This is a genomic window from Ruegeria sp. YTSB088 (genome assembly GCF_059609825.1).
Genome location: NZ_JBXWMM010000020.1, coordinates 1 through 48,914, shown reverse-complemented (window position 1 = coordinate 48,914; position 48,914 = coordinate 1). Strand labels below are relative to the sequence as shown.

Genomic DNA, 48,914 nt, shown 5'->3' with positions numbered 1-48,914 from the left:
GCTGCCATGAAGCTGTGGTGGGCACAGATGGCTCTGAACTTTTTGTGGTCCCCAACCTTTTTTGTACTGCAACTGCCGTGGTTTGCCCTTGTGGTCATTCTCGCGTTCCCCCGGGCGGAGATTGCATGATGTTTAAGAATTTGGCTTCGTATTCTAGCTAACACCGGTTTTTGCCTAGTCCCGTTCGCTGTCCAAAGCTTCGCGTATGAGCGTCAGATTCGGCAACGAATTGTGAAACGGATCGAGCCCGAGTTGGAACAAAATTGGAACCAGGGCTTCCGAAATCCGCTCCATACAAGCTTCCAAAAACTCCGCGCCTTGCGGCGTGGACCGGACAATTTTTGAACGCTTGTCATTGGGGTTGGCTTCAAGGGTAATCAGAGCATGATTTTCAAGACTGGAGAGCATGTGCGTCATCGACGTCTTGGGCACTTGAAAAGCGTTTGATAGCTGTAGTGGAGTTTCTCCCTCGGGACGCCGGACCAGGTGGCCCAATATGCCAAATTGGGTTGCGGTCATTCTACCAGGTAAGAACGCTTCAAGCTTGGCCGAGATCAGCTGATTGATGATCCCGACCTCGGTGAAGAACCGGTAAACTTCGTTGGTCTCATCTTCAGGCTTCATTCAGAATTCGTGTCTCCAGCGGCCAGCGGGGGGTGGCAATTGGCTCGGGTCCATACCCCAAACGCAGCAACATTTGCACCGCGTGGCCCGGTGACGCAAGAAGCTCATGCGCCAGAGCGTATTCATCGGCCATCTCGGGATACTCCTGAAGTGCCTGACTGACGGGGTGAACGCCCAAGCCCATTTCGGTTGTCTTTAGGTAGAAACGCATCAACTGACGTCCGGCATCGAGTTGATCGCTTCGCGTATTTGTGGCTGTCGTGAGGACTGCGTATTGTGGCGTCGCGTCTAGCATGGCGAAGTAGCCTCGCATGTGTGACTGAGTGCCTGGGTGGTCAACATTCATAAGGGTTTCATTGTCCAATAGGCCGGTAAGTCGCAGCGTTTCCAGCATGGGATCGCGTAATTCTATCCCGTCTGGGTTGGCGTTGATTTCAGCTTTCCCGATCCGCATCAGGTCGACGGATTCTTTCAGGGTCTGCGGCGTTCGCATTTCGATTTCAAAGGCGCGTTTCGTGAGGTCTCGAACACGGGCCACTAGATCCTCATCGGAAATCAGAGTGGCATAGTTTTCAAGGACTGACATTTCCGCCTCGGACAGCCGCTGTTTAGTGTACGGCTCTTTGTTGGAATGCCGTTTGAGGATTTGATCTGAGAGTGGATCGGGTGTTCCGCCAGGAACAAACACTGCTTCTGCGATGGGTCCGTCATCCCCATCTGGCAGTAACTTGACATCGGTATCAAACCCGAGAGCACCTGCTGCCAGAACCATCGTCTCAACAAATGCACCGAGGCCAATAAAGAGCTGGCGGTGGTAGGGATCGGTTTCGGGAAGCTCGCGATCAGGATCGCGGTGGATGCGCACCTTATCTTGCCCAACCAACTCGACCAGCCAAGGTTGCAAATTGTGCGGGTTGGGGGCGAGAATTGCATAGGACAAAGCGGCTTTGCGAGGGTCGTCATACGGTTTTGGCGTCCACGGAGCCAGCGCGTCATGCGGCGTGCGTGTAGCGAGGAACCCAACCGCACCCGTTGCCGCCAAAATCGTGCATCCGCCTAGAACTTTTAGAAAGCGTCTTCTATTTGGCATTTTGACTCTCCAATAGTACGATATCGAACTAAATAATACGAAATCGTACTACTTCAACCCCAGTCGATGCGGTGATTGGATGAGTGATTTGAAAAAAGTAAATCAGAGCAGCCGGACGCAACCGTGGGCTGCCGTGGGAGACAAGTATTCGGAGCGCCTTTAATGCCGAAAATAGGCAGTTATTTTAGGCGATTAACGACCGGACACGAGAAGATCAGAGGCTGGTGAGCCGATGTTTTTCGAGTATCCTGCAAAGCATAGCCTGTGCTTGCAGCCTGTGTTCTCGATGACGTTCACGGGCGACACCCGGTCGGCCTTCACTAATCGCTTGGAAAACAACCCGGTGATCTTCATTGGATTTGACGGGCAGGGGCCTGATGAACAACGTCGTTGCGCGCGCGCGACGTACCTGGTCGCTCATCATGGCGACAATCGCTTCGACCCGTTTGTTGCCGCCCAACCGAACGAGCTCCTGGTGAAACAACTCGTCGGCCTTGGCCCAGGCTTCAAGGTCTTCGGCTTCGATGGCTTGGTCCATCTTTGCAATTGATCCAGCAAGTACCGCCAGTTCATCTTCTGAATAGCCCGCTTCGGCAGCGCGCTGTGCTGCGAGACTCTCGAGTTCCGTCAGTATGTCGTAAATTTCACGCATATCGTCTGATGAAACAGGCAGTATCCGCACGCCTTTGCGGGGCCGCATTTCCAGCAACCCCTTGCTTTCCAACATAAGCGCAGCTTCCCGTATCGGGGTGCGGGACATGCCAAGGGTCTCGGCGAGTTCCGATTCCAGATGGTCAGTTCCGGCTGCAAGTTCGCCGGACAGGATCATCCGCCGCAAATCTCTTACAGCGCGTTGCGTATTGGAAAGAGTTTTTGCGTCCTGATCCTTCACGGAGTCTCCAGGTTGATCTTTCGTCCCTCCGCAGCCGAGAGATAGATGTTCTCTTCGATGCGGATCACGTCCAAATAGTCTCGAGCCGTGTTTTCCAGCGGCGTGCCCTTTACAAGGCCTGAAATGACGTGACTTTGCAAGGCGTGTACGCAGTCTCCTCCAAACCCATCACGATCGCTCGGAGGTAAAATCTGCTGTCGCTCCTGTTTTCCGAAAGCGCGGAGGTCAACTGAACCGTCGCCGCTAAGAACCAGTGATCCTTCCGTTCCTTCGATGAGAGCTTCGCCCATGGTCTGACGCAGGTTTTCGGCGCTGTGGTCAAGGCACCTGTTCCCATCGAACAGAGCTTTCAAACCTTTGGGGTGGTCAAACAAGATGTAGCCTGCGTCCTCGCCCGCGATTACGGAGTTAACTTGGCGCAAGTCCGCGTAAACAGCACTGGGCGCATCGAACAGAAACCGGAACGTGTCTACCCAGTGAACCGCTGTTTCATGAACAAGGAAACGAGGCATGTCCTGAAAGTACGGCTGCCGGTCAAGGTAGGCGTGTAGACCCTGTCCGTCACCGGGTCGAAGTCGGAAAGTCGCTTGTAGAGGAGTTCCAATTCGACCCTTGGCCATCGCCTCTTTGATTGCTCGATACCAAGGCTGGAAGCGAAAGTTTTCGTGTATAACAATAGTTGCCCCAACCGCTTCAGCCTCTGAAACAATCATCTCAGCTTCATCCAAAGACATGCAGAAAGGTTTTTGGCAGATCACCCACTTTATCCCAGAGCGCAGTGCCGTCCGGATGGTGTCGGCCTGCGCCACAGGTGGAAGGATGATGTCCACGAGATCTGGCTTTTCCGCCTCCAGCATTTTTGACAGATCATCGTAAGCCGCCAGTCCTGTTTCTTTCGCCTTGTTGATATCACGGTTGCAGGATGCAATCGGAACCGCTCCGGGCATTCGGGACCAGCTTTCGTAGTGGAACCTACTGAAATACCCCGCACCCACACACGCGACCCTGATGGCTTGTTGAGTATTCATGCCCGCAATTCTTCAAATACCGATGAGGCTGCGTCCTGCGTTCCGGCGGTGCCACCTAGGTCACGCGTCAGGTTCTGTCCGTTCGCAGTCACCTTTTCCACGGCTTCACGCAATCGTTCGCCGTCGTTGGACAGGCCTAGGTGATCATGGGTCAAACCTAACCATTCAAGCATCATTGCTGCGGACAGGATCATCGCAAAAGGGTTAGCAATACCCCGTCCCGCAATGTCCGGAGCGGAACCATGGCAGGGTTGGAAAACAGCGTGGTTCAACCCGATATCCGCTGATGGCGCCAGTCCAAGACCGCCCATGAGACCCGCACCAAGGTCGGAGAGGATATCTCCGAACATGTTCTCAGTCACCAAAACATCGAATTCCCAAGGCTTTTGGACCATCCATAGAGCGGTGGCATCAACATAGGCATGGTCAGCTTTCAAATCGGGATGGCGTGCAGCCTCCACGTCAAAGATAGATCTGAAGAATGCAAAGGCCCTGAAAACATTGGCTTTGTCGATACATGTAACCCGTCCTTGGCCGCGACCGGATGCCTTGCGGTTCTTGGCGAGTTCAAACGCGAAACGGAACAGTTTTTCGGATACCTCACGAGTGATCAGCAGAGTTTCACGTGCTTCGTGTTCGGAAACTTCGCCAGCGCCTTGGGTGAAGAACAGTCCTTCTGTGCTTTCGCGTATCAAGACAAAGTCGATCTCTTTTCCGGGAGGCAGCGCCAAAGGGGTCATTTGTCCGCTGCTTACTTTTACAGGACGCACACCAGCAAAAAGTCCCAGTTGCTTTCGCAGATCAATTTGCGGTGAAATCTCGGTTCCGTCAGGATATCGAACATCTGGCAAGCCCATTGCAGACAGCAGAATTGCGTCCGCATTGCGTGCAGTTTCGAGTGATCCAGCCGGAAATGATTCTCCAGTTTTGGCGTAGTGGCCTGCGCCAGCTGGTGCGTCTGTAAACGCCAGCTCGTAGGTTGGATTGCTTAGCGAGAGTTGGTGCAGAATTTCAAGCGTAGGGGCCATAATTTCCGGGCCGATCCCGTCCCCGTGGAACACCGCAACATCGTAAATCATTTTCATTCTGGCCCGCTTCCTTCCCGTTTCGCATTCATAGCGCGATAGCAGCTTCCACTACAGTCCGTTGACAATGCATTCTGTAATGTATACGCAATTAAATGCAACAATAAACGCAAAGTTGTTTGGGAGGACTTGGAAATGAAACTAAAGCTAGGGCGGTTGGCCGCCGCAGCCGTGATGGCGACCGGGATTGCAGGGGCAGCTGCTGCGCAGGATTACCCTTATCGTGACATCACCACAGCTGTGGTCTGGGGGGCCGGTGGCGGCACGGACACGATCAACCGAATGATCATGGCCGAGATGGAAAAACACCTTCCGGTCTCGATCAATGTGATCAATCAAACTGGTGGCGTCGCAGGTTCCAATGGCATGGTCTACGTCATGAACCAACCAGACGATGGCTATACATTGGTTGGTTTGTCAGAGTCTAACGTTACCGCCGCTGTGCAGGGTGGTTGGGATAAGAAATTTGATTTTTGGTATCCGTTCATTGTTGGTGGATCACCTGATCTGATCTCGGTCCCGGCGGACAGCCCTTACAACACGCTGGAAGAACTGGTCGACGCTGCGAAAGCAGCTCCTGGCACTATTCCGGCAGCGGCTTCCGGCGCAGGGTCTATCCACCACTTGAACCTTCTCGCCATCGAAAAAGGGTCCGGGGCGGAATTCAAGTTTGTTCCATACAAAGGCTCGGCGCCAGGGCAAGAAGCAGCGATAGCGGGCGAGGTCGCATTGGTCGTAACCTCTCTGGCTGAGCAGGCGCCTTTGATCGAGGGCGGTCAGTTGAAACCGCTCGCGATGCTGACGCCCGAGGACGCGCAAATCGCAGGAGCTACGGTGCCATCTGCCTTTGGCATCTATGACGGTCTCGATCAGTATCTTCCACTCAAACAGGCCATTGGTTTTGCAGTTCACAGCTCAGCTGGTGACGACGTAAAGGCCGCGCTTGGCGATGCCTTTGAGCAGGCGATTGCGTCTGACACCGTCGCCGAATGGGCTGCGGCAAACAATTACGACGTCGGTGGTCAGCACGGTGAAGCGGCTCAAGAACTGTTTGCGAACCTCGAGGCTACTTTTGCCTATACCTTGCAGGACCTTGGCGCTGCCACCGTCGATCCGGCCTCGCTGGGTATCGAGAAGCCCTAATCCGATCAATTTTGAAAGGGCGCGCTTGATTGCGCCCTTTCCCTCAGGAGGCAGGCAATGGACAAACCTGACGAAACACTGGTCATGCGGTCGCGCGACTTTTGGGCAGCAATTGTTCTTATAACAGTGTCCGTCTTTTTTCTTTGGAAGACGTCGGACATTCCACTTTGGGGTGAAAACCGCGCAGGAGTAAGTGGGTCGGATTGGTACAACTCGGCTGCAATTGTACCGTTGTTCATCTTCGGTGGATTGCTTGGCTTGTCCTTCGTTTTGCTGGCAATTTCGATCCGCTCTGGTGGGGCCCAAAACGCGCTCACGGCTTTGGGGATCGGATGGGATAAGTCGGAAGCCTATCGAGCTTCAACAATAGGCCTGATCCTTCTTGCATATGTCGTCGGACTGGTTCCCAGAGTGGACTTCATTTTGTGCTCGGGGTTACTGATTACAGCTTTGACTTACGGGTACTACGGCGGCCATGCGCGGCGTTCTTTGGTGGCCTGTATCGCAGTTGCCTCTGCCGGACTTTTTGCGTTCGCCATATTTCCCGCGCAGGCGGATTGGAATGCACACGGAGATGATTGGTTTACACTGGTCCTATGGGTCTCGCTAACACTTGTGGTGTTGACCAAAGCGGCTTCAGAACGGCTTTTGCGGTTCGTACCACTGGTCGCGATACTGGCCCCTTTGATTCTCGTTTGCGCGATGGCCTTTGTTTTCCGACAGAACGTGCCCGCGCGCGGTGGGCTGATCTTCAAGCAAATCGAATACCACTACTACGTGACGCTTCGTCCACTATGGAAAGATTGACCGGATGGATTTTATCCTTTCGCAACTGGCTGGATTTGGGACCGCATTCGTGGGCCTGGCAGTAGACCCGCTGACCTATCTGTATTTGATCGCTTCCGTGTTCCTAGGCATCACGTTTGGCGCATTGCCCGGCTTGACGGCAACCCTGGCAGTGACGATCCTGACGGGTTTCTTCGGCAACAAAATCCCGCTGGACTATTCGCTCATCGCTTTGCTCGGGGCCTATGTCGGCGCGATTTACGGCGGCTCCTACCCATCTATTCTGCTGAACATACCTGGCACAGCAGCCAACGCCGCGACGGCCATGGATGGCTACCCTCTGGCCAAAGCAGGTCGAGGCGGCGAAGCCCTAGGGCTGACCACAACGGCCAGTTTCATTGGCACAGTTATCGGGACCATCACGCTTTTGATATTTGTCTGGGCACTGCTTTTGGTTTCAAAAAACATCGCAAGCCCGGAGAAAGCACTGCTGGCCCTCTTCGGTATTCTGCTTTCTGGCACTTTGATGAGCGAAGATTTGGTGATTAAGGGATGGATCGCCGGTTTGATCGGGCTCGCGATGTCCATGGTGGGTCTCGACCCTCTGTTGTCCGAGCCGCGCTATACCTTCGGCTGGTCTTACCTGATGAGCGGATTTCAGGTCGTGCCAGTTTTAATGGGGGCCTTTGCCATTCCCCAAATCATCGACGGTTTAAGGCACGTTGAGGCTGGGAAAGTTCTGGCCCTTAAAGGCCGTATTCTTCCAAACCTTCGCTCTATTCGACGTTACTTGCCGACCATTGGCCGTTCAGGAGTGATCGGGACCGGGGTAGGAGCGCTTCCCGGCGTGGGCGAAGATGTCGCCGGTTGGGTCAGTTACGGTGTCGGCAAGACCGTATCTGCCGAGGGCGACAAGTTTGGAAAAGGCTCTTTGGAAGGTCTGCTGTGCTCAGAGACCGCAAACAACGCCTGTATTGGTGGCGCACTAATCCCGCTTTTGGTGTTGGGTATTCCCGGTTCACCACCCGCCGCGGCTTTGATGGGGGCCTTCAAGATCAACAACGTGATCCCGGGCCCCACGATAGACCCCGAGATCATTCTGCGTGTGGTTGCAATCCTGGTGCTGGCATCCCTGACAATGTTCTTGATGGGCCTGTTCACTGCTCGGGTTTTTATCAAGATACTCGCCATACCGCAGACCATCTTCTTGCCAGTCGTGATGGTTCTGACAACAATCGGGTCTTTCAGCGTCGGTGGTGGCATCAATGATCTCTACCTGATGCTTGGTGTCGGCGCCGTCGCCTATTTTATGAACCTGATGAAGTACCCAATCGCGCCGTTGGTTATTGGAGTTATTTTAGGCAGCTTGTTTGATGAAACCTTCCGCCGGTCGCTGTTCTTGTCGGATGGGGATCTTTCGGTCTTCTTTTCGCGGCCCGGTGCGGCCATTCTGATGGTGCTCAACATTGGTTTGATCCTCAGCCAATTGCCTGTCGCAAAGCGCGCTTTCTCACGTCTGAAAGAACTTTCCGTCTGATGTTTGTGGTTACTGTCACCTTCACTCTCATGCCCGGTACGAGAGACACCTTTTTGCCGCTGATGGTCGAAAACGCTTCAACCTCTTTACGTGAAGAATTCGGATGCCAGCAGTTTGACGTTTGCCTCGGCGACGATCCCGAGACGGTGTTCCTCTATGAGGTATACGATGACGCTGCCGCGTTTGGCGCTCACCTCGAAAGCGCGCACTTCAAGACTTTCGATGCGGCGGTTGCTGATATGATAAAAGCCAAAGTTGTTCACCAGTATACCGAGGTCATCCGATGAACAATTGGGAGATTCACGCCGTCAAGTATGCGGATCGCAATGCCCGCACTCGACGCGACAGCTTCATCTTGGATGACAATCACGACGCACCTCACGCGATGGACTATTTCGTTTGGGTATTGAAGCGCGGCAACGAAGTCATTCTGGTCGATACTGGTTACGATTCCGAAGAGGCAGCCGCCCGTGGTCGTCCAATTGCGATGGACCCACGTGAGGCTCTGCGCCCCTTGGACATCACGCCGGAAGCGGTGACAAACATCATCGTGACCCATCTTCACTATGACCACGCAGGGGGGCTGCATATGTTCCCGAACGCCAAGTTGCATATTCAATCGGCGGAAATGGCCTTCGCTACAGGTCCCTGCATGTGCCATGACCACCTGCGTGCGCCTTTCACAGCCGGCCATATCTGCGAGGTCGTAAAGCGTCTCTATTCAGGCAAGGTCGTGTTCTACGATGGAGAAGCCGAGATAGCAGATGGGGTGACCGTGCACTGTATCGGCGGGCATTCGCGTGGGTTGCAATGTGTTCGTGTAAGAACAGCAGCAGGGTGGATGGTTCTGGCCTCGGATGCCTCGCATTACTACGAGAATTTCATGGAGCGCAAAGCCTTTCCCATCGTCGTCGACCTGCAGGACATGATGGATGGTTTCGAGACACTCGAGAGGTTGTCCTCGCATCCTCGACTTATCGTGCCCGGCCATGATCCACTTGTGCGTGAGGTTTTTCCCGTCGGTGCGGCGCCGCATATCCATAGGTTGGATCCTGGGCCAAACAGGGACATCGAACTATGAAAATCGGTGTCATAGCCGATGACTTTACCGGTGCGAGTGATATCGCGAACACCTTAGCGAAGGGCGTAGAGCCGGAAGGTGGGTTACGAACGGCTCAATTTCCAGGTATTCCGACGACCCCGGCTGAGAAGGAGATCGAAGCGGGTGTAATCTCGCTCAAAAGCCGCACAGTACCTATCGAGGAAGCTGTAGCGGACAGCCTGCGGGCTCTGCGGTGGCTCGCGGACCAAGGATGCCGCCAGTTCATCTTCAAGTATTGCTCGACCTTCGATTCCACGGCAGAAGGGAATATCGGCCCCGTAGCGGAAGCACTGGCCCAAGAACTGGGTGCGCAAAAGGTGATTTTCTGCCCGGCCTTTCCGACAACGGGACGCACGGTCTATCACGGTCATCTATTTGTGCTCGGTAAGCTTTTGCACGAGTCAGGGATGGAAAATCACCCTCTTACTCCGATGACGGATGCCAATATCAGGCGATGGTTGCAGTATCAGACTGAAGAAGCAGTTGGGTTGGTGCCAATTGACACTGTGAAACAAAGTTCAGAGGCAATTGCTGCTGCTTTGCGGAACGTCGACGAACGCTTTGTGATCGGTGATGCGATTTCGGACGAGGATTTGTTGGCTTGGGGCGAAGCCCTAAAGGATGCCAAGCTCATTACAGGGGGATCCGGGATAGCGCTGGGGCTACCCAGAAACTTCTTAAGAGAGGCTTCATCAAAAAGTACTGGCAGTTTGTTCACCGGTGCTGCAGGGCCTGCCGCGATCCTTGCTGGGTCGTGTTCCGGTGCGACCCGTGGGCAGATACATGTACATGCCGAATCCCATCCGAGCTTCGCCATTGATGTTCCGGGTGTCATGTCCGGGGATGTGACCACGCAAACGCTTTTGGATTTCTTTAAAGCGCATCCGGGTCAGGCGCCGCTCGCGTATTCATCGGGAAGCCCGGATGATGTGCGAGCGATCCAAAATCAATTTGGTCAGGAAGCTGTAGCGAACAGGCTGGATAATCTCTTTGCAGAAACTGCACGGGAACTTGTCCAAACGGGTTATAAGCGCCTTGTCGTGGCCGGAGGGGAGACGTCGGGAGCTGTTGCCAAGGCCGTCTCTGAGGCACTGGGGTCACCGGCTATGTCAATCGGGCCAGAGATTGACCCGGGCGTGCCAGTCCTGAGCGTTGGGAAAACAGAACCCATTGCAATGGCTCTAAAGTCTGGGAACTTTGGCGCTCAGGATTTCTTCGCTAAAGCGCTCAGAATGATGGAGGCAGGCAGATGAGTTCTGAAGAAATGGCGCTGCGGCAGCAGATGTCGGAGCTGTGCGCCTCGCTGTTTACGCGTGGCTTTTCCGTTGGCACTGCGGGCAATGTCTCTGCGCGTCTACCGGACGGGATTCTCATGACGCCAACGAATTCGACTTTGGGCAATGTTGACCCCGAGCGAATTGCCAAGATTGATTTGGATGGCAACCACGTCTCCGGAGACAAGCCGACCAAGGAGGTCTTTCTGCACCAAGCCTTCTATGAGACGCGACCGGAAGCCGGTGCAGTGGTGCATCTGCATTCGACCTGGGCCACCGCACTGTCGTGTCTGGAAGACACCGATTCCAATGACTGTATTCCGCCGCTTACACCATACGTGGTCATGCGCGTAGGCACGGTTAAACTGGTTCCATACGTTAAGCCGGGTGATCCAAAATCCGGTGATTTGATCCGCGAACTGGGCGGCAAGTATAGTGCTGTTCTGCTGGCTAATCACGGTCCCGTCGTATCGGGAAAGGATCTCTTTTCAGCGGTCTGTGCAGCGGAAGAGTTGGAAGAAACAGCCAAGCTGCTCGTGGCACTGCGGGGTATGCCAATCCGGATGTTGGATGCAGAACAAGTCGCAAAACTCAAAGAGACTTTCGGAAGGATGTAGTTGGACACCGATAGGGACAGTGTGCAAACTTTTTGGCAAATAGTGCAAATTTATGCGCAAATACCACGCAAAGTTATGGGCAAGTTCACCTGAATTTAATGAATGAAATCAATAGCAGGAATGCAGCGCTATGAGCGCGCCTACATCAGGTGTATCATCCTAAGCCACCGCGACGCAGCAACGGCGCTAAACGTCCACCGCAACACGGTTGGCCCTTGGTTTCGGGACCTGGTGGAACGCGGGTTCATAAGCATGACCCAAGCACCCCACCTTGGCCCGTCCGGTATCGGCAAAGCGTCGGTCCGAGTAGCGGACGAAGCGCCAACTCGCTGCACATCCTCCAATGACCGCTTTGAATACGTCAAGGTTCGAGAATAGAGTTGCCGCATTATGGACATTCTTTTTTGATCAACGTCAGGTGATGGAATATCGCACGAAACGAAACTGGAAGTCAGAGTTCCGCGAAGGCCTGAAGTGGCACTTGAAAGACTTCATACTAATGGCAGCCTTCGTCATAGGCTGCGCAGCCGTAGGTGCCGCGCTGGGCGGGGCGATATGCGCATTCTTTGGGCTCCCCTTGTTCATTGGCATAGTTGCCGGCGCATTTGTATTTGAATTTTTCAGCTTCAGTTTTTGGCTTCTACGGCGCCGCCGATAAGAGGCAAACCAAACTCTCCGAAACCGATTTTCAAGAACGCTGCAGCATCCGGGGCTTTGGGCTCGGTGCAGACGTTCGCTGCAGTACATCTGAACGACTGCTATGCGGACTTTGCGGACATTTATGGCGGGTGTCTCGGCTGTTGCTTCCGACTCAAGCCGGACATTCGATACGCGCCGGAAGTACTGCGGCTGCATCTCACTTTGCCGACGTTCACTGCAACGGCAAATCATGTCGATGACTTGCAAATTCTGACCTGCTCTTTTTGTTCCTACGGCTGCAAGCTAGCTCCGTTTCAACTTTACACTTCTTTCGACCGTTGATGATACTATCGTATGGCGAGCGTATCAATGTGATCCGGCGGATCCGGCGCGAAAGCATCCCGACAATCTTAGGGCCGTGCAAGTCAAAAGCCGTTGAAGCCACGTTTTCCTGTTACAGTGTTCAGAACGTTCACATTGTGTTACTGTTTTAACATTTCAAACGCCGCTACTTTTTCTAATGTCGACAGGATACCCACATTGACAGTTACAACTTTCGACTGGCCGCCCGAGGCGTATCAAACGGATTTATGGCCCCCAAACTGGCTGCGCGAAGAAGAAGAGTATCCGGGGTCAGGACGTCCATCGCGACTGATTGCGCACAACAACGTGCCTTACATCGCGGTTGTCAGCGATGACGAAGACTTGGAAGCTGCGCTAAAAACGGTCGCGGCTCGATATGTCGAAGCAATTCGCGCTCTGCTAGATCCTGAGGACGTGAAGTGGAAACCACGTTACCCTGCGGAGGATGAAGATTTCGAGGTCGCTCCCTTGATGCCGGACAGCTGGCATGAAGCGCTTGGTCCGGCGCCCCCCGCTCCCGAGCCTGGTCTTATTCGCTGGCTCGACGTCTGGCCTGACATTGGCTCAACAGCCGATGCCGATCCGCCGACGCTTGCATCGTGGAACCTGTCGCGACAAGCGGGTGGCGGACTACCAGCCCTCGTGATCATGACGGCCGCCGAAACCTATTCGGCGGCAGACAAGGTGGCGTCTTACTCTTTCGGAGTGCGCGTTCCGATGTCGGTGAAACGCCAGCCCGATGGCGATATCCGCGTCATTGTCCGCTCTGTCACCGTTGAACGCCCTGCGGAAGGCTATACCAGCGCGAGCGAACTTTTGATGAATGGCATTGCTGACGAAAAAGCTTTCATTAAAGCACTTTTGTCTCGTGATGACGTCGGCTCGTTTCAGTCGATCTTAGGTGAGCTCACGGCGCGCAGTGCCCAAGATGCGTTTGTTGACCAAAATACAATGAACGCGGAACAACTTCTCTTGCCCAAATCTACAGACGGGACAGGCGAGACCGAGGTATTTCGATTTGGCTTGTCTTCGAAAGCCATGTCAGCCTCTCAGAGCCCGCCACTGTACAATGTGCGGCCAGGCTACCCAATGCCTCAAAGCTATCAAATCGTTTCCGATTTTGAGATTTCTGTGCCTTTCAGAACTGAAGACATCCGGCTGTCTACTGAGGTGCACCCGCTCGTGACGCATGCTGCGGCCCCGGGGGAAGCGGAGGTTTTCGTGAAAACACCGCCGGGTTGGATTCAGGCGGGTGCTCAGCGATACAATTACACGCTGCGACTCCCCACGCGAGAAGACATGGCCCTTGAGGCGTACCGTGTCGCCCGCAACATCGGGCCTGCAGCGGGCAAGGCACTGACCGATGACGGCTTTGAAGTCCGCCGCTGCCCGGACTACGTGATTGCAGATAAAATGGCCGGCCCCGGCGTAAAAACCGTTCCTCTCCCGGGCGGAGAGGACCCCGCGCCGCGCCGCAACGACTTTTCGGCAATCATGGCCTATTGCCACAGTCTCGATTTCTTTCACTTTATGGAAGCAGTCGGGTTGCCGCCGGCGCTTTACGCAGTGCGGGCACAAAAGAAGGTCGAGATTTTCTATCGATTCGGAATTTTCCCGGGCCCGGGAAGGGACGGTCGAACGATCAATGCGCAGGTTGCATTCGATTGTGCGGAGGCCACGCAAGGTATTCAGCCAAAAGTACAAATCCGGCTGGCCTTGGCCAATCTCAACCGCTGGTCGCGGCCAGAGAACCCTGACGCCACAGGGTCGACACATCCGGACGAACGTTTTCTGCCGCCTGAGCCTCTTGGAATTGCATCCAGTGGGCGTTGGATGCTGCATGAAATGGGGCACTATCTGATTGCAGCGCGTCTCGGCAAGCTCGAGTTCGATTTCGCGCACAGCGCGGGAGATGCGCTGGCGGCGGTTTGGTATGACCCCTTTTCGCGGCTGAGTGATACGACAGACGGCCTCGGCTCACGGTTTCGGGGCATCACATACCCCTTTGTTTTCACGGCCCGAAGGCATGACCGGTCCCCGCTGCTGGGTTGGGCGTGGTACGGAACCCTGAATAGATCTGTGATTGCCGCCCCGCCGACCGGCTGTGAGACTCTCAAAGGGTATCTGACCGAACAGATCCTTTCCTCCAGTATTTTCCGGCTTTACCGCGCGCTTGGTGGCGACACTGTTCACGGAGAAGAACCGGACCGCTACACCCGGTATCGGGCTTCCTTCATGACGCTTTGCCTTCTGGTGCGTGCGACAGCATCCTTTGCGCAATCTCCATCGAAAGCAGAGATGCTCGAACTTGCGATGGAAGACGTGAGCCTGTTGATGAGCTCCGCCCTGGACGTTCCAGAACCGGCGCCGGGCACACTCGATACCACATTCGCGTCGGCACTCGGAGATTCTTGGTCGGGCGGGGTCTCGCATAAAGTCGTGCGGTGGGCATTTGAAGCGCAAGGTATGTTCGTTGAAGATGTCGAGCAAACCACAAACGGTTCAGGTCGGCCTGCACCCGTTGATATCTATCTGCAGGACGGCAGACCAGAGCAAGACAACCTGCTCGGTGGCACCTTGCATTTCGGGCCGGGCACCTATGCACCCGTGTCTCTCGACTGGACCGGAGACCGTGCATGGATGGTCGACCCCCAAAGCGGCTTTGTTCTGGGAAACCGAGGTCGCGAGCCTTCCGGTGAAGTGCGCTTGAGAATGTGGCTTGGCATCGTGACCGGCGACATGACAGCGCCACATTGGGATCTCGCGAACAACATCACCTGGACGATCAGTGTCCCACTTCCTCCCATTCCGAACCTGGAGACAGGAACAACTGAAGAGATTCAGATTCCGGATGAAGTCACCGAAGCGATGGAAGCAGGCGTTGCCGATGCGAGATTCGTCATCCTGCTTGAGAGCAGTTGTAATGACGATTTGGCCAACTCGGATCCGCAAGCATTGCTGGCTTCTGAAATCCCAGATCAAGCAACGCCACCAACGAAGCCACGCGCGCTAACCGATCTGGTGGCGGCTGACAACAACCTCGGTCTGATGCTGTTACAGCTTTCCTGAGGCTTTAGGGGGCCACTGGCGTAAACCACGAATCTGGCCATTCGCTCGTTGCATGTGAAATAATCGTATCCAGTGTCGGGCAATCAATCCGGACAGGATCTCCGACCGGTTTCATGAGGAGTTCCCAGATTGCTGCTGCCAAGTGGCGGCTGGCGTAGCTGTCAGAGGGATAATGCACCCCGATCCGCTCGCGGTTGACAGCGATGCGTTGCGCGATCGTGAAGATCGGTGAATTGATCTGCTTCCGTCCTGTCAGATCGTCCCTCACTGGTTTGCGCAATACGTGACCATCTCCCTTGTTTGTGTCGTCAGGCTGGACACCATACCGCGCTGCGATGCCGGGAATTTCGCAAAGAAGCAATGATATGAAGTGCGCAAGAAAGGAATGGCCACTGGGAAACGCCGGATGCGCGGGCGGACCGAAAGGAACAGTCAGGCCGGGACGCAGGATCGATGGACGCACCCGTTTGTAATGCGCTTTGTAGGACATGTAGGCCACATTCCCCATTGCGAGGCCTATATCGATCAGCTGCAACGTATAGGGATGATCAAAAGAATTGATACCAAGGAAATGAACCAGATAGTCGGGTAACCCATCCGCCTGAATATCTGACTCCACAAGGTAGCTTTGCCGGTCATCCTCCATGTAGTGCTTTAACGTTTCCAATTCGCCTTTTATGATCGAAAAGGCTGCGTCTTTTTGCGCCTGTGAACTCCCCGCTGGTCGCCATGTCAAATCATCCGGTTCCAACCAACCAGCTCCACCAAAACCCGGTTCCGGATCGAACCCGACAAGAGGGTTCCACTTGTCAGCCTCCCCTGCGAACTCGAGTGCGGCAAGCGTGCCTGGTTCGGATCGATCTGCCGCCCGCAACCATTCCGTCAGGTGCTTGTTGAACGGCAACGTCCAGAACCGCAGAGCGGGGTCCCAGTCTTGTGTTGTCCATTCCAGCAGGGGTTTACCTGGCTGATAAGGACTGATGATGTAGTCCAGCGGAAACGAGGGATTGCCCGCATTGTCGGGGGTAAAGTTGAGCGCCCATGGCAATAACGCAAGTTCGATAGGGGTTGCGTAGTAGCTGCGGATAAAACCGATGCCCCCATCTGCGCCGACTGGGATTTCACCCACATTGGAATCGCTTCCCATGCCCATACCCATGCCGGTTCCCATGCCCATACCCATGCCGGTTCCCATGCCCATGCCCATGCCGGTTCCCATGCCCATGCCCATGCCGGTTCCCATGCCCATGCCCATGCCGCGGCCCATGCCCATGCCCATGCCGCGCCCCATGCCCATGCCCATGCCGCGCCCCATGCCCATGCCATTTCCAGTATTCATGTCCGATGTCATCTGAAGTCTCCCTAGAAATTGATACGGATAAAAATTGCCCGTGGAAAAAACCGGTCAGCGCGGCAAGCCCGCGATCAAGAGCCCGCTTTTCAAAGCCCGTTTGTGTTCGCTATGAGAGAAAGGGTACCATGAAACAAAACGATCGACCGAGAATTTTTCGTCGAGACTCAATAACTCTTTACCGACTTCTCGAGCTTTTTCTTCCTCCCCATTCATCGCGAGACTTGCGGCCAAAATCCTCAACGTTGCAATGAAGCGCGGATTTACGTGCCGAGCCTTTTCCAACCAAGAAATGGATTCGGCATAATTCTCAGACACAAACTCCGCAATTCCGGCGCCGGTCCACCATGTAAAATTCAAAGTGTCAAAAGGACTGAGCTTAAAGGCATTCTGAAACCTGTGTATCGCGTCCTCACCGCGGCCAAGGTAGGACAGAGTAACCCCACTCCAGGCCCAGCCCAAAGCATTGTTTTGATCCAGCGACAAAGCCAAATCGAACATCGACAGTGCTTGATGGGGTTTGCCTTGGAGCAGACTTGTCAAATGACCCGCCACGACCTGACAAAACGAGTCTTCGGGATCAAGTGCAATTGAATACTGAGCATGTTCAATGGCCAGTTTTTTGTCCCGCTCAGGATCGTCCGAGTGCCCTTCGCCAAATAGGTAATTCAGTCGCCATGCAGAATAAGCGTAGGCCTGCGCATATGTAGGATCGAGCTCCATCGCCCGTCGCAGCGCAGTTCCGGAGTTCCGGTAACCGTCCTCAGTGAACCGGTACAGTTCCGAGGCCGCCTTGAGAACGCAGTCATATGCGTCAAGGCTTTCCGTAGAGCGATTTCGAACGCGCTTGATACCATGCGCTTTCAGGCGCGGTTCAAAAGATCCAACGACTGCTGCCACGATGGTATCTTGGAAGTCGAATAGGTCATCTGCACTTCCGTCGAACGTCTCGGACCAAATCGATCGGTTCAAGGCGACGTCGACCAATTCCGCCGTTATCCTCAGCTTATCGCCTTGCCGGCGCACACTGCCATCCATCACGTAGTTGACGCCTAGCAGCGAGGCAACTTCCTGTAAGTCCATCGAACGCTTTGCAAATCGCAAAGTCGAGGCGCGCGCGATGACGTGAAAGGCATGGCTGCGCGACAGGCCATTGATGATGTCTTCGGTGATGCCAGACCCGAAATACTCCTCCATTTCATGGCCCGATGACGCGCGAAACGGCAGAACTGCAACGGTGGGGCGGGAGGTCCACTCGATAAAGGGTTGGTGCAACCGCGTCTCTTCTTCGGACGCTGCATCAGAAGGAATCACCTGAAACAAGTGCACAATGCGTTTGATATTCTTAAGCCGGGGAGTCCCGATATCTTTGAAACTGACATTGGCTTTGTTGGCAGCCAATTCCCGTACGATGCCCGTAGCTATGATTTGACCGGGGGCCGCTGCATCATGAATACGCGATGCAATGTTTACGCCGTCGCCCAGTATGTTCCCATCTTGCACTAAGACATCTTCGACATTTACTGCAATCCGCAATTGCAAATGACTTTCACTGCCCGAATCCATATCAGCCGTGAGTTGCGGGGTATTCTGTGCATCCACCGCCCACTCTAGGGCCGCGACAACACTTGTAAACTCGACAAGGATTGCATCTCCGGCGGTTTCAACTAGCCTTCCGCCATGTCGTTTTAGCAAGGGCAGCAAAACACCTTCTTTTAACGTTTTCCATTTATTGCCGGCGCGAATGTCGTTTTCTGCGACAAGACGCGAAAACCCTGCAACGTCCGCGAATGCGACGACTGCAAGCCGACGCATTTCGGCCGCGCGAGGTCCGTCAGTCTGAACCATCCAATAACACCCTCGAAAAACACATAATTGGCCAATGTAGATCGGCTCATTCAGAAGCTTAACTCTATACTCTGTGTCGGTCTATCTATTGGCCTTTTCAATAGCCTACTTCGGCGGATTCGCTTTGGTTGGCATTGCGTTTTAAGAACGGGAGGTTTCACTGTCGCTGAAGCCCGCCTTGGTACGAACACCAAGATTGGGATGGCAAACGTTGACGGCAGACACTCTGAAATTCAGCTTGTTAGGCTTCAGAAGGGCGAAAAATCCGACCTTCGCGTCAGCCTGAGTGAAGTATACCTTTGAGCCAAGCGCAAATGCTGCAATGCAGAAATAGATCCGAAGTAATCGCAATCTGAATGTCCGCTTCCACGTCAAACTGTGGAAGTCGACGCGCAAATGCAGATAGTAGCTGCTCTCCGCCCCTTCGGGACCAATGCCGCACGTATCTCCAATGTCGCGTTTGGGCTCGAGGCGGCCATTCGCTGCTGAGCGCGTGGACATCCGCTTTGACTGTGTTTTATATAGTCCGGCATCAGAACATAGTAAGAACATTTCTTTCTTAGCGGAAGTTTCGCCCTTATGATTTCGATAAAATCTGGAGAAGTAAATGGGCGGTATTGGAAGTGGTAGGCACTGGCATTGGGGAGCAAAGAGCGTGACTTCCGAATTTCGAAGCCTCGACGTGCGGCGCTGGGCGCGTGAGGGCTTTCTGACGCCTGGACGGCGCTTTTCTTGGCAATGGTCTATCGAAGGCAAAAAAGTCGCCAGCATCGACGTACTGGCCGAGCATGGGTGTGTGAGACTCATCTATCGCAGCCGGGACCACGGCGACGAGTGGGAGAACCTCAACTACCCGGTGCGATTGCTTTCTCAGCCATGTCATTACGGAGGCCATCGCGATTGGTTCGCTTGCCCAGCACGCGGATGCGGTCGACGTGTCGCTAAGCTCTATGGCGGGCGTATTTTCGCGTGTCGTCATTGCCACCAAATCGCATATCCGTCCCAGCGAGAAGCCGCGTTTCAGCGTAGCCTAAGGCGTGCAGACAAAACACGCGAACGTCTGGGTTGGTTGGGCGATCCGGATCTAATGGAAGGAACGAAACCGAAGGGGATGCACTGGCGCACGTATTATCGCCTTGTTGCGGAGTTGGAGCATTGGGAGGAATCGTCCAACAGATCGCTACTGCGTTACTTGAACAGGCTGGCAGTAAACTTCGAAGCCACGTGAACTCATAAACCGTCGCGGGGGGCTAAATTCTTTACCGCGCTCTTTTGCTAGACCCGCCATTCAGGCTTTCGCGCGTTTCCGCAATTCAACATTTTTCAACACCAACAATTACCAACCTTACGATTCTCTAAAATGCGCCAAACCGCACAGGCAGCGAACGCAAAAGGGTGGATTGCGAGGTGGATAGGGTCAGAATCAAAAGAAGAAATATCAAATAAATCATAGCACTAACTTGAAGTTATGGTGCCCCCACACGGACTCGAACCGCGGACCTACTGATTACAAATCAGTTGCTCTACCAGCTGAGCTATAGGGGCACTGGCTGTCGATTACTTCCTCTGGCGGTGGACTGCAAGTCTGAATTTTACCCCTAACTTAGACATTGCCCGATTTCCTGAGAACGTGCAAAAACGCCGGGCTCATTCGCAGCAGAGATCTCGCGAGAGGTGGCGAACGCGGCTATACAGAAAAGCCAGGGTTAAGGGAAACAAGATGCAGGTTGCTATCCACGCTGGTGTTGCCTTTTCGGATGAAGGGCTGGTGATGTCCTCGCTTGGCGCGAACAGGCGGATATTGGCGGATTACCGAACGGCTGTTCTGGGGCCGCGTCGGTCCCGGCAATTCGTCAAAGTTGTGTCTGACTCGATCTTGCAAGGTCAACCTGATGCAGAAACACCAAACAGCTTGGCGGAGCTTGTAACCGGCAATCCCAACCTGGACCGCGTGATTTTGTCGAGCGACAAATTCTTTGGCCCCAGACGCACCGCGCTGCAACACGGGCAGATCTATCCGTTTGCGGGGAAAAGAACGGCTTACACAGAATCTCTGCTGGACGGCGCGCAGGTTGAAGTATTTGCAGGGCTGGTAAATCCCGTGGTTTTTATTCCAAAGATCCTTGCGTCGATCCATGAAGATCATCGTCAGGACATACTGGCCAGCACCGATTTAAGCTGCCTCAGTTGGCTTGGTATGGTCGAAGACCTGCTGGATCTTGCCCCGCAGGCTCAACTCACCTTGTGGGAACACGAGAATTCCCCGCTTATTTGGGGAGATATCATCCGCGCTATATCCGGATTGCCTGATGAGGCTCCACTTCATGAAGAATATGCATTCCTGTCTTCACTTTTGACGGAGGCCGGTCAACGACATGTATTGGACATCGTGAGAAAAGGGGACGCCCTTGACCGGACCAGCCGACGTGAAGAGATGGCAAATATTTTGGACGAATACGCCCGTCTGGAGCAGATCGAAGAAGAGCTCGATATGCCGGGTTGGAATGCCGACATAGTTGAAGCGTTTACAGATCTTTACGAGCAGGATCTGGCCACGATCCGGTCCATGCAGGACGTTCGTGTATTGCAAATCTGATCGCCTGCGCAATGCTGTCGGCTTTGTTGCACAAATGGCGCGAAGGAAACTCTTTCCACCAACCCTGCGTGACGGCAGGAACGCATGCGTATTTGGGCCTTGCTGAATACAGGGTCGCGAACTGGTGGTCTTGCAGCGACGCGCTGATACGGAAAAGCCTGCCGATCAATGGATTGATCTGGCAGACCATGGCGTTCGACCATATAAATCAATCGGTTATCCGCAGGATGGCGTCAACTGTCCGGTTCATTTGATTGGCGCAATTCATCAGGCATCAAGGAAATCCCGCAATACCCCGTTAAACAGTTCGACTTTCTCCAGATGCGTCGCATGTGCAGAGTTCGGAATCACCGCGAGATTTGCATTCGGGATAGATTGCCACAACTGTTCTGTTTGACTCCATGGGTAGGTACGATCCCGATCCCCCCACATAACCAGTGTCGGGGTCTTGATTGCTGACAGGTTTTCAGCGCCGCTCCAGGAATTCATCGCGTCCAAACCAGTGAGCATGGCTTTCAGATTGCTTTTCTGCGCTATCGTGGCGCAAAGTTCATATTCCATCGCCTTTTCGCGCTCTAGAAACCAGGTTGCCGCAATTCGCCGCGCCGTCACTTTCGGTCCGTCTGCACAGGCACGGGTTTTCGAGGTATCAATGGTCTCAAACCGCCCGGGCAGCACTCCTACGGACCCGGTGCCATAAAGAACCAAACGGTCAACACGCTTGGGCGCACGGGCAACCATTTCCTGCGCGACCATTCCACCCATCGAGTGACCAACCAGATGGAATTTCTCGATGTTGCGCAACTTCAATTCATTCAACGCCCAGTCCGCGAAGCCCGAGATACTGCAGAATGCATCGCGGTGAGTATTTTCACCAAAACCCGGCAAATCCAGCGTGATCACATCGTAACCTTCCAGGGCCTCGACCTGCCGCTGCCATTGCCGACTGCCGCCCAGAAACCCATGGACAAATACTATGGGTGTCATTTCCGGCCGCCCTGCACAATCCGATCCAGAATCATCGCACAGAACAGAATTGAGAACCCTGCAAGGATACCCTGGCCAACATTCGCGTACTGCAACGCCTCCAGAACGTCTTCGCCCAGCCCTTTGGCACCGATCAGCGACGCGACCACAACCATTGCCAATGACAGCATGATTGTCTGGTTGATCCCCGCCCGGATCGACGGGCTTGCCAGCGGCAAGTCGACCTTGGTGAGCAGATACCATTTGTTGGCGCCAAAACTGATCGCTGCTTCACGCACACTTTCGGGTACTCCGCGCAAGCCCAGAACGGTCAGGCGCACCACTGGTGTGCCGCCGAAAATCATCGTGACCACGACCGCCGCTGGTTTGCCAACACCAAAAAACGCGATCACGGGGACCATGAAAACAAAGGCGGGCATGGTTTGCATGAAGTCCATGATCGGCTGGATGAAAGCGTAAAACCGTGGCCGACGCGCCGCGAACATGCCCAATGGAATTCCGATGACAATCGACAGGCACGCCGCTGTCCCCAACAAGGCCAGTGTGGTCATTGCGCCCTCCCAGAAGCCCAACAGCCCCATATAGGCCAGAAATGCGCCCGAGTAGATTGCCGTGCTGACGCCCGCAGTCAGCCATGTCAGCAGAATGATGAGACTGGCGATCACGATCCACGGAGTCTGTACCAATATAACCTCAAGCGCGTCCAGCAGGGTACGGATACCGAATGTCAGCCCGTCAAAGAACGCTTCGCTGTTGCGCACGCACCAGGCGATGAAGTCTTCCACCCAAGTGATGCTGGTCAGGCGGATGTTGGGGTCCGTCGGGAAATGGCTGAGCAACGAGAAACGCCCCGGAAAGCTGTAATGCATCATCGCCGCAGCAACGATCAGCGCCATGAATACCGCGCTGAACACGATCTGCGATACCGGCATTGCTGATCGGATTGAGCGATCTGACAACCATTCCGAGAAACGCGCCTCGAGCGCCCAGTTTGCCACCTGTGACTGAACAAGCTTGACGATGATTAGAATGATCAGGCCGGTCAAAACAATGTACGGGCCCTCGGCGGCCATCGCCTCGGCTTCAGCGCGGATGCCGCCTATGTTTTCCTCAAGCGAATCCACCGTTCGCTGATAGACATCGATCTTGTCCGAATTGTTTTCAATGGCAGCGGCCAACTGCTGACGGCGCAGTTCAAGCGTCCCTTCAATTGAAGCGATGCGTTCCATAGCCTCGGCGGCCAGATCGCCGAACATCCCTCGCGCGATCTGCACATAGGCTATTGTTTCGAGGATCAGAAATGGAAGCGCCCATGACCACAAGCCCCGGGCACCGAACCAGACCGGACCAAATAATCCGGCCATCAGATTGAAGGTTGGTGTAAAGCGGGACGACGCGCCGATCTTGTCGAAGTTTCGGATGTAGTAGTCGGGGCTGGTGCGTACAAATGCCCGAATGTTCTTGCGCCGCTCTTCGGCATACGCCAAAGCAGCTTCGCTTTCGGTATCTTCCAGCGGGTTCACATCAGATGTGCTCATGACACTTCGGTCCCTTCGATCACGGTGCGCAACAGATCGGCACGGGTTATGACGCCAACATCCACGCCGCCGTCCTCCACTAGGATTGCGCTGTCGTTGTCGATTGCCAGATTGATCAGCGTGCTCAGGTTCTCACTCTCATCTACACGTGGGGCATCTGCCGATAGCGGCCCATGGGTCGCAACATGCTCTGGTATGGGCCGCATGACCGCATGGGCGCGCACCACTTTGAGCCGCGATATGCCCGCAACGAAATCGGCCACATAGTCGTCGGCGGGGTTCATGACGATGTCTTCGGCCGTCCCGATCTGCACCACCTTGCCGTCGCGCATGATCGCGATCCGGTTCCCGATGCGAACTGCTTCATCCAGGTCGTGGGTGATGAAGATCGTCGTCTTTTTCAGGATTTTGCTCAGTCGGATGAACTCATCCTGCAACTGCCGCCGGATCAACGGGTCCAGCGCCGAGAACGGTTCGTCCATTAACAACACATCCGGGTTCGCCGCCAGTGCCCGGGCAAGGCCCACACGTTGCTGCATACCACCGGACAGCTCGTGTGCGAATTTCGATCCCCAGGCTCCGAGTTCGACGATATCCAGAATAGCGGCGGCCTGACGCATGCGTTCATTCTTGCTGACCTGCCGGATTTCCAGCGGCATCGCGACATTGTCCAGCACAGATCGATGCGGCATCAGCGCAAAGTTCTGAAAAACCATACCGATCTTGTTGTTGCGAAACTGCTGGAGCTCTTTCGGACCCAGAGCCATCACGTCAGTGCCCTCGATTTCGATCTTGCCGGCGGTAGGCTCCAACAACCGGTTGAAGTGGCGGACCAGAGTGGATTTTCCGCTGCCTGACAGGCCCATGATGCAGAATATCTCGCCCCGATTGACCGACAGGCTGACATCCGCCACGCCGACAACGCAGTTGTATTCAGCCAGCACTTGGGCCTTGTCCAACCCGCGGTCGCGGATCGCCTGCAGGGCCACCTCGGGCCTGCTCCCGAATATCTTCCAGACATTCGAGATTTCAATAACGGTATCGTCGCTCATAGGTCCCCCAGAGGTGCGCATTTGGGCGGCGCCGCTAATCGCCGCCACCCTGTTTCTGGACGTGAGATCAGAGACCCAGCCAGGCGTCGACACGATCCGGGTTCGCTTCGACCCATTCACGGGCAACCTCTGCCGGATCCCGGCCCTTGCCGCTGATCTCATAGGCGAAACCGCTCACATCATCTGCTGTCAGCGCGAAATTCGTGAAGAAATCAGCAATCGCCGGAGAGCGCTCTGGCAGCGTGTTGGACCATGCAATCTGCACGTTCTTGAGCGCGTCCTTGGTCGCAACACTGGATTTGTTGTACCAGTCCGGATCATCAGACGGCTGGACCATCACGTATTTTGCCGGGTCAAATGTCGGCTCGGTCAACATCTGAACGTCGAACATGTACCAGACCGCATGCGGCTTGTAGCAATAGAAGGCGTATCCTTCACCCTTGGCTATGCTGTCCTTGATCCGCGCGGTCTTCACGCTTTCCTCGGCACGTACCGGCTCGATGAAATCAAGCAGACCGTAGTCGCGCGTTTTGACTTCGTTCACATTGGCCGAAGCCCAACCCGGCGCGCCAATCCACATTTCACCTTTGCCATTGCCGTCACTGTCCATCAATGCGGCTACATCCGGGCGACCCAGATCAGCGATGTCGGTGATGTTGTTGGCTTCACCAAAGTCTTTGCTGACGCAAAAGCCCTGATTGCCCTCGTAGGGGTTCGACGACAAGGTAACGGTGCCGGCTTCGTCCACATACTTCTTGGTGAAGCTTTCCTGGTTGGGCAGCCAAACGTCGGGATGCACATCGATATCGCCCTTGCCCTGATCCATCGCCTGAAAGATCGTGGCGTTGTTGCCAGGCACATATTCCACTTTGCCACCGATGCGCATTTCCACGACCGCGCCCAGCAGATGGGCAATGGCCTGTGCGCCGGTCCAGGATGGCACGCCGATCTTCACTTCTTCGGCTGCGAATGCAGGCACGGCGCAGATGCTGACCGCAGCAGCCATCCCCAGCGTTTTTAGATTGGTTCTCATGGTCTTCTCCTCTGTTGAAATGCGCCGTGGTTCGGCGTCGTTTTTTCCGTCGTTCGACTTTCCTAATGCGCAATAGGGTCGTGCCAACATGCATTTGGCCGCAACTTCGGACGGAAGGCTGAAAAGAGGACCAACCGCCAGACCCTACCCAGAAGTCTAGAACAGGAACTTTTCCGAGAGCCAATTCGAACATTTCATCAAACTATTCTGTTTCTGCATAGTTCCTGTATGCTTGTTGAAAACGTTCGTTAACAAGCGGGGATACTCATTGGATCTGAATTGGCTACGCGACTTTGAATGCCTCGCCCGGACCTTGAACTTCACCCGTGCATCCGATGAGCGTAACATCACGCAATCCGCATTCAGTCGCAGAATCAAGGCGTTGGAGAGCTGGGTCGGGCTGCCCTTGGTCAATCGGGCAACGTATCCGGTGCAACTGACAGAAGCCGGCAAACAATTCCTGCCTGTTGCTCAGGCGGCGATTTCACAGCTGTCAGAATCCCGCCAATCCCTGCGGGACGCCGACCGGGGCGACAGTCGGTTCATCCGTTTTTCGGTTCTACACACCATCGCGGTTAATTTTTTGGCGGTCCGCATAGAGGAATTGCAGAAGCAAATCCCGGATCTGCGAACACGCGTTCTGTCTGATTCTCTGAGCACCTGCTGTGATCTCTTGGTCGAGGGCGCGGTGGATATCCTGCTGTGCTACTATCACCACTCTGTCTCGCCCATGATCGACGAAACCGCGTTTGAGCGTAAGGATCTGCTGAAGGATCGTCTGATACCCGTAGCTGCCGTTGAGCCGGTACGGACAATGGGATGGGATTTATCCAGACAGGATGGCCCGCCGATCCCCTACCTGGCCTATGACCGATCGTCGTTTTTGGGCATGGTCGTCGAAAACACCGTTGACCGGAAACCCCAGAATACCGAAACGATATATGTCGATAGTCTGGTCGAAACGATCAAGCGACGATTGATGACAGGCAGCGGATTTGCCTGGATGCCCGAAACGGCGATTGCCGAGGAACTTGATCAGGGGGTACTGGTGCCGGTCGGCGATGATACTTGGTGCGCGACGTTGACGATTTCAGCCTTTTCCAATCCAGTCAGCTTGGATCAGATTGCGTACCAGCTTTGGCAGCGTTTGTGACCAAACAAAACCGTTTTGGGCCCACCGACTGCCGTTGAAAAAAGCCCTACGCTAACTCGCAGAGCAGCCCGTCTGAGAAAAACCGACGATCGCGCGGACCAGTAGATCGACCGTGTCCACTGCTTTGGCGTCGTTCGCGACGCTGTCGGAAATGAGAGAAAACTCGGAGCAAGCGATAAGTTGCAAGTCCGCCCCCGCCTTGACCAGTGCTTTTGAAGACGCTCGCAGTGTTTCGCGCGCCTTGTCACTTGGGCCGTTGACCTTAATCTCGCGGATCGCCGCCAGCATCAGGTCATCATCCGCTGGCCAAACAGGTGATAGCCCGCGCGCCTGCAGTGCTGTATCGAAAAGACAAGTACGGCGCACTGCAGGAGAAGCGAGCATACCAACGCAACCGCCTGCCCCCAGTTCACGGAGGGCATGATCCGCTGCCAGATCAACCATATTCAATAGCGGAACAGTCACGGCATCGGTGATCGCCTTGGCATAGTGATGCGCTGTGTTGCAGGGCATTGCCAGCGCCACGGCGCCGGCATCCTGAAGGCGTCGCGCCATTGCTGCCAGTGTCGGCCCCGGATCTTCACCCGACCCTTCGATCAGATGAGCGATCCGCGATGGCACCTGTGTGTTCATGTCGATCAGAAGCGGAATGTGGTCCCGATCATCGCGCACCGGTACAGCCTCCACCAGCTTACGCTGGAGGAGGATCGTTGCCTCGGGGCCCATGCCGCCAAGAATGCCGATGGGGTGCAGCATCATTGCTCAGATATTCACCCAGCGGTTTTTGTGATCGAACGCAAAGTCATACCCCGCCAAAGCCGCGGCGCCGCCAGTGTGAAGGAAAACGACCCGCTGATCTTTGAACTCGCCTTTACGCGCCAGATCGATCAGACCCGCAGCGCCCTTGGCCGAGTAGCAGGGATCCAGAAGAATACCTTCCAATTCAGCAAACATCTGAATCGCTTCGATACCGCTTTCAGTGGGCAGTCCATAGCCTTCACCGACATAGTCGGTATTGGCCATGACATCTTCGCGCTTTACCACGCCTGCGCACCCCAGTTTTTCGGCTGTCTTGCAGGCGAGGTCGTAAACCATCTGTTCCTGCTTTGGCTGAGGTGCCCTTGTCCCGATGCCAAGCACCGGCACCTGCGCATTCATGGCGCACATTCCTGTCACCAAACCTGCCTGCGTACCGGATGACCCGGTTGCATGTACCAGACGGTCAATCTGCAATCCGCTGTCATTGGCCTGCCCCAACAGTTCAAAGGCCGCGTTTACGTAGCCAAGCGCCCCGGTCGGGTTCGAGCCGCCGCCGGGAATGACATAGACGTTGCGGCCATCTGCCCGTTTCTTCTCGGCAGCCTTTTCCATTTCGCCCGGCATATCGTGACCTCCGGGAAACTTCTCGGTCGTCGCACCGTGCAAGTGGTCCAGCAGGACATTGCCGTTTGTATTGTAGTTGCCATCTTGATAGCCGGTGCGGTCTTCCAGAAGAATATGGCATTCAAGGCCCAGTTTGGCGGCAAATGCTGCGGTTTGTCGACCGTGGTTTGTTTGAGTGGCACCTTGCGTCATCACCATGTCCGCGCCCTGCGCTTCCGCTTCGGCCATCAGGAATTCCAGCTTGCGGGTCTTGTTGCCGCCGGTTGACATGCCGGTGCAATCGTCGCGTTTGATCCAGATTTCCACACCCAACTCTTTGGAAAGCCGCTTCATCGGTTCAAGTGGTGTCGGAAGATGGGCGAGGTGAAGGCGGGGGAAGCGGGCGAGATGCATATCACAATTCCTAATATTGATTTTCGTCAATTTATACTTTCAATAACCGCGCTGCTAATTCGAAATTCAGCAAATATGTTGCAACAATTGCATGTTAATCGGGGCTGCGGTATCTGGTACACATGCGCCTGGAATGGATCGATGACATATTGGCCGTGTTGGACAGCGGATCGCTGACACGCGCCGCGGAAAAACGGCTGCTGACCCAATCTGCCTTTACCCGTCGGGTGCGGCTCATCGAAGGTAGTATCGGTGCGACCCTGTTTGATCGTCGCCGCAAGCCCGTATCCCTGATGCCGGGTGTGCAGGCGTTGGAACCGGAATTGCGCGAGCTGAGTGCGCGTCTGCACAAACTTCGACATACCCTGAAAACCGAGAGTGATCAGGCCAGCCAGTCTCTGTCTTTTGTCTGCCAACATGCACTCACGACAACCGTTTCACCGAAAGTGGTCCGCACTTTGACCGCAGATGACGACATCTCGGTTCGAGTGCGATCAGGGAACCAGGACGAGTGTCTGTTGCAACTGATCTCAAAAGAAGTCGATTTCGCGATCATGTACGCGATCTCGGACGGCAGGATGCAAAACCTCGAAAATGCATTTGAGGCAAAGACGCTTGGCGCTGATACTTTGATCCCGGTATGCGCACCCGCAATGCGCAGGGAATTGGATGGTGAGACTGTTCCCGCGATTATCTATCCGCCTGATGTATTTCTTGGGCAGGTGTTTTCCCGATTGATTGCACCCCGTTTGCCCGACAAAACCAGAATCACGGCCAAAGCCGAGACGGCCCTGACGTTGGCGATGCTGCAATATGCCGTGAATGAAATCGGCGTTGCATGGCTACCCCATTCTTTGGTCGCCACGCCGCTTGCTCAGGGGCAGCTTGTAAGCGTTGAAGAAGCTCTGCCTGCACAGGCGCTGACAATAAGAATGGTCCGTTTGGCTGGACCGCAGTCGGAGTACAGTGAACAGATTTGGCAACGTCTTGCCGGGCAATTGCAAAGCTTTTGGTAGTCGCAAGATCAAAGCAACGCGGCGACCGGCGCAGTTCGAAGATAAAGACGCCGGGTCTGCTGATCGACATCGGAAGAATACGCAACGGAATGGTAGCAAAACCGAGTTGGTTGTATCTAACCTGAGCTGAAAAGACAGCAACAGGGCAGGTCTGCGGATGTTCACGAAGGTATTGAAAACGGGTCTAGGTGTCGTGGTTCTGGGCATCGTGGGTTTGCTTGGTTATCTGCTGATCGCCCCTCCGGACTTGCTGAAAGTGGGCACGAATTACTCGGCCAAGATTGTCTGTTCGAACGTTTTCATTGCCGGACGTGATCCGGACGAGGTCCTTACGGTGGATGTGCAGGCCCCGGGGCATCCGCTGCTCAAACACGTTTCGATTGAAGTTGATCGAGAGGCGCAGACTGTTCGCGCGCGACTCTTTCGGTTCTTCGCGCCCGCCACGTCGCAGTTCCGGCAGGGGCTTGGTTGCACCAACGTCCATGGTACATCCCTGAGTGAGCAGCGGCTTGAGGCCGCCAAGTCCGCGCCGACAGGTCTTTGGCCAAGTGGAACCGACGTTGCGCTGTCTGATGATCCAAAAGTTCGGGCTGTATTGTCGGATGACAAGCTGCTTGGCGAAGGATACCGCGCCGTAGTGGTGGTTCAAGGCGGGCGCATCGTGGCCGAACGCTATGCCGAAGGGTTTGACGCCGACACACCGTTGCTGGGCTGGTCCATGACCAAGACGGTCACTGCGGGGCTGATCGGAACGTTGATTGACGTGGGTCGGATGAACGTATCGGACACCCTCGTGGACAGCTTTCCCGAATGGGCAGAAGATGCAAGGCGAGACATCACTGTTGCCGACATGCTGGGCATGACAAGCGGTCTGCAATGGAATGAAGAATACGGAGACGTGTCGGACGTGACCAGGATGCTGTATCTCAGCGATGACATGGCCAGTTTCGCTGCTGACCGTGCACTGGAAGCCGGCATTGGAACCGACTTCAACTATTCCTCTGGTACATCCACCGCATTGTCCCGGGTGTGGCAGGACAACCTGCCCGATGGCGGTTTGAGCTATCCTCGGGTTTCGCTTTTTGAACCGCTCGGCATGACTTCGGCGATCATCGAGACAGATGTCGCCGATACATTCATCGGGTCCAGCTATATGTACGCAACGGCCCGTGACTGGGCGAGGTATGGCCAGTTTCTGCTGCAAAAGGGGGTGTGGGACGGCACGCGGATCTTGCCCGCAGGTTTTGTAGACTGGATGTTCGAGCCCGTTGCGGTTTCTGACGGGAAATATGCCAAAGGTCATCTTTGGCTGAAGTCGCCGGGCGACCTGCCATCCTTTGAGGACGCGGTTTGGTTACAAGGGCATGATGGTCAGTCCATCGGAATTTTCCCTTCGCATGACATGGTTGTCGTGCGGATGGGGCTTACACCGTCACGGTTGGGCTATTCTTCTTTGCCGCTGGCGAAAAAGCTTGTTTCGGCTTTCGGGGGGTAAGGGATCGAGCCTTGTGATCGACGCTGCTCCGACCATTTCGGCGGACGTTGCATGTGGGCAGGACACCGGGTCGCAGATCGATACCTTGCATCTCGGCAAGTTTTGGTATACCGCCGCATACAAACATAAGGTGCCGGTCCTTTTGTCGGCTCGGTGCATCAGCTAAATGGTCGGAACCCTCATGAGCCTTTACACAGAATACCTGAACGAAATCGAAACGCGCAAAGAACAGGGTCTGCACCCCAAACCCATCGAGGACGGCGCCCTTTTGCAGGAAATCATCGGGCAGATCAAAGATGCGGATAACGCGCATCGCGCCGATTCACTGAACCATCTAATCTACAACACGCTGCCGGGCACAACCAGTGCCGCAGGTGAAAAGGCACGCTTTCTGAAAGAGATCATCTTGGGTGACGCGATGGTCGAAGAAATCTCGCAGGATTTCGCGTTTGAATTGCTGTCGCATATGAAGGGCGGCCCATCAGTGGAGGTTCTGCTTGATCTGGCGCTGGGCGACGATGCAGACATTGCGCAGAAGGCGGCGGCAGTTCTGAAAACACAGGTATTCCTGTACGACGCAGACACGGACCGTTTGAAAGCGGCGTTTGAGGCCGGGAACGCCGTCGCCAAGGACATTCTGGAAAGCTATGCCAAGGCCGAGTTCCTTATCCGGCTTCCCGACATCGAAGAAGGAATCAAGGTTGTGACCTATGTGGCGGCTGAAGGGGACATCTCGACTGACCTTCTGTCGCCCGGCAATCAGGCGCATTCGCGGTCGGACCGTGAATTGCACGGCAAGTGCATGATCTCACCTGAAGCACAGGCCGAGATTCAGAACTTGCAAAAGCAGCATCCGGATAAACGCGTCATGCTGGTGGCTGAAAAAGGGACGATGGGCGTTGGATCGTCGCGCATGTCCGGAGTCAACAACGTCGCATTGTGGACCGGAAAGCCAGCCAGCCCCTATGTGCCTTTCGTGAACATCGCGCCGGTTGTTGCCGGTACAAACGGGATTTCACCGATCTTTCTGACCACCGTCGGCGTGACCGGTGGGATCGGCATCGATCTCAAGAACTGGGTCAAAAAAGTGGATGCCGACGGCAATCCGATCCTGAACAATGACGGTAATCCAATCCTTGAGCAGAAATATTCCGTCGAGACCGGAACGGTGCTGACCATCAACACCAAGGACAAAAAGCTGTACAATGACAAAGGCGACAAAGAGCTTGTCGACCTGTCATCGTCCTTCACGCCGCAAAAGATCGAATTCATAAAGGCCGGAGGATCTTATGCCATTGTCTTTGGCAAAAAGCTCCAGACATTCGCAGCCGAGACGCTCGGTATCGAGCTGAAATCCGCTTTCGCACCGTCCAAGGAGGTCTCGCATGAAGGGCAGGGCCTGACGGCGGTTGAAAAGATTTTCAACAAGAACGCGGTTGGCGTGGCCGACGGCAAAGTTCTGCATGCGGGCTCGGACGTTCGGGTGAAGGTCAACATCGTCGGTTCGCAGGACACCACCGGTCTGATGACGTCGCAGGAACTGGAAGCGATGGCGGCGACATTGATATCGCCCACCGTTGACGGTGCCTATCAGTCTGGCTGTCATACTGCTTCGGTTTGGGATTCCAAAGCGCAGGCAAATATCCCAAAATTGATGAAATTCATGAACAACTTCGGCCTGATCACCGCGCGTGACCCTAAAGGTGTTTATCACTCGATGACAGACGTGATTCACAAGGTCTTGAACGACATCACTGTGGATGACTGGGCAATCATCATCGGTGGGGACTCGCATACACGTATGTCCAAAGGCGTCGCATTTGGTGCGGATTCGGGTACTGTTGCACTGGCGCTGGCCACTGGCGAAGCCACCATGCCGATCCCGGAATCGGTCAAGGTGACCTTCAAGGGCCAGATGGCGGATCACATGGATTTCCGCGATGTGGTTCACGCCACCCAGGCGCAGATGCTCAAGAAATTCGGTGACAACGTGTTCCAGGGCCGGATCATCGAAGTTCATATCGGAACGTTGCTGGCGGATCAGGCATTCACCTTCACCGACTGGACAGCCGAAATGAAGGCCAAGGCATCGATCTGCATCTCTGCGGATGACACGTTGATCGAATCTCTGGAAATTGCGAAAAACCGTATCCAGATCATGATCGACAAAGGAATGGATAACGAAGCCCGGACACTGCAAGGTCTGATCGACAAGGCCAACGCGCGGATCGCGGAAATCAAGTCGGGTGAAAAGCCGGCCCTGAAACCGGATGAGAACGCCAAGTACTTTACCGAGCTGGTGGTTGATCTGGATGAGATTAGCGAACCCATGATTGCCGACCCGGATGTCAACAACGCGGATGTATCCAAGCGTTATACCCATGACACGATCCGGCCGGTTTCCCACTACAAGGGGGAAAAGAAGGTCGATCTGGGATTTGTTGGATCGTGCATGGTGCACAAGGGCGATCTGGTCATCGTCTCGCAGATGCTGAAAAACATCGAGCAGGAGACGGGCACAGTAGAGTTCAAGGCCCCGCTGGTCGTCGCAGCGCCGACCTACAACATCATTGATGAGCTGAAAGAAGAAGGCGAGTGGAGCATTCTTCAGAAGTATTCAGGCTTTGAATTCGACGATCTGTTCCCAAAGAGCAAAGCGCGGACGGAATACGAGAACATCCTGTATCTGGAGCGTCCGGGATGTAACCTTTGCATGGGCAACCAGGAGAAAGCCGCAAAGGGCGACACTGTCCTGGCCACGTCCACACGTCTGTTCCAGGGGCGTGTTGTTGAGGACGCGTCGGAGAAGAAAGGCGAATCCCTTCTGGCATCGACCCCGGTGGTGGTGCTGTCGGCTGTTTTGGGCCGGATGCCGACCGCCGAGGAATACAAGTCGGCCGTGAAAGGTATCGACCTGACCAAATTTGCGCCTCCGATGGAAAAGCCAGCAGGCACGAAGTCAGCGCATTTCTAAACGCAAGGTACTTCATTGATTGCCCGGCCACCCCTTCAGGTGGCCGGGTGATTGAATCTCGGTGCGTTCAGGCTTGGTTGCAGCGTGTGCCGCGATGACTCTAATCCAAAAGCGCGGCATGAGAATGCCCCCGGACCATTCGCACGACTTCGCGTGGACCACTCGGAAAAAATCCATGACCCACGGTCAAACGGTCGCTGTTCGGCGTCAGGCTGACAGCTCTTTATACATGTAAGTTGTGGGTTCCAATTTGGTTTCGAACGGGTTCCGGCAGTAGTTCGGAATTTCCCCTGCGATCTGAAACCCAAGGTCCAGATAGAGCATTCGAGACGGATCGGTACTGCGCGTATCAAGAACCAGCATCGTACGCTCCAACTCTTTTGTTCGTTGAAAGAGGGCTTCCATCAGGGCGCGGCCCAAACCACGCCGTCTGGCGTTCGGGTGTACCAGAAGCTTTGCGACATCAGCGCGGTGTGGCTGATTTGGCATAATCGCGGGGATCAGTTGCACCGTGCCCTGAATGCTCCGATTGTCATGGGTGACAAACACCTCCAATGCACCGGATTTCAGTCCAGGCTGAACGTTTTGCAACCAGTACCTCCGTGCATCGTCCAAGGTAAACGGAAGGACAAAGCCGATGCTGGCCCCGTCATGTACACAGGCGTGGAGGATTTCCGCCAGATCATCAACTGCCGCGCTGAAATCGAGATCGGTCAGACGCGAGATCATGTCAGCACCAAGAGATAACGCGCACCGCGAGATGCGCCGGTTTCGAACCGGGTTGGGCCTGACAGGTGATAGCGCAGGCAATCTCCGGCGCTCAGCGCATGGGGCGTTCCATCAACAGTCAGTGTCAGCGCGCCATCGATCAGGATCAGATGGTGTTCCTGTCCTGATTTTGGTGGCGTCTCGTAAGTGATGACCGTGTCACGCGGCAGGTGGCATTCCACGACCTCGGCATTCAGACCGTTTGCTGGGGGTGAAACTGAACGGCGGGTAAAGCCCGTCGCGGGATCGCGCCATTCGGTCTGGCGTTCAAATGGCACTTTGGGGTCAAAGCTGTCTTCGACCATCATCAAAAGCCGTGACATTGGCAGGTCAAAAGCGGCACAGAGACGGCCAAGATTCTCTGCGGTGGGGCTGACCTCTCCTTTCTCCATGCGGGACAGTGTGGCCCGACTGATTCCGCTGTGAGCGGCCAGTTGATCCAGCGACCATCCGCGCCCGTGGCGGAGTTCGTTCAGACGTGCGGCGAGGCGGTTCGAAAGGTTATCAAGCATGGCTCAAAAGGGAGAGAAAATTTCAATTGCGAGAAAAGTATTAAAAAAATATGAATTTGTAAACGAGAAAGGACGCGGAAACTCCGCGCCCTTGGTAAATCGCTGACGATGCTGCGGATTATTTCCAGCCAACTTCGTTGAAGATTTTCTGTGCTTCCGGGATGTTCTTGGCGACGTCTGACAGGTTCACGTCGTCAGCTTTGAAGTCACCCAGTGCTTTTACCGAATCTGCCAGCTCAACGCTCTGTACTGCCGGGAATTCGTCATTTCCTGCCGAAAAGTACTCCTGCGCCTGATCGCTTGCCAGATACTCAAGGAACAGGATTGCGTTTTCCTTGTTCGGTGCATGCGCCGCGACGCCACCGCCCGACAGGTTCATATGCGCACCATAGCTGTCCTGATTGGGGAAGACCCAGCCGATCATGTCGAGGTCAGAGGAAAGACCTTTGACGTCTTTGCGGATGGCCCGTGCATAGTAGTAAGTGTTCGACACAGCGATATCGCATTCGCCCGAAACGATGCCACGCAGCTGGTCGGTGTCACCCCCTTGCGGGTCCCGCGCCATGTTGGCGACAACGCCTTCCGCCCAGGACTTTGCAGCTTCTGCGCCTTCATGTGTGATGATCGAGGCGAGCAGGGTCTGGTTGTAGGTGTTGGTCGAGGACCGGATGCAGATCAGGTCCTTGTACTCCGGCTTGGCCAGGTCTGCGTAAGTGGCTGGCGGGTTGGTGACGTTTTCTTTGTTGTAAAAGATGATCCGACCGCGCTGTGAGAAGCCGAACCACTGGTTGTCTTCGTCCTGAAGGTTGGCGGGGATGCGCTCTTCCATGGTTTCGCTGTCGATTACTTGCAGAATGCCCGCATCTTTGGCACGCGCCAGACGAGAAGTGTCGACGGTCAGCATAACGTCGGCAGGAGAGTTCGCGCCTTCTGCTTCCATGCGCGCGATCAACTCGTCTGCCTTGCCTTCGATCCGGTTGATCTTGATACCAGTCGCATCTTCGAAGTCCGTGTACAGACGTTCGTCGGTGTCATAGTGGCGCGACGAATAAAGGTTCAGCTCGCCTTCAGCCGCGGCGGATGTTGCGATCAATGCCGACAGAGCGGCGGCCAGGCAGGTTGTGGATTTCAGCATAGTTTGCCCCAACAATTGAATTTCGCGTCGGTCGATAACCCGACTGATTTGCTCAATTATACGATTCTCGGCGGGATGCAAGAAAAACTGACAAATTTACTTGGTCAAATAATGTCGCACCGCTTACTGGGGCTTTTTCATTTGTTAACCATGTCGGGATCAGTTGGTAGGGCCGCCGCCGGACACCGGCAAGTGCTCAGGTGTCAGGTGGGCTCGGTGCAAATGGCGGGAGGGCTGTCGAAATGGTCGAGGTGTTGCTGGATGCCGTGACGCTGCTGTTGCTTCTCGGGCTGGTCGCGGGACCGGTCTGGCTTTGCGTAAGGCAGCCCGATTTTCCGTCCGGGTTCACCTGGAGCTTCGTGGTCGTCGTCGGTCTGACCATCCTGTTTTCGTGGTGGCGCGACTACGCGCTTGGTCTGGAGTTGTTTGCAATGGGGGTCGATCTTGACGGTTTTACGACCGATGAGCGGATGCGCGGTGTCGCGCCACATTTGCGAGACCAGGCGGAGCGCGTGGTCTTTTCCCCCGAACGGTTGGGTGTCGGCTGGCCGATAAAGACAGGATTCGCCCTGTTCGATTCAGTTCCCGCCGCGATGGCGGTCTGTTCCATTCCATGGATGGTGCGGATGGTTCTCAGACGGCGCCGCGGGGTCGAGATAACACAAAAAACCGCGCCCGAAGGCGCGGCTCTTTAAAGCGGTGTTTCGCCGTTCTCAGCCCTGACGAGCTTTGAACTTGCGCTGCGTCTTGTTGATAACGTAGACGCGGCCTTTGCGACGCACAATACGGCAGTCACGGTGCCGGTTCTTGAGCGAGCGGAGCGAGTTCTTGACCTTCATGGTCTGTCTCCAATCTGCGGCGCCTTCATCAAGGACGTGGCCAGCGCCTGGGTTACTCGGGTGTCCCGGATATCCGGAACAGTGAAATCATGGTGGGCGGTACAAGGATCGAACTTGTGACCCCTTCGATGTCAACGAAGTGCTCTACCGCTGAGCTAACCGCCCACTTTCCCTTTGCGTGCCCTGCCCCATAACGAAATGGGGCGCGGAACCCCGCGCCGGTAGCGGGGTCTATAAAAGGAGTCGCAAAGGGGTTCAAGGGGTTTGGAAGAACTATTTTCCGGTCTATGTTGATTGCGAAGAGGGAGGGATCATGCAGAACGCAGCCTTTGTATTGGATATGCCGGAAAACCGCAGTTCATGTGTGGTTTTTTCATCCCCACATAGCGGGCGGGACTATCCCGAAGCGTTTCTGAAGCGGTCCGTTCTGAACCAAAGCGTGATTCGGTCCTCGGAAGACGCATTTGTCGATCAATTGTTTGCGGCAGCAGCCGAGAGTGGCGCGCCTTTGATCAAAGCAACCATGCCGCGCGCTTATCTGGACCTGAATCGCAGTCTGGACGAATTGGACCCGGCGTTGATCAGCGGCGCCCGCAGGCACGGGCATAACCCAAGGGTCGCATCGGGGTTAGGCGTGATTCCCCGCGTCGTGGCCAATGGACGAGCAATTTACAGCGGCAAGCTGACCATGGACGAAGCACGGCTGCGCTTAGATACCTATTGGCGTCCTTATCATGCACGATTGAAGTCCTTGTTGGCCGAATCGCATGAGAAGTTCGGGCAGGCCATTCTGGTGGATTGCCACTCGATGCCGCATGAGGCGGTGTCCATGGCTGGTACGACCCGAAACAAACGGCCCGAAATCGTGCTGGGTGATCGGTTCGGTGCTTCGGCCTCGTCCGAGATTGTGGACTTCATCGAATCGGCGTTTTCTGCGGCAGGACTGAATGTGGCGCGCAATGCCCCGTTTGCCGGGGCCTATGTAACGCAGACATATGGCCGCCCCACCCGCCAGCAACACGCGATTCAGATCGAAATTGACCGCGCCCTGTATATGAACGAAGAGAAGATTGCGCCGAACGCCAATTTCATGACGTTTTCGAAACTCCTCCGGCAAGTGGTTCGCGAGATATGCAGCATCGGTTCCAAGCCGGTCCGTCTGGCTGCGGAATGAGCCTAGCGCAAAGCGCGGCCCTTCACGATTGCGTCTGCGCCGAATCTCTGACGGATTTCGTCGGTGGCCCGCTCGGCCCGCGATCTGCGGACGGCGCCGGGATCAAGCAGGTCGCCGGAAATGTCGGCCAGATCCGCCGGGCACAGGTCAGACAGACCACACCCCAACAGGCGGTACGGCCCCTGATCCCCCACCTGATCAAAAAGCCCCCTTGCCGTGCGATAAATCCGGTCTGCGATCTGCGTCGCGTCCCGCAACGACACGCGCCGTGTCAGAATCTTATGATTGGCTTTCTTCAGCTTCAGCGTAACGACCCGGCCAGCTAGATCCTTGGCCTTGGCCCGGTCCGAGACCTTCAGGGCCATGCGCCACAAATGCCCGTCCAGAACGTCAATATTGGCGGTGTCCTCGAAAAATGTGGTCTCATTGCTGATCGATTTCATCGGCTCATGAGTTGAAACGCGTCGTTTGTCTTGACCCCGTGCCAAATGCCACAGGCGATACCCCATCGAGCCGAAACGCGCAGTCAAAGCCTCCTGATCCCAACGCAGCAGGTCGTTGAAGGTTCGAATCCCCGCACGGTCCAGTGATTCCTGCGCAGCGGGGCCAATGCCCCAGATCAACCGTACGGGTTTGTCATTCAAAAACTCTGCCGTCTCGGCCTTGCCAATCACCGAAAACCCGCGGGGCTTATCGAGGTCCGAGGCAACCTTGGCCAGGAACTTGTTGTGACTCAGCCCGATAGATCCGGTCACACCCAGTTCATCTTTCATGCGTTTGACGAGGCGCGCCAACATGGCGGCAGGAGGTGCCCCGTGCAGGCGTTGGGTGCCGGACAAGTCCATGAAGGCTTCGTCCAGGGACAGAGGTTCGACCACTGGCGTCAGTTCATCCATCATGGCTCGGATGTCGCGTGACACCTGGGCATACACAGACATGCGTGGTTTGATCACGACGGCATCAGGGCACAGTTGCAGCGCTTTGAACATGGGCATGGCGGATCGTACACCCCGAATTCGGGCCACGTAGCATGCCGTGGAAACAACGCCGCGTTTGCCGCCGCCGATGATGACAGGTTTGTCTGCCAGTTCCGGATTGTCCCGCTTTTCCACCGAAGCATAAAAGGCATCGCAATCCATATGAGCGATGGTCAGGTCAAGGAGTTCGGGGTGTGACTTTACCCTGGGGCTACCGCAGCCCGTGCAGCGCCGTTCGTTTGTCAAAAGGGTCAGGCAATCTCGGCAAAGACCGGGCATCTGCGTCCTCGTGTGTTCCGCAGTTGGCTTGGGAGTTCTTTATATCATGCAGTGATATCGATCAAAGATCATTCAGATAAAAGAAAACCCCCCGCAGCATCGCGGGGGGAAGTAACGAACCTCAGGAAGAAAAGGTTCGTTGGGGAGTTAATCCCTTTAAGAATCGCCAAGATTTCCCTACGGAGATAGAGTGAAGGTTGCTTTGGAAAAACTCACTTTCTGAATGTGTGTTTTCTGGCACAGGGACGATTTGGCGCGGATTCGTCAAAAATTGACGTAAGGTCAACCTGTTGCGGCGGTTTTTTCAGTACGAATACCGGCTGAAACGATGATTCCGGTCATCACGTTTTCAGAGAACTTAGCTCGGTCAAAACGGCTGCGGCTGCGGATTTTGGGTCATTCGCCTGATAAATGGGACGGCCAACAACGATATGATCCGCTCCGTCCTGGATGGCGCTGGCTGGTGTGGCCACACGTTTTTGATCTCCCAGTGCCGCGCCTGCCGGACGCACGCCGGGGGTTACGATCAGTCGGCCCCTTGCCTGGGGCAAGGCGCGGATCAGGGCGGCCTCCTGCGGGCTTGCGATCACGCCGTCGGCTCCGGCCTCAAAGGCGCGGGCGGCGCGTTCCACCACCATGTCCTGCACGGCTCCGGTCTTCATCAAGCCCGCATCCAGATCGTCGCGGTTCAGCGAGGTCAGGATGGTCACCGCCAGGATCTTCAGATCCTTACCCGCCGCCCCTTCCTTGGCGGCGCGCACCACGTGCGGGTCACCATGCACGGTCAGGAAATCCAGATCGAACTGCGCCAGCCCCCGCACCGCGTTTTCCACCGTGTTGCCGATGTCGAACAGCTTCATGTCCAGAAAGATTCGCTTGCCGTGTTCCTGCTTCAGCTCATTGGCCAAGGCCAGCCCGCCGCCGGTCAGCATGCCCAGGCCGATCTTGTAGAACGAAACGACGTCGCCCAGCGTCTCGGCCAGCTTCAACCCCTCCAGTGCGTTGGGGACATCGAGGGCTACGATCAGGCGGTCATCGGCGGTTTGGGGCATTGTTTCGACCTTTCAGGCTTGGCGGGATCGGCGCTTCTGTAGAGCGTCTGGCGCATTGAGACAAGAAAAGACGCAGGAGAATTCGGGATGATACGGTTGGGTGTGGTGGCCTCAGCGGCATTTTGGCCGGGGCGGGCGCGGTCTGGGCCGGTGCGACGGATTGCGACGAGGCCCGACTGGTCTGGGCAGACGTCAAGGACAGCGGGTCAGCGACGGCCATCGAGAATTTGCACAGATCTACGCCGACTGCCCGATCTATGCCCAACTGGCGCGCAATCTGCTGGCGGGGCTGATGGGTGACGCTCCCGCGCCGGCAAAGGCTGACGCCCCAAGGGACCGCAACGGTGCCTGCGGGTCTCCGACCTTCGCCCTCGGCCGGAAACCGCCTCCGACGATCCACCGCAGGACCCCGACTATTCGGACGGAGAGTACGACTGCCTGATGGCTGCCGCCGCTCCGGGCCAGTCGCCCTATTTCGACGGGGTAAAATGGGTCGACATGGACGCCGAGAACGCGATGGCGATCTGCGCCGATCTCCTGCTGAAAGACCAGGATGTCAACGCTGAGGTCGTGGCGGCGTTTGGCCGCTCGCTGGTGAAGGGCGGCAGGCTGGAAATGGCGCTCGAGTTTTCGGAACTGGCCGCGATGGAGGGCAGCGGGCTGGCGATGAACACGCTGACCACGCTCTATAACGATGGCGAGATCGTTCCCGAGGACGACGAAACCGTGTTTGCCTTGTACATGGCGGCCGCCGAATCCGGTCTGTCGATGGGGATGCATAACGTTGCGTATGGCTACGAGAACGAGGACGGTGTGGCGCGCGACATCGACAAGGCGCTGTACTATTATCAAAAGGCCGCGTTCCTCGGGTATGAGCCGTCTCTGCTGCGCCTCGGCACATTCTATCGCGACGGAACGCATGTCACGCGCGACATGCAGCGTGCGGTCGACTATCTGAAGATGGCGGCCCGTAACGGCAGCGCCGATGCTGCGGCGCATCTGGGCTTATTCTACGAGACCGGCGAGAACGGACATGTAAAAGACATCGAACAGGCGCTGGGCTATTATTTCCAGGCCGCCGAGCAGGACGATGTCGTCGCACTGCACAACCTTGGTTCTCTGACCTATCACGGGCGGGACGGCGTGCCTCAGGACACCCAAGCAGCCTTTGTTTTCTGGGTCAGGGCTGCGAAACTCGGCGATATTGAAGTCGCGGCGCAAGTTCGGCCGGTTGCTGTGCGAATCCGGCGATGTCGCGGGGGCGTTGAAGTTTTGTCGCCTCGCGGCCGGGCAGGGGGACGACGTGGCGCAACAACTGATCCGGCAGATTGAAGGCGATTGAGACCTGAGTCCGGGGGACGTGGTTTCCCCGCACTGTCTCAACTGTGCTATGGTGCGGCCGTTCAGAAACGGAATTGCACCAAAGGGACAGACCATGAAGCACTTCATTCCGCTGGCTGCGGCAGCGGCCATAGCGGCCTGCACCGACACGCCGCCGAGCGCACCCGAAACCGGTGCCGCCCCGGCCCCCACCAATGACGACCTTTACCTCGTCCGCGGTTATCGGTCCGAGGATGACTGGTGCCAGTTGACCGGCGAAACCGCCTTTACAGGCAATTTCCTTGACCACACCGCCGATCTTGTATCCTGCCCCACAGGCAGCGCCGCCGCGCAGACTCTGGTCGAGATGTACGATGCCCAGCAGGTGGCCGAAACCGGAGGTTACACAGTCTATACAATTTCGCGCGGCTGACGGCTTTTTTCACTCTCCAGCCTCTTGAAGCGGTGGGGATATTTCCCAGATTGAGGACAAGGCCCGGACCACTGCGTGCTGCCAAGCGGGCGCAAATCCACCGGGCGCTTGGAAAAGGAGAATACCATGGACTTGAACAAGTTCACCGAACGGGCACGGGGGTTCGTGCAGGCGGCGCAGACCATTGCGCTGCGCGAGGGGCACCAGAGGCTGGAGCCCACACATATACTCAAGGCATTGATGGATGACGATCAGGGGCTGGCGAGCAATCTGATCACGCGCGCGGGCGGCGCGCCGGACCGCGTGGTTGAGGCGCTCGACGCTGCAATGGGCAAGATCCCGAAAGTCAGCGGCGATGCGAGCCAGATTTACATGGACGGCCAGACTGCCAAGGTTCTGGACGAGGCCGAGAAAATCGCCACCAAAGCGGGCGACAGCTTTGTGCCTGTCGAACGCGTGTTGATGGCGCTGTGCATGGTCAAATCCAAAGCCAAAGAGGCGCTGGAAGCCGGTGCCGTATCTGCGCAAAAACTCAATGAAGCCATCAACGACATCCGCAAAGGTCGCACTGCTGACACCGCATCGGCGGAAGAGGGCTATGATGCACTCAAAAAATATGCCCGCGACCTGACCGAGGCCGCGCGCGAGGGCAAGATCGACCCGATCATCGGGCGGGATGAGGAAATCCGCCGCGCGATGCAGGTCCTGTCGCGCCGCACCAAAAACAACCCGGTTCTGATCGGTGAACCCGGCGTCGGTAAAACCGCGATTGCCGAGGGCATGGCCCTGCGCATCGTCAACGGAGACGTGCCGGAATCGCTGAAGGACAAGAAACTGCTTGCGCTCGACATGGGCGCGCTGATCGCAGGTGCGAAGTACCGTGGGGAATTCGAAGAACGCCTCAAGGCCGTTTTGACCGAGGTCACCGAGGCCGCAGGTGAGATCATTTTGTTCATCGACGAGATGCACACGCTGGTTGGCGCGGGCAAATCGGATGGTGCCATGGATGCTGCCAACCTGATCAAGCCTGCGCTTGCTCGGGGTGAGCTGCATTGTATCGGTGCGACCACGTTGGACGAGTACCGTAAATACGTCGAAAAAGATGCGGCCCTCGCGCGGCGGTTCCAGCCCGTGATAGTGCAGGAGCCGACGGTCGAGGATACGATCAGCATCCTTCGCGGTATCAAGGAAAAGTACGAGCTGCACCACGGAGTCCGTATTTCGGATTCGGCGTTGGTATCGGCCGCGACCCTGTCGCATCGGTACATCACCGACCGCTTCCTGCCGGACAAGGCTATCGACCTCGTCGACGAGGCCGCCGCGCGTCTGCGCATGGAAGTGGACAGCAAGCCTGAAGAACTGGACCAGTTGGATCGTCAGATCCTGCAGTTGCAGATCGAGGAAGAAGCGTTGAAACTTGAAGATGACGCGGCCTCCAAGGATCGGCTTGAAACGTTGCAAAAGGAATTGGCCGACCTCAAGGAGAAATCCGCCGAGATGACCGCTCAGTGGCAGGCCGAGCGGGACAAACTGGCCAGCGCCCGTGATCTGAAGGAACAGCTCGACAAGGCGCGGGCCGATCTGGAGATCGCCAAGCGTGAAGGCAATCTGGCCAAGGCCGGTGAGCTGTCTTATGGCGTCATCCCCGAGTTGGAGCGCAAGCTGGCCGAGGCTGAAAGCCAGGAAAGCAACGCGGTCACGGCCAAGGAAACGGTGCGCCCTGAACAGATCGCAGCCGTCGTAGAACGCTGGACGGGTATCCCGACCTCGAAGATGCTGGAAGGCGAGCGCGACAAGCTGCTGCGTATGGAAGAAGCGCTGCACGCCCGCGTGGTCGGCCAGGACGAGGCCGTTACAGCTGTGGCCAACGCCGTGCGCCGGGCCCGTGCCGGTTTGAATGACGAAGGGCGGCCGCTGGGTTCGTTCCTGTTCCTTGGGCCAACCGGTGTCGGTAAGACCGAGCTGACCAAAGCCGTCGCCGAGTATCTGTTCGACGATGAAAACGCTATGGTGCGGGTCGACATGTCGGAATTCATGGAGAAACACGCCGTTGCCCGTCTGATCGGTGCCCCGCCGGGTTATGTCGGCTATGACGAAGGCGGCGTTCTGACCGAAGCAGTCCGGCGCAGGCCGTATCAGGTTGTCCTGTTCGACGAGGTCGAAAAGGCTCATCCGGACGTGTTCAACGTGCTGTTGCAGGTGCTGGATGACGGTGTCCTGACCGACGGTCAGGGTCGTACGGTTGATTTCAAGCAGACGCTGATCATTCTGACCTCGAACCTTGGTAGCCAGGCACTCAGCCAATTGCCTGAGGGTGCCGATAGTGCGCAGGCCAAGCATGACGTGATGGATGCCGTAAGAGCCCATTTCCGGCCCGAATTCCTGAACCGTCTGGACGAAACCATCATCTTCGACCGGCTGAAACGGTCGGATATGGCTGCGATTGTTGACATCCAGCTGGGTCGTCTTCTTAAACGCCTGGCCGCGCGCAAGATCGACTTGGTACTGGACGATGCCGCCAAGGAGTGGTTGGCAAACGAAGGCTATGACCCGGTCTTCGGTGCCCGCCCGCTGAAACGCGTCATCCAGCGCGCCTTGCAGAACCCGTTGGCAGAAGCTCTGCTGGCCGGTGAGATCAAGGACGGCGAGACTGTTCCTGTGACCGTTGGGACCGATGGTCTGATCATCGTTGACCGGTTGGGAAATTCAAAACGACCCCGCCCGGATGATGCTGTGGTGCATTGATCTGACACCGGAAACTGGAAAGGCCCGCCTTAAAGGCGGGCCTTTTTTCATGTCGGCTTTCCATAGCCTTTGTTCAGATACTCGTTGAGCGCTTTCATCCAGACCTGCGCTTCCTCCAATGGAAACTGGGCTGTAAACCTAAGCTTCATAATACAATTGTCCACGACGCCAACCGCCAGAAACTCGGACAGGCCATCTGATGCTTTGGCCTCGGCCCGAAATGGCAACACCTGCGACGGATCACGCAACTGATAGGCGTTGATTTCGCCGAGTTCAGCACCGCGCCGCGCAGCTATTGCAGCGATATCGCGTGCGGCTTGTTTAAAGCTTTCAAGGGCCATTTCGGATGAGACGACCCCTTGTTGGTGGTCATAGAAGAAAACTGTGATCTTGGAGGATGGGTCTGCAAATGTGGCGGAATAGCCAAGGCCCGGGTGGCTGTCTTCATAAACTTCAGACCCGGCCTGGTTCAGATCGCTCAGGACCTGCGACGCGCGCTCAAACAGCTTTTTGCAGGATTGCACATCAGCCAATGCCGATCCGCACAGTAAAGACAGAGAAATAACCAGTGGTCTGAGCAACATGGAGGCAGGGTGTCCCGAACAGTTCAAGAAAGCACAAAGTCTTGGTTTGCAACTGTGGCGGAAATTTGGCCCTGCCGGAAAGATGGCCGGGCGGGCGTTGGTCAGCCGCCCGGGAATTTGTCAGATCAACGCAAAGATCCGGGCCGGCCCGCCGGTGCCGCCTTGGTGCTTGGGCGCGCCGACCACCAGCGTTGCCCCAGACGCAGGCACGCGATCCAACCCAGCCAGGCATTCGATCCCGAATCGGCCTGACGGCAACCACGCGTAATGCGTCGCGAAATCTGCGGACATGCCGTGATCCAGGGACAGGGTATCAACGGCAATTGATCGTGCTCCGGTCTCCTCCATCAGCATCTGCGCTGCTTCAACGTGGAAGCCCGGGTAATGCTGCGCTTCGCCGTCGAAATTGCGGAACTCATCCGTGGCGGTTTTGCCTGCCCATCCGGAATGCATCGCCACGCAGGCTCCAACAGGGATATCACCATTGGCCGCAATCCAGGCTTTCAGATCATCCGGGGTGACGCGCGTGTCAGCATCCTCGGCAGCTCGGGCAGCGATGTCCACGACGCACAAGGAGGCGACCAGATCCGTGACAGGGATTTCGTCAACTGATGTCCCATCCGCCGAGAAGTGAAGCGGTGCATCGATATGCGTACCCGTATGTTCGTTGATTGACAGGTTGAACAGATTGAAGCCGTGATCAGAAAAGTTGAAAGCTTGCTCGGCCGAGATGCCGGGCTCGCCGCCCCATGTCGGGAAATTCGGGCTCAGCGTGTGGGTCATATCCTCGACACCGCCATGCCCAGCCGCCAATGCTGCGGGCGCGGCGGCCCCGGTTGCGGCTGCTGCAACACCCGAAGCGGCAGCAGCTTTGAAGAATCCGCGACGAGACAGCATCTTGTCTTTGACGGCATTCATTACACAAATATCACACATTTTCTTCCTCCCATTGCGGCCAAAAGGCTGCAACCGCAGCCTTGCCTCGCGTTCGGCTTGGCGTGGCGCCCGTATGACAGAGTGCAGCTTTGCGTCAGCAGTTGTAAAGTTTTGTGCCCGTGTTTTGATTGTAATCCAAGAAAAACCCGGTTTTCTGCCGGGCGCTAAAGGTTCTCACGTCTATGGTTTTCGTTGCTGACACCGTTCCCCGAAGGTCCGGCCACACCGGAACGTTACAATCACTTCGCTCAATCGTTACGCCTGTTTCTGTGGCTCTGTGCTATCAGCACACTACGTCAACACTGACTGTTGCACATGACGGAGACCCATATGGCGCATCGCTGGACCAACACTTTGACACATGCCGACGTCACCCCCCGGGCGGCGTTTCTCAACCGGAGGCAGGTTATGGCCGGGCTGGCAGGTGTCGGCCTGACTGCGATGGCCAAACCGGCGGCAGCACAGGATGGGTTGGAGCCGAACACCTGGGAAGAGATCACCACGTACAACAACTACTATGAGTTCGGGACCGGAAAAGATGACCCGGCAAAATATGCTCACACGCTGGTGACCGAACCCTGGAGCGTGCAGATCGACGGTCTGGTTGACCGCCCGGGCGACTATGATTTCCACAGTATCCTGTCCGAGATGACGATCGAGGAACGGATCTATCGCTTCCGCTGTGTAGAAGCGTGGTCGATGGTCGTTCCATGGAACGGCTTCGAGCTGGCTGACCTTCTGAACCTGGCAGGTGTGCAGGAGGGTGCAAAATATGCGGCATTCGAAACGGCCTATCGCCCAGACGAGATGCCGGGAACGCGGTTTCCCATTCTCGAATGGCCGTACCGGGAGGGCTTGCGCCTGGACGAGGCGATGCACCCTCTGACAATCATGGCAACCGGAATCTACGACCGACCGATTCCCAACCAGAACGGCGCGCCTTTGCGTTTGGTCGTTCCGTGGAAATATGGCTTCAAATCGATCAAGTCGATCGTTCGGATCACTCTGACCGAGGAGGAACCGCCCACCAGCTGGAACATGTCCAATCCGCGCGAATACGGGTTCTATAGTAATGTGAACCCGAATGTGGACCATCCACGTTGGTCTCAGGCTTCCGAACGCGAGATCGGGGGCGGGCTTTTCGCGTCACGTAAGCCGACCCTGATGTTCAACGGGTATGAAGAAGAGGTCGCCAGTCTTTACGAGGGCATGGATTTGGCCAAGAACTATTAGAATCATGCAGTCGATTAACCAGACACTCCGCCGTATTCCGGTATGGGCGATATATCTGCTGGGGGCGTTGCCTGCGCCCTGGCTGTTTTATCTTGGCCTTACCGGTAGTCTGGGGGTCGAACCGATTGAGGCGTTGGAGCATAGATATGGTGAACTGGCCCTGCAGTTGCTGATTGCCGGTCTGGCCGTCACGCCTCTGCGCCGGCATGTCGGTTTGAACCTGATGAAGTATCGCCGAGCGATCGGAGTGCTCACTTTTGTATACGTCGCGTTGCATCTTCTTGTGTGGCTGGTTCTGGATGTGCAGCTTCCCAGCCAGATCTGGGCGGATATCCTCAAGCGCCCGTACATAACGGTCGGCATGGGGGCGTTCCTTCTCCTGCTTCCGTTGGCGTTGACGTCCAATAATTGGTCGGTGCGCCGACTGGGATCACGCTGGCGCAAGCTGCACTGCCTTGTGTACGCGGCTGCGCTGTTGGGGGGCGTGCATTACGTCATGCTGGCAAAAGGATTTCAGATCGAGCCGCTTGCTTATCTGGCAACCATCATCGCCCTGCTTGCCCTGCGTCTTCCGATTCCAATCCTGTCTTTGTGGTCCAACAGGGCAGATTCCGCCTGACTCGGAGGTGAGTCTGTGGGTAATCATGTACATAACGCGTTGAGCCGCGAATTCCGACCTGCATTTTCTTGAATTTCGGCGGCGACGCGCCTGATGAAATGTTCTTAAGTTTCTGTAATAAATTGATAAATTATCTTTATGAGAATTTCTTTTGTTTTTGTGAATTTTCCACTTGCGGCTTTGTCGGGTTATACTTAGAACCCCCTTCACCGGCGCTGCTGAGGCGGTGCTGACGGGCTG

The 48,914-nt window shown here is 55.9% G+C and carries 43 protein-coding genes and 2 tRNA genes; 22 read left to right on the top strand and 23 right to left on the bottom strand.

Translation table 11 applies throughout. The features are described 5' to 3' along the window. The first annotated feature begins 6 nt into the window (after nt 1–6). The gene (locus AC2FFA_RS21555; RefSeq protein ID WP_496853188.1) at nt 7–129 is read left to right on the top strand and encodes a tryptophan-rich sensory protein; all 123 of its coding nucleotides are present in this window, start codon (nt 7–9) and stop codon (nt 127–129) included. Nucleotides 130–174: 45 nt separating this feature from the next. On the opposite strand, the gene AC2FFA_RS21550 is transcribed toward AC2FFA_RS21555, so the two are convergent. The 5 genes from AC2FFA_RS21550 to AC2FFA_RS21530 all read right to left on the bottom strand — a co-directional run bounded on the left by AC2FFA_RS21550 (nt 175) and on the right by AC2FFA_RS21530 (nt 4,719). Next, on the bottom strand, nt 175–624 hold the full coding sequence (locus AC2FFA_RS21550; RefSeq protein ID WP_496685944.1) for a MarR family winged helix-turn-helix transcriptional regulator: 450 nt from the start codon (nt 622–624) through the stop codon (nt 175–177). After that, the gene (locus AC2FFA_RS21545) at nt 614–1,714 is read right to left on the bottom strand and encodes an Acg family FMN-binding oxidoreductase (protein WP_496853187.1); all 1,101 of its coding nucleotides are present in this window, start codon (nt 1,712–1,714) and stop codon (nt 614–616) included. Before AC2FFA_RS21545 ends, AC2FFA_RS21550 begins: the two co-directional genes overlap by 11 nt. Before the next feature lie 214 nt (nt 1,715–1,928). Further along, on the bottom strand, nt 1,929–2,606 hold the full coding sequence (locus tag AC2FFA_RS21540) for a GntR family transcriptional regulator (protein ID WP_496853186.1): 678 nt from the start codon (nt 2,604–2,606) through the stop codon (nt 1,929–1,931). Then, entirely contained in the window at nt 2,603–3,634 is a 1,032-nt protein-coding gene (locus tag AC2FFA_RS21535) for a Gfo/Idh/MocA family protein (protein ID WP_496720677.1), read from the bottom strand. The genes AC2FFA_RS21540 and AC2FFA_RS21535 overlap by 4 nt, the downstream gene beginning before the upstream one ends. After that, nucleotides 3,631–4,719, bottom strand: coding sequence for an isocitrate/isopropylmalate dehydrogenase family protein (locus tag AC2FFA_RS21530; RefSeq protein ID WP_496853185.1), 1,089 nt, complete (start codon nt 4,717–4,719; stop codon nt 3,631–3,633). The genes AC2FFA_RS21535 and AC2FFA_RS21530 overlap by 4 nt, the downstream gene beginning before the upstream one ends. Before the next feature lie 135 nt (nt 4,720–4,854). On the opposite strand from AC2FFA_RS21530, the gene AC2FFA_RS21525 reads away from it, so the two are divergent. The 9 genes from AC2FFA_RS21525 (at nt 4,855) to AC2FFA_RS21485 (ending at nt 15,249) form a co-directional block, all read left to right on the top strand. After that, nucleotides 4,855–5,862: a Bug family tripartite tricarboxylate transporter substrate binding protein gene (locus AC2FFA_RS21525; RefSeq protein WP_117870796.1), complete on the top strand. Its 1,008-nt coding sequence runs from the start codon at nt 4,855–4,857 to the stop codon at nt 5,860–5,862. A 57-nt stretch (nt 5,863–5,919) separates the two neighbouring features. Then, nucleotides 5,920–6,669 (top strand): hypothetical protein, encoded by a 750-nt coding sequence (locus AC2FFA_RS21520; protein WP_117870794.1) that lies wholly within the window; start codon nt 5,920–5,922, stop codon nt 6,667–6,669. A 4-nt stretch (nt 6,670–6,673) separates the two neighbouring features. Beyond that, complete coding sequence (locus AC2FFA_RS21515) at nt 6,674–8,185, top strand: tripartite tricarboxylate transporter permease (RefSeq protein WP_496853184.1); 1,512 nt, start codon at nt 6,674–6,676, stop codon at nt 8,183–8,185. Then, a complete protein-coding gene (locus AC2FFA_RS21510) occupies nt 8,185–8,472 on the top strand; it encodes a putative quinol monooxygenase (protein WP_117870790.1) in 288 nt (95 codons plus the stop codon). Before AC2FFA_RS21515 ends, AC2FFA_RS21510 begins: the two co-directional genes overlap by 1 nt. Beyond that, complete coding sequence (locus AC2FFA_RS21505; RefSeq protein ID WP_496853183.1) at nt 8,469–9,266, top strand: N-acyl homoserine lactonase family protein; 798 nt, start codon at nt 8,469–8,471, stop codon at nt 9,264–9,266. Before AC2FFA_RS21510 ends, AC2FFA_RS21505 begins: the two co-directional genes overlap by 4 nt. Then, nucleotides 9,263–10,540: a 3-oxo-tetronate kinase gene (gene otnK, locus AC2FFA_RS21500; protein WP_496853182.1), complete on the top strand. Its 1,278-nt coding sequence runs from the start codon at nt 9,263–9,265 to the stop codon at nt 10,538–10,540. Before AC2FFA_RS21505 ends, otnK begins: the two co-directional genes overlap by 4 nt. After that, a complete protein-coding gene (gene otnC, locus AC2FFA_RS21495) occupies nt 10,537–11,178 on the top strand; it encodes a 3-oxo-tetronate 4-phosphate decarboxylase (RefSeq protein ID WP_496853181.1) in 642 nt (213 codons plus the stop codon). The genes otnK and otnC overlap by 4 nt, the downstream gene beginning before the upstream one ends. Nucleotides 11,179–11,280: 102 nt before the next feature. Beyond that, nucleotides 11,281–11,556 (top strand): hypothetical protein, encoded by a 276-nt coding sequence (locus tag AC2FFA_RS21490; RefSeq protein ID WP_496853180.1) that lies wholly within the window; start codon nt 11,281–11,283, stop codon nt 11,554–11,556. 801 nt (nt 11,557–12,357) lie between these two features. Then, complete coding sequence (locus tag AC2FFA_RS21485) at nt 12,358–15,249, top strand: hypothetical protein (protein WP_496853179.1); 2,892 nt, start codon at nt 12,358–12,360, stop codon at nt 15,247–15,249. A gap of 4 nt (nt 15,250–15,253) precedes the next feature. On the opposite strand, the gene AC2FFA_RS21480 is transcribed toward AC2FFA_RS21485, so the two are convergent. The 3 genes from AC2FFA_RS21480 to AC2FFA_RS21470 form a co-directional block, all read right to left on the bottom strand. Next, complete coding sequence (locus AC2FFA_RS21480; protein ID WP_496853178.1) at nt 15,254–16,600, bottom strand: phosphatase PAP2 family protein; 1,347 nt, start codon at nt 16,598–16,600, stop codon at nt 15,254–15,256. A gap of 54 nt (nt 16,601–16,654) precedes the next feature. Beyond that, nucleotides 16,655–18,448 (bottom strand): adenylate/guanylate cyclase domain-containing protein, encoded by a 1,794-nt coding sequence (locus AC2FFA_RS21475; RefSeq protein WP_496853177.1) that lies wholly within the window; start codon nt 18,446–18,448, stop codon nt 16,655–16,657. Between the two features lie 1,469 nt (nt 18,449–19,917). Further along, nucleotides 19,918–19,993 (bottom strand) — tRNA-Thr (locus AC2FFA_RS21470). Nucleotides 19,994–20,168: 175 nt separating this feature from the next. Here AC2FFA_RS21470 and AC2FFA_RS21465 point away from each other — a divergent pair. Further along, complete coding sequence (locus tag AC2FFA_RS21465) at nt 20,169–21,044, top strand: hypothetical protein (protein ID WP_496853176.1); 876 nt, start codon at nt 20,169–20,171, stop codon at nt 21,042–21,044. Nucleotides 21,045–21,311: 267 nt separating this feature from the next. Here the strand turns inward: AC2FFA_RS21465 and AC2FFA_RS21460 are convergent, their stop codons facing one another. The 4 genes from AC2FFA_RS21460 to AC2FFA_RS21445 form a co-directional block, all read right to left on the bottom strand. Then, nucleotides 21,312–22,031, bottom strand: a complete 720-nt coding sequence (locus AC2FFA_RS21460) for an alpha/beta fold hydrolase (protein WP_117870741.1) — start codon at nt 22,029–22,031, stop codon at nt 21,312–21,314. Next, a complete protein-coding gene (locus AC2FFA_RS21455; protein ID WP_299902034.1) occupies nt 22,028–23,569 on the bottom strand; it encodes an ABC transporter permease in 1,542 nt (513 codons plus the stop codon). The genes AC2FFA_RS21460 and AC2FFA_RS21455 overlap by 4 nt, the downstream gene beginning before the upstream one ends. Continuing rightward, nucleotides 23,566–24,621, bottom strand: a complete 1,056-nt coding sequence (locus AC2FFA_RS21450) for a quaternary amine ABC transporter ATP-binding protein (protein WP_496853175.1) — start codon at nt 24,619–24,621, stop codon at nt 23,566–23,568. The genes AC2FFA_RS21455 and AC2FFA_RS21450 overlap by 4 nt, the downstream gene beginning before the upstream one ends. Before the next feature lie 67 nt (nt 24,622–24,688). After that, nucleotides 24,689–25,654, bottom strand: coding sequence for an ABC transporter substrate-binding protein (locus tag AC2FFA_RS21445; RefSeq protein WP_117870735.1), 966 nt, complete (start codon nt 25,652–25,654; stop codon nt 24,689–24,691). 268 nt (nt 25,655–25,922) lie between these two features. On the opposite strand from AC2FFA_RS21445, the gene AC2FFA_RS21440 reads away from it, so the two are divergent. Further along, nucleotides 25,923–26,807 (top strand): LysR family transcriptional regulator, encoded by an 885-nt coding sequence (locus AC2FFA_RS21440; RefSeq protein WP_299902025.1) that lies wholly within the window; start codon nt 25,923–25,925, stop codon nt 26,805–26,807. A gap of 51 nt (nt 26,808–26,858) precedes the next feature. Here AC2FFA_RS21440 and cuyB read toward each other — a convergent pair whose 3' ends face one another. After that, nucleotides 26,859–27,566 (bottom strand): cysteate racemase, encoded by a 708-nt coding sequence (gene cuyB, locus AC2FFA_RS21435; protein WP_496853174.1) that lies wholly within the window; start codon nt 27,564–27,566, stop codon nt 26,859–26,861. A 3-nt stretch (nt 27,567–27,569) separates the two neighbouring features. Continuing rightward, nucleotides 27,570–28,583 (bottom strand): D-cysteate sulfo-lyase, encoded by a 1,014-nt coding sequence (cuyA, locus tag AC2FFA_RS21430; protein WP_496853173.1) that lies wholly within the window; start codon nt 28,581–28,583, stop codon nt 27,570–27,572. Nucleotides 28,584–28,705: 122 nt separating this feature from the next. Here cuyA and AC2FFA_RS21425 point away from each other — a divergent pair, with 122 nt between their 5' ends. The 3 genes from AC2FFA_RS21425 to AC2FFA_RS21415 all read left to right on the top strand — a co-directional run bounded on the left by AC2FFA_RS21425 (nt 28,706) and on the right by AC2FFA_RS21415 (nt 34,068). Beyond that, nucleotides 28,706–29,599 (top strand): LysR family transcriptional regulator, encoded by an 894-nt coding sequence (locus tag AC2FFA_RS21425; protein ID WP_496853172.1) that lies wholly within the window; start codon nt 28,706–28,708, stop codon nt 29,597–29,599. Between the two features lie 157 nt (nt 29,600–29,756). Then, nucleotides 29,757–31,094 carry a serine hydrolase domain-containing protein gene (locus AC2FFA_RS21420; RefSeq protein ID WP_496853171.1) on the top strand — a complete coding sequence of 446 codons (1,338 nt, stop codon included), beginning with the start codon at nt 29,757–29,759 and terminating at the stop codon, nt 31,092–31,094. Nucleotides 31,095–31,275: 181 nt separating this feature from the next. Further along, nucleotides 31,276–34,068: a bifunctional aconitate hydratase 2/2-methylisocitrate dehydratase gene (locus AC2FFA_RS21415; RefSeq protein ID WP_496853170.1), complete on the top strand. Its 2,793-nt coding sequence runs from the start codon at nt 31,276–31,278 to the stop codon at nt 34,066–34,068. A 207-nt stretch (nt 34,069–34,275) separates the two neighbouring features. Here the strand turns inward: AC2FFA_RS21415 and AC2FFA_RS21410 are convergent, their stop codons facing one another. The 3 genes from AC2FFA_RS21410 to AC2FFA_RS21400 form a co-directional block, all read right to left on the bottom strand. Further along, nucleotides 34,276–34,797, bottom strand: coding sequence for a GNAT family N-acetyltransferase (locus tag AC2FFA_RS21410; RefSeq protein WP_496853169.1), 522 nt, complete (start codon nt 34,795–34,797; stop codon nt 34,276–34,278). Continuing rightward, nucleotides 34,794–35,348: a helix-turn-helix domain-containing protein gene (locus tag AC2FFA_RS21405; RefSeq protein WP_496685995.1), complete on the bottom strand. Its 555-nt coding sequence runs from the start codon at nt 35,346–35,348 to the stop codon at nt 34,794–34,796. The genes AC2FFA_RS21410 and AC2FFA_RS21405 overlap by 4 nt, the downstream gene beginning before the upstream one ends. A 118-nt stretch (nt 35,349–35,466) precedes the next feature. After that, entirely contained in the window at nt 35,467–36,483 is a 1,017-nt protein-coding gene (locus AC2FFA_RS21400; RefSeq protein ID WP_299902004.1) for a Fe(3+) ABC transporter substrate-binding protein, read from the bottom strand. A gap of 242 nt (nt 36,484–36,725) precedes the next feature. On the opposite strand from AC2FFA_RS21400, the gene AC2FFA_RS21395 reads away from it, so the two are divergent. Next, entirely contained in the window at nt 36,726–37,178 is a 453-nt protein-coding gene (locus AC2FFA_RS21395; protein ID WP_496853168.1) for a hypothetical protein, read from the top strand. An 18-nt stretch (nt 37,179–37,196) separates the two neighbouring features. Here AC2FFA_RS21395 and ykgO read toward each other — a convergent pair whose 3' ends face one another. Together ykgO and AC2FFA_RS21385 are read right to left on the bottom strand one after the other, a co-directional pair. After that, complete coding sequence (gene ykgO / locus AC2FFA_RS21390) at nt 37,197–37,322, bottom strand: type B 50S ribosomal protein L36 (protein WP_008755722.1); 126 nt, start codon at nt 37,320–37,322, stop codon at nt 37,197–37,199. 90 nt (nt 37,323–37,412) lie between these two features. After that, nucleotides 37,413–37,487, bottom strand: a tRNA-Val gene (locus tag AC2FFA_RS21385). A gap of 148 nt (nt 37,488–37,635) precedes the next feature. Between AC2FFA_RS21385 and AC2FFA_RS21380 the strand changes: the two genes are divergently transcribed. Further along, nucleotides 37,636–38,496, top strand: a complete 861-nt coding sequence (locus AC2FFA_RS21380) for an N-formylglutamate amidohydrolase (RefSeq protein ID WP_496720641.1) — start codon at nt 37,636–37,638, stop codon at nt 38,494–38,496. 2 nt (nt 38,497–38,498) lie between these two features. Here the strand turns inward: AC2FFA_RS21380 and AC2FFA_RS21375 are convergent, their stop codons facing one another. Then, nucleotides 38,499–39,752, bottom strand: coding sequence for a DNA polymerase IV (locus AC2FFA_RS21375; protein WP_496677055.1), 1,254 nt, complete (start codon nt 39,750–39,752; stop codon nt 38,499–38,501). Nucleotides 39,753–40,093: 341 nt separating this feature from the next. Next, nucleotides 40,094–40,804 carry an orotidine-5'-phosphate decarboxylase gene (gene pyrF / locus AC2FFA_RS21370; protein ID WP_496853167.1) on the bottom strand — a complete coding sequence of 237 codons (711 nt, stop codon included), beginning with the start codon at nt 40,802–40,804 and terminating at the stop codon, nt 40,094–40,096. A gap of 441 nt (nt 40,805–41,245) precedes the next feature. Between pyrF and AC2FFA_RS21365 the strand changes: the two genes are divergently transcribed. From AC2FFA_RS21365 to clpB, 3 genes are all read left to right on the top strand, one after another. Further along, on the top strand, nt 41,246–42,136 hold the full coding sequence (locus tag AC2FFA_RS21365; RefSeq protein WP_496853166.1) for a tetratricopeptide repeat protein: 891 nt from the start codon (nt 41,246–41,248) through the stop codon (nt 42,134–42,136). Nucleotides 42,137–42,239: 103 nt separating this feature from the next. Further along, nucleotides 42,240–42,557, top strand: coding sequence for a hypothetical protein (locus AC2FFA_RS21360; protein ID WP_496853165.1), 318 nt, complete (start codon nt 42,240–42,242; stop codon nt 42,555–42,557). Between the two features lie 126 nt (nt 42,558–42,683). Next, on the top strand, nt 42,684–45,302 hold the full coding sequence (gene clpB, locus AC2FFA_RS21355) for an ATP-dependent chaperone ClpB (RefSeq protein WP_496853164.1): 2,619 nt from the start codon (nt 42,684–42,686) through the stop codon (nt 45,300–45,302). Between the two features lie 47 nt (nt 45,303–45,349). Here the strand turns inward: clpB and AC2FFA_RS21350 are convergent, their stop codons facing one another. Both AC2FFA_RS21350 and AC2FFA_RS21345 read right to left on the bottom strand, forming a co-directional pair. Next, nucleotides 45,350–45,886: a hypothetical protein gene (locus AC2FFA_RS21350; protein WP_496853163.1), complete on the bottom strand. Its 537-nt coding sequence runs from the start codon at nt 45,884–45,886 to the stop codon at nt 45,350–45,352. Nucleotides 45,887–46,006: 120 nt separating this feature from the next. After that, nucleotides 46,007–46,822, bottom strand: a complete 816-nt coding sequence (locus tag AC2FFA_RS21345) for a cyclase family protein (protein ID WP_496853162.1) — start codon at nt 46,820–46,822, stop codon at nt 46,007–46,009. Between the two features lie 330 nt (nt 46,823–47,152). On the opposite strand from AC2FFA_RS21345, the gene msrP reads away from it, so the two are divergent. Further along, nucleotides 47,153–48,055: a protein-methionine-sulfoxide reductase catalytic subunit MsrP gene (gene msrP, locus AC2FFA_RS21340; protein ID WP_117870693.1), complete on the top strand. Its 903-nt coding sequence runs from the start codon at nt 47,153–47,155 to the stop codon at nt 48,053–48,055. 4 nt (nt 48,056–48,059) lie between these two features. After that, entirely contained in the window at nt 48,060–48,674 is a 615-nt protein-coding gene (gene msrQ, locus AC2FFA_RS21335; RefSeq protein ID WP_496853161.1) for a protein-methionine-sulfoxide reductase heme-binding subunit MsrQ, read from the top strand. Nucleotides 48,675–48,914 lie beyond the last annotated feature (240 nt).

Coding starts and splice junctions, on each gene's coding strand:
- AC2FFA_RS21555 (WP_496853188.1), top strand. CDS start 7: ATGAAGCTGTGGTGGGCACAGATGGCTCTGAACTTTTTGTGGTCCCCA.
- AC2FFA_RS21550 (WP_496685944.1), bottom strand. CDS start 624: ATGAAGCCTGAAGATGAGACCAACGAAGTTTACCGGTTCTTCACCGAG.
- AC2FFA_RS21545 (WP_496853187.1), bottom strand. CDS start 1,714: ATGCCAAATAGAAGACGCTTTCTAAAAGTTCTAGGCGGATGCACGATT.
- AC2FFA_RS21535 (WP_496720677.1), bottom strand. CDS start 3,634: ATGAATACTCAACAAGCCATCAGGGTCGCGTGTGTGGGTGCGGGGTAT.
- AC2FFA_RS21530 (WP_496853185.1), bottom strand. CDS start 4,719: ATGAAAATGATTTACGATGTTGCGGTGTTCCACGGGGACGGGATCGGC.
- AC2FFA_RS21525 (WP_117870796.1), top strand. CDS start 4,855: ATGAAACTAAAGCTAGGGCGGTTGGCCGCCGCAGCCGTGATGGCGACC.
- AC2FFA_RS21520 (WP_117870794.1), top strand. CDS start 5,920: ATGGACAAACCTGACGAAACACTGGTCATGCGGTCGCGCGACTTTTGG.
- AC2FFA_RS21515 (WP_496853184.1), top strand. CDS start 6,674: ATGGATTTTATCCTTTCGCAACTGGCTGGATTTGGGACCGCATTCGTG.
- AC2FFA_RS21510 (WP_117870790.1), top strand. CDS start 8,185: ATGTTTGTGGTTACTGTCACCTTCACTCTCATGCCCGGTACGAGAGAC.
- AC2FFA_RS21505 (WP_496853183.1), top strand. CDS start 8,469: ATGAACAATTGGGAGATTCACGCCGTCAAGTATGCGGATCGCAATGCC.
- otnK (WP_496853182.1), top strand. CDS start 9,263: ATGAAAATCGGTGTCATAGCCGATGACTTTACCGGTGCGAGTGATATC.
- otnC (WP_496853181.1), top strand. CDS start 10,537: ATGAGTTCTGAAGAAATGGCGCTGCGGCAGCAGATGTCGGAGCTGTGC.
- AC2FFA_RS21490 (WP_496853180.1), top strand. CDS start 11,281: ATGAAATCAATAGCAGGAATGCAGCGCTATGAGCGCGCCTACATCAGG.
- AC2FFA_RS21480 (WP_496853178.1), bottom strand. CDS start 16,600: ATGACATCGGACATGAATACTGGAAATGGCATGGGCATGGGGCGCGGC.
- AC2FFA_RS21475 (WP_496853177.1), bottom strand. CDS start 18,448: ATGGTTCAGACTGACGGACCTCGCGCGGCCGAAATGCGTCGGCTTGCA.
- AC2FFA_RS21465 (WP_496853176.1), top strand. CDS start 20,169: ATGCAGGTTGCTATCCACGCTGGTGTTGCCTTTTCGGATGAAGGGCTG.
- AC2FFA_RS21460 (WP_117870741.1), bottom strand. CDS start 22,031: ATGACACCCATAGTATTTGTCCATGGGTTTCTGGGCGGCAGTCGGCAA.
- AC2FFA_RS21455 (WP_299902034.1), bottom strand. CDS start 23,569: ATGAGCACATCTGATGTGAACCCGCTGGAAGATACCGAAAGCGAAGCT.
- AC2FFA_RS21450 (WP_496853175.1), bottom strand. CDS start 24,621: ATGAGCGACGATACCGTTATTGAAATCTCGAATGTCTGGAAGATATTC.
- AC2FFA_RS21445 (WP_117870735.1), bottom strand. CDS start 25,654: ATGAGAACCAATCTAAAAACGCTGGGGATGGCTGCTGCGGTCAGCATC.
- cuyB (WP_496853174.1), bottom strand. CDS start 27,566: ATGATGCTGCACCCCATCGGCATTCTTGGCGGCATGGGCCCCGAGGCA.
- cuyA (WP_496853173.1), bottom strand. CDS start 28,583: ATGCATCTCGCCCGCTTCCCCCGCCTTCACCTCGCCCATCTTCCGACA.
- AC2FFA_RS21425 (WP_496853172.1), top strand. CDS start 28,706: ATGCGCCTGGAATGGATCGATGACATATTGGCCGTGTTGGACAGCGGA.
- AC2FFA_RS21420 (WP_496853171.1), top strand. CDS start 29,757: ATGTTCACGAAGGTATTGAAAACGGGTCTAGGTGTCGTGGTTCTGGGC.
- AC2FFA_RS21415 (WP_496853170.1), top strand. CDS start 31,276: ATGAGCCTTTACACAGAATACCTGAACGAAATCGAAACGCGCAAAGAA.
- AC2FFA_RS21410 (WP_496853169.1), bottom strand. CDS start 34,797: ATGATCTCGCGTCTGACCGATCTCGATTTCAGCGCGGCAGTTGATGAT.
- AC2FFA_RS21405 (WP_496685995.1), bottom strand. CDS start 35,348: ATGCTTGATAACCTTTCGAACCGCCTCGCCGCACGTCTGAACGAACTC.
- AC2FFA_RS21400 (WP_299902004.1), bottom strand. CDS start 36,483: ATGCTGAAATCCACAACCTGCCTGGCCGCCGCTCTGTCGGCATTGATC.
- AC2FFA_RS21395 (WP_496853168.1), top strand. CDS start 36,726: ATGGTCGAGGTGTTGCTGGATGCCGTGACGCTGCTGTTGCTTCTCGGG.
- ykgO (WP_008755722.1), bottom strand. CDS start 37,322: ATGAAGGTCAAGAACTCGCTCCGCTCGCTCAAGAACCGGCACCGTGAC.
- AC2FFA_RS21380 (WP_496720641.1), top strand. CDS start 37,636: ATGCAGAACGCAGCCTTTGTATTGGATATGCCGGAAAACCGCAGTTCA.
- AC2FFA_RS21375 (WP_496677055.1), bottom strand. CDS start 39,752: ATGCCCGGTCTTTGCCGAGATTGCCTGACCCTTTTGACAAACGAACGG.
- pyrF (WP_496853167.1), bottom strand. CDS start 40,804: ATGCCCCAAACCGCCGATGACCGCCTGATCGTAGCCCTCGATGTCCCC.
- AC2FFA_RS21365 (WP_496853166.1), top strand. CDS start 41,246: ATGGCTGCCGCCGCTCCGGGCCAGTCGCCCTATTTCGACGGGGTAAAA.
- AC2FFA_RS21360 (WP_496853165.1), top strand. CDS start 42,240: ATGAAGCACTTCATTCCGCTGGCTGCGGCAGCGGCCATAGCGGCCTGC.
- clpB (WP_496853164.1), top strand. CDS start 42,684: ATGGACTTGAACAAGTTCACCGAACGGGCACGGGGGTTCGTGCAGGCG.
- AC2FFA_RS21350 (WP_496853163.1), bottom strand. CDS start 45,886: ATGTTGCTCAGACCACTGGTTATTTCTCTGTCTTTACTGTGCGGATCG.
- AC2FFA_RS21345 (WP_496853162.1), bottom strand. CDS start 46,822: ATGTGTGATATTTGTGTAATGAATGCCGTCAAAGACAAGATGCTGTCT.
- msrP (WP_117870693.1), top strand. CDS start 47,153: ATGGCGCATCGCTGGACCAACACTTTGACACATGCCGACGTCACCCCC.
- msrQ (WP_496853161.1), top strand. CDS start 48,060: ATGCAGTCGATTAACCAGACACTCCGCCGTATTCCGGTATGGGCGATA.